58 protein-coding genes and 1 tRNA gene (2 of these 59 cut by a window edge) are annotated in these 55,018 nt (G+C 67.0%); 37 read left to right on the plus strand and 22 right to left on the minus strand.

Annotation, left to right across the window (positions count from 1 at the left end; genetic code table 11):
- From WKW79_RS21265 to WKW79_RS21305, 9 genes are all read right to left on the minus strand, one after another.
- Positions 1–69, minus strand: partial view of a DUF4184 family protein gene (locus WKW79_RS21265; protein ID WP_340337192.1) — the 5' end (the start) only. The gene continues 705 nt to the left of window position 1, outside the view; 69 of the gene's 774 nt are visible here — the first part of the coding sequence; its start codon is at positions 67–69; its stop codon lies beyond the left edge, outside the window.
- Positions 70–117: 48 nt separating this feature from the next.
- The gene (locus tag WKW79_RS21270; protein ID WP_340337193.1) at positions 118–1,059 is read right to left on the minus strand and encodes a ParB/RepB/Spo0J family partition protein; all 942 of its coding nucleotides are present in this window, start codon (positions 1,057–1,059) and stop codon (positions 118–120) included.
- A 63-nt stretch (positions 1,060–1,122) separates the two neighbouring features.
- Entirely contained in the window at positions 1,123–1,668 is a 546-nt protein-coding gene (locus WKW79_RS21275) for an RBBP9/YdeN family alpha/beta hydrolase (RefSeq protein WP_340337194.1), read from the minus strand.
- 130 nt (positions 1,669–1,798) lie between these two features.
- Entirely contained in the window at positions 1,799–2,656 is an 858-nt protein-coding gene (locus tag WKW79_RS21280) for a ParA family protein (protein WP_340337195.1), read from the minus strand.
- A 157-nt stretch (positions 2,657–2,813) separates the two neighbouring features.
- Positions 2,814–3,428 carry a LysE family transporter gene (locus WKW79_RS21285; RefSeq protein ID WP_340337196.1) on the minus strand — a complete coding sequence of 205 codons (615 nt, stop codon included), beginning with the start codon at positions 3,426–3,428 and terminating at the stop codon, positions 2,814–2,816.
- Between the two features lie 97 nt (positions 3,429–3,525).
- Complete coding sequence (gene rsmG, locus WKW79_RS21290; protein ID WP_340337197.1) at positions 3,526–4,173, minus strand: 16S rRNA (guanine(527)-N(7))-methyltransferase RsmG; 648 nt, start codon at positions 4,171–4,173, stop codon at positions 3,526–3,528.
- Complete coding sequence (mnmG, locus tag WKW79_RS21295; RefSeq protein ID WP_340337198.1) at positions 4,170–6,116, minus strand: tRNA uridine-5-carboxymethylaminomethyl(34) synthesis enzyme MnmG; 1,947 nt, start codon at positions 6,114–6,116, stop codon at positions 4,170–4,172. Before mnmG ends, rsmG begins: the two co-directional genes overlap by 4 nt.
- Positions 6,117–6,313: 197 nt before the next feature.
- Positions 6,314–7,234, minus strand: coding sequence for a transglutaminase-like domain-containing protein (locus WKW79_RS21300; protein WP_340337199.1), 921 nt, complete (start codon positions 7,232–7,234; stop codon positions 6,314–6,316).
- Positions 7,235–7,420: a DUF1328 domain-containing protein gene (locus WKW79_RS21305; protein WP_340337200.1), complete on the minus strand. Its 186-nt coding sequence runs from the start codon at positions 7,418–7,420 to the stop codon at positions 7,235–7,237.
- A 168-nt stretch (positions 7,421–7,588) separates the two neighbouring features.
- Here WKW79_RS21305 and gstA point away from each other — a divergent pair, with 168 nt between their 5' ends.
- Positions 7,589–8,197 (plus strand): glutathione transferase GstA, encoded by a 609-nt coding sequence (gene gstA, locus WKW79_RS21310; RefSeq protein ID WP_340337201.1) that lies wholly within the window; start codon positions 7,589–7,591, stop codon positions 8,195–8,197.
- A gap of 82 nt (positions 8,198–8,279) precedes the next feature.
- Here the strand turns inward: gstA and WKW79_RS21315 are convergent, their stop codons facing one another.
- Positions 8,280–9,542: a YbfB/YjiJ family MFS transporter gene (locus WKW79_RS21315; protein WP_340337202.1), complete on the minus strand. Its 1,263-nt coding sequence runs from the start codon at positions 9,540–9,542 to the stop codon at positions 8,280–8,282.
- 224 nt (positions 9,543–9,766) lie between these two features.
- On the opposite strand from WKW79_RS21315, the gene WKW79_RS21320 reads away from it, so the two are divergent.
- Positions 9,767–10,870, plus strand: coding sequence for an alkene reductase (locus tag WKW79_RS21320; protein ID WP_340337203.1), 1,104 nt, complete (start codon positions 9,767–9,769; stop codon positions 10,868–10,870).
- A 416-nt stretch (positions 10,871–11,286) separates the two neighbouring features.
- Here WKW79_RS21320 and WKW79_RS21325 read toward each other — a convergent pair whose 3' ends face one another.
- From WKW79_RS21325 to WKW79_RS21335, 3 genes are all read right to left on the minus strand, one after another.
- Positions 11,287–12,882, minus strand: coding sequence for a mechanosensitive ion channel family protein (locus WKW79_RS21325; RefSeq protein ID WP_340337204.1), 1,596 nt, complete (start codon positions 12,880–12,882; stop codon positions 11,287–11,289).
- Positions 12,883–12,935: 53 nt separating this feature from the next.
- Positions 12,936–13,367 (minus strand): YidH family protein, encoded by a 432-nt coding sequence (locus tag WKW79_RS21330; RefSeq protein ID WP_340337205.1) that lies wholly within the window; start codon positions 13,365–13,367, stop codon positions 12,936–12,938.
- Between the two features lie 98 nt (positions 13,368–13,465).
- Positions 13,466–13,867, minus strand: coding sequence for a response regulator transcription factor (locus WKW79_RS21335; RefSeq protein ID WP_340337206.1), 402 nt, complete (start codon positions 13,865–13,867; stop codon positions 13,466–13,468).
- Positions 13,868–13,976: 109 nt separating this feature from the next.
- Here WKW79_RS21335 and WKW79_RS21340 point away from each other — a divergent pair, with 109 nt between their 5' ends.
- From WKW79_RS21340 to WKW79_RS21350, 3 genes are read left to right on the plus strand one after another with little or no spacing between them, the layout of a single operon-like run.
- Positions 13,977–14,462, plus strand: a complete 486-nt coding sequence (locus tag WKW79_RS21340) for a RidA family protein (protein WP_340337207.1) — start codon at positions 13,977–13,979, stop codon at positions 14,460–14,462.
- Between the two features lie 27 nt (positions 14,463–14,489).
- A complete protein-coding gene (locus WKW79_RS21345) occupies positions 14,490–15,131 on the plus strand; it encodes a hypothetical protein (protein WP_340337208.1) in 642 nt (213 codons plus the stop codon).
- A gap of 21 nt (positions 15,132–15,152) precedes the next feature.
- The gene (locus tag WKW79_RS21350) at positions 15,153–15,446 is read left to right on the plus strand and encodes a hypothetical protein (RefSeq protein WP_340337209.1); all 294 of its coding nucleotides are present in this window, start codon (positions 15,153–15,155) and stop codon (positions 15,444–15,446) included.
- Between the two features lies 1 nt (position 15,447).
- Here the strand turns inward: WKW79_RS21350 and WKW79_RS21355 are convergent, their stop codons facing one another.
- The 3 genes from WKW79_RS21355 to WKW79_RS21365 all read right to left on the minus strand — a co-directional run bounded on the left by WKW79_RS21355 (position 15,448) and on the right by WKW79_RS21365 (position 19,842).
- Positions 15,448–16,827 carry a sensor histidine kinase gene (locus WKW79_RS21355; protein WP_340337210.1) on the minus strand — a complete coding sequence of 460 codons (1,380 nt, stop codon included), beginning with the start codon at positions 16,825–16,827 and terminating at the stop codon, positions 15,448–15,450.
- Positions 16,820–17,521 (minus strand): response regulator transcription factor, encoded by a 702-nt coding sequence (locus tag WKW79_RS21360; RefSeq protein WP_340337211.1) that lies wholly within the window; start codon positions 17,519–17,521, stop codon positions 16,820–16,822. Before WKW79_RS21360 ends, WKW79_RS21355 begins: the two co-directional genes overlap by 8 nt.
- 95 nt (positions 17,522–17,616) lie before the next feature.
- On the minus strand, positions 17,617–19,842 hold the full coding sequence (locus WKW79_RS21365; RefSeq protein WP_340337212.1) for a heavy metal translocating P-type ATPase: 2,226 nt from the start codon (positions 19,840–19,842) through the stop codon (positions 17,617–17,619).
- A 114-nt stretch (positions 19,843–19,956) separates the two neighbouring features.
- Between WKW79_RS21365 and WKW79_RS21370 the strand changes: the two genes are divergently transcribed.
- The 5 genes from WKW79_RS21370 to creC all read left to right on the plus strand — a co-directional run bounded on the left by WKW79_RS21370 (position 19,957) and on the right by creC (position 23,921).
- A complete protein-coding gene (locus WKW79_RS21370; RefSeq protein WP_340337213.1) occupies positions 19,957–20,151 on the plus strand; it encodes a heavy-metal-associated domain-containing protein in 195 nt (64 codons plus the stop codon).
- Positions 20,148–20,546 (plus strand): Cu(I)-responsive transcriptional regulator, encoded by a 399-nt coding sequence (gene cueR, locus WKW79_RS21375; protein ID WP_340337214.1) that lies wholly within the window; start codon positions 20,148–20,150, stop codon positions 20,544–20,546. The genes WKW79_RS21370 and cueR overlap by 4 nt, the downstream gene beginning before the upstream one ends.
- A 75-nt stretch (positions 20,547–20,621) precedes the next feature.
- Positions 20,622–21,683 (plus strand): cupin-like domain-containing protein, encoded by a 1,062-nt coding sequence (locus tag WKW79_RS21380; protein ID WP_340337215.1) that lies wholly within the window; start codon positions 20,622–20,624, stop codon positions 21,681–21,683.
- 52 nt (positions 21,684–21,735) lie between these two features.
- Positions 21,736–22,482, plus strand: a complete 747-nt coding sequence (creB, locus tag WKW79_RS21385; RefSeq protein WP_340337216.1) for a two-component system response regulator CreB — start codon at positions 21,736–21,738, stop codon at positions 22,480–22,482.
- Positions 22,479–23,921: a two-component system sensor histidine kinase CreC gene (gene creC / locus WKW79_RS21390; protein ID WP_340337217.1), complete on the plus strand. Its 1,443-nt coding sequence runs from the start codon at positions 22,479–22,481 to the stop codon at positions 23,919–23,921. The genes creB and creC overlap by 4 nt, the downstream gene beginning before the upstream one ends.
- 295 nt (positions 23,922–24,216) lie before the next feature.
- Here creC and WKW79_RS21395 read toward each other — a convergent pair whose 3' ends face one another.
- Entirely contained in the window at positions 24,217–24,582 is a 366-nt protein-coding gene (locus WKW79_RS21395) for a DUF4148 domain-containing protein (protein WP_340337218.1), read from the minus strand.
- A 158-nt stretch (positions 24,583–24,740) separates the two neighbouring features.
- Complete coding sequence (locus tag WKW79_RS21400) at positions 24,741–25,658, minus strand: LysR family transcriptional regulator (RefSeq protein WP_340337219.1); 918 nt, start codon at positions 25,656–25,658, stop codon at positions 24,741–24,743.
- Positions 25,659–25,770: 112 nt separating this feature from the next.
- On the opposite strand from WKW79_RS21400, the gene WKW79_RS21405 reads away from it, so the two are divergent.
- The 3 genes from WKW79_RS21405 (at position 25,771) to WKW79_RS21415 (ending at position 27,879) form a co-directional block, all read left to right on the plus strand.
- Positions 25,771–27,018 (plus strand): aromatic ring-hydroxylating dioxygenase subunit alpha, encoded by a 1,248-nt coding sequence (locus WKW79_RS21405; protein WP_340337220.1) that lies wholly within the window; start codon positions 25,771–25,773, stop codon positions 27,016–27,018.
- 85 nt (positions 27,019–27,103) lie between these two features.
- Positions 27,104–27,574 (plus strand): aromatic-ring-hydroxylating dioxygenase subunit beta, encoded by a 471-nt coding sequence (locus WKW79_RS21410; protein WP_340337221.1) that lies wholly within the window; start codon positions 27,104–27,106, stop codon positions 27,572–27,574.
- Complete coding sequence (locus WKW79_RS21415) at positions 27,571–27,879, plus strand: non-heme iron oxygenase ferredoxin subunit (protein WP_340337222.1); 309 nt, start codon at positions 27,571–27,573, stop codon at positions 27,877–27,879. The genes WKW79_RS21410 and WKW79_RS21415 overlap by 4 nt, the downstream gene beginning before the upstream one ends.
- A gap of 1 nt (position 27,880) precedes the next feature.
- Here the strand turns inward: WKW79_RS21415 and WKW79_RS21420 are convergent, their stop codons facing one another.
- Both WKW79_RS21420 and creD read right to left on the minus strand, forming a co-directional pair.
- Entirely contained in the window at positions 27,881–30,268 is a 2,388-nt protein-coding gene (locus tag WKW79_RS21420) for a penicillin-binding protein 1A (RefSeq protein ID WP_422823936.1), read from the minus strand.
- A 24-nt stretch (positions 30,269–30,292) separates the two neighbouring features.
- Positions 30,293–31,723 (minus strand): cell envelope integrity protein CreD, encoded by a 1,431-nt coding sequence (gene creD / locus WKW79_RS21425; protein WP_340337224.1) that lies wholly within the window; start codon positions 31,721–31,723, stop codon positions 30,293–30,295.
- Positions 31,724–31,914: 191 nt separating this feature from the next.
- On the opposite strand from creD, the gene WKW79_RS21430 reads away from it, so the two are divergent.
- From WKW79_RS21430 to WKW79_RS21445, 4 genes are all read left to right on the plus strand, one after another.
- The gene (locus WKW79_RS21430) at positions 31,915–33,981 is read left to right on the plus strand and encodes a VIT and vWA domain-containing protein (protein ID WP_340337225.1); all 2,067 of its coding nucleotides are present in this window, start codon (positions 31,915–31,917) and stop codon (positions 33,979–33,981) included.
- A gap of 10 nt (positions 33,982–33,991) precedes the next feature.
- A complete protein-coding gene (xrtQ, locus tag WKW79_RS21435; protein ID WP_340337226.1) occupies positions 33,992–34,879 on the plus strand; it encodes an exosortase Q in 888 nt (295 codons plus the stop codon).
- Entirely contained in the window at positions 34,860–35,441 is a 582-nt protein-coding gene (locus tag WKW79_RS21440) for a hypothetical protein (RefSeq protein WP_340337227.1), read from the plus strand. The genes xrtQ and WKW79_RS21440 overlap by 20 nt, the downstream gene beginning before the upstream one ends.
- 145 nt (positions 35,442–35,586) lie before the next feature.
- Positions 35,587–35,662 (plus strand) — tRNA-Gly (locus tag WKW79_RS21445).
- A gap of 43 nt (positions 35,663–35,705) precedes the next feature.
- Here the strand turns inward: WKW79_RS21445 and WKW79_RS21450 are convergent.
- Entirely contained in the window at positions 35,706–36,662 is a 957-nt protein-coding gene (locus WKW79_RS21450; RefSeq protein ID WP_340337228.1) for an AraC-like ligand-binding domain-containing protein, read from the minus strand.
- 205 nt (positions 36,663–36,867) lie between these two features.
- Here WKW79_RS21450 and WKW79_RS21455 point away from each other — a divergent pair, with 205 nt between their 5' ends.
- From WKW79_RS21455 to WKW79_RS21545, 19 genes are all read left to right on the plus strand, one after another.
- Positions 36,868–38,064 (plus strand): amino acid ABC transporter substrate-binding protein, encoded by a 1,197-nt coding sequence (locus WKW79_RS21455; protein ID WP_340337229.1) that lies wholly within the window; start codon positions 36,868–36,870, stop codon positions 38,062–38,064.
- A gap of 16 nt (positions 38,065–38,080) precedes the next feature.
- On the plus strand, positions 38,081–38,956 hold the full coding sequence (locus WKW79_RS21460) for a branched-chain amino acid ABC transporter permease (protein ID WP_340337230.1): 876 nt from the start codon (positions 38,081–38,083) through the stop codon (positions 38,954–38,956).
- Positions 38,953–39,855 carry a branched-chain amino acid ABC transporter permease gene (locus WKW79_RS21465; RefSeq protein WP_340337231.1) on the plus strand — a complete coding sequence of 301 codons (903 nt, stop codon included), beginning with the start codon at positions 38,953–38,955 and terminating at the stop codon, positions 39,853–39,855. The genes WKW79_RS21460 and WKW79_RS21465 overlap by 4 nt, the downstream gene beginning before the upstream one ends.
- Positions 39,852–40,604, plus strand: a complete 753-nt coding sequence (locus WKW79_RS21470) for an ABC transporter ATP-binding protein (protein WP_340337232.1) — start codon at positions 39,852–39,854, stop codon at positions 40,602–40,604. The genes WKW79_RS21465 and WKW79_RS21470 overlap by 4 nt, the downstream gene beginning before the upstream one ends.
- Positions 40,601–41,311 (plus strand): ABC transporter ATP-binding protein, encoded by a 711-nt coding sequence (locus tag WKW79_RS21475; protein WP_340337233.1) that lies wholly within the window; start codon positions 40,601–40,603, stop codon positions 41,309–41,311. The genes WKW79_RS21470 and WKW79_RS21475 overlap by 4 nt, the downstream gene beginning before the upstream one ends.
- Before the next feature lie 117 nt (positions 41,312–41,428).
- Positions 41,429–42,751 (plus strand): biosynthetic peptidoglycan transglycosylase, encoded by a 1,323-nt coding sequence (locus tag WKW79_RS21480; protein ID WP_340337234.1) that lies wholly within the window; start codon positions 41,429–41,431, stop codon positions 42,749–42,751.
- An 87-nt stretch (positions 42,752–42,838) separates the two neighbouring features.
- A complete protein-coding gene (locus WKW79_RS21485) occupies positions 42,839–43,591 on the plus strand; it encodes a GNAT family N-acetyltransferase (protein WP_340337235.1) in 753 nt (250 codons plus the stop codon).
- A gap of 84 nt (positions 43,592–43,675) precedes the next feature.
- Complete coding sequence (locus WKW79_RS21490) at positions 43,676–44,764, plus strand: ABC transporter ATP-binding protein (RefSeq protein ID WP_340337236.1); 1,089 nt, start codon at positions 43,676–43,678, stop codon at positions 44,762–44,764.
- 78 nt (positions 44,765–44,842) lie between these two features.
- Positions 44,843–46,126: an ABC transporter substrate-binding protein gene (locus WKW79_RS21495; RefSeq protein WP_340337237.1), complete on the plus strand. Its 1,284-nt coding sequence runs from the start codon at positions 44,843–44,845 to the stop codon at positions 46,124–46,126.
- Between the two features lie 141 nt (positions 46,127–46,267).
- Positions 46,268–47,185, plus strand: coding sequence for an ABC transporter permease (locus WKW79_RS21500; protein ID WP_340337238.1), 918 nt, complete (start codon positions 46,268–46,270; stop codon positions 47,183–47,185).
- Between the two features lie 15 nt (positions 47,186–47,200).
- Positions 47,201–48,091 carry an ABC transporter permease gene (locus tag WKW79_RS21505; RefSeq protein ID WP_340337239.1) on the plus strand — a complete coding sequence of 297 codons (891 nt, stop codon included), beginning with the start codon at positions 47,201–47,203 and terminating at the stop codon, positions 48,089–48,091.
- Positions 48,092–48,108: 17 nt separating this feature from the next.
- A complete protein-coding gene (locus tag WKW79_RS21510) occupies positions 48,109–48,840 on the plus strand; it encodes an aspartate/glutamate racemase family protein (protein WP_340337316.1) in 732 nt (243 codons plus the stop codon).
- 80 nt (positions 48,841–48,920) lie between these two features.
- Entirely contained in the window at positions 48,921–49,754 is an 834-nt protein-coding gene (locus WKW79_RS21515) for a pirin family protein (RefSeq protein ID WP_340337240.1), read from the plus strand.
- Positions 49,755–49,811: 57 nt separating this feature from the next.
- Positions 49,812–50,138: a thioredoxin family protein gene (locus WKW79_RS21520; RefSeq protein ID WP_340337241.1), complete on the plus strand. Its 327-nt coding sequence runs from the start codon at positions 49,812–49,814 to the stop codon at positions 50,136–50,138.
- A gap of 121 nt (positions 50,139–50,259) precedes the next feature.
- On the plus strand, positions 50,260–50,688 hold the full coding sequence (locus tag WKW79_RS21525; protein WP_340337242.1) for a YciI family protein: 429 nt from the start codon (positions 50,260–50,262) through the stop codon (positions 50,686–50,688).
- A gap of 10 nt (positions 50,689–50,698) precedes the next feature.
- Complete coding sequence (locus WKW79_RS21530; RefSeq protein ID WP_340337243.1) at positions 50,699–51,139, plus strand: YciI family protein; 441 nt, start codon at positions 50,699–50,701, stop codon at positions 51,137–51,139.
- A gap of 22 nt (positions 51,140–51,161) precedes the next feature.
- A complete protein-coding gene (locus tag WKW79_RS21535) occupies positions 51,162–51,698 on the plus strand; it encodes an SRPBCC family protein (RefSeq protein ID WP_340337244.1) in 537 nt (178 codons plus the stop codon).
- A 1-nt stretch (position 51,699) separates the two neighbouring features.
- On the plus strand, positions 51,700–52,968 hold the full coding sequence (locus WKW79_RS21540) for an RNA polymerase sigma factor (RefSeq protein ID WP_340337245.1): 1,269 nt from the start codon (positions 51,700–51,702) through the stop codon (positions 52,966–52,968).
- Between the two features lie 137 nt (positions 52,969–53,105).
- Positions 53,106–53,630 carry a Spy/CpxP family protein refolding chaperone gene (locus WKW79_RS21545; protein ID WP_340337246.1) on the plus strand — a complete coding sequence of 175 codons (525 nt, stop codon included), beginning with the start codon at positions 53,106–53,108 and terminating at the stop codon, positions 53,628–53,630.
- Between the two features lie 101 nt (positions 53,631–53,731).
- Here the strand turns inward: WKW79_RS21545 and WKW79_RS21550 are convergent, their stop codons facing one another.
- Complete coding sequence (locus tag WKW79_RS21550; protein ID WP_340337247.1) at positions 53,732–54,106, minus strand: serine/threonine protein kinase; 375 nt, start codon at positions 54,104–54,106, stop codon at positions 53,732–53,734.
- Between the two features lie 206 nt (positions 54,107–54,312).
- On the opposite strand from WKW79_RS21550, the gene WKW79_RS21555 reads away from it, so the two are divergent.
- A protein-coding gene (locus tag WKW79_RS21555) for an endonuclease/exonuclease/phosphatase family protein (protein WP_340337248.1) crosses the window boundary here: on the plus strand, positions 54,313–55,018 show its 5' portion. The gene runs 83 nt beyond the window's last position; only the first 706 of its 789 coding nucleotides appear in the window; its start codon is at positions 54,313–54,315; its stop codon lies off the right edge, out of view.

Raw genomic sequence — 55,018 nt, forward strand, 5'->3', positions numbered from 1 at the left:
CAGCCTGCCCTGCCCCGTCAGCCGCCGCAGGGGCAGCACGGCGGCAGCATGCGCAGGGGTCCAGGGCATCTCTATGCTCGAACAGCGTCAGTCGCACGGACGCGGCGTGGACAAGCGCTACGCCATCCCGCGAAAGCGGTCGATCAATCCGTTCAGCGCCTCGATCGAGCCGAAGTGGATGGCCAACTCGCCGCTCTGCTCCACCTTGCCGCCGCGCTTGCTCTTCTTCTTGATGCGGACCTCGATCTCGGCCATCAGCAGGTCGGCGAGTTCCTCTTCCACGCGCAGCAGGTCGCGCGACTTTTCCTCGTTGTTGCGGGCGCGCGGGGAGGACAGGCTGAAGTCGGCGCCAAGCTTCTTGACCAGGGCCTCGGCCTCGCGCACCGACAGCTTGCGCGCGGCGATCTGGCTGGCCGCGGTGATCTGCATGGCCTTGTCGAGCGAGAGCAGCGCGCGGGCATGGCCCATGTCGATGTCGCCGGCCATCAGCATCGCCTGCGCCGGCTCGGCCAGGTTGAGCAGGCGCAGAAGGTTGCTGGCGGCGCTGCGCGACCGTCCGACGGCCTGGGCCGCGAGTTCGTGGGTCAGGCCGAATTCGGAGACCAGGCGTTGCAGGCCCTGCGCTTCTTCCAGCGGGTTCAGGTCCTCGCGCTGGATGTTCTCGATGAGCGACATCGCGGCGGCCGATTCGTTCGGCACGTCGCGCACCAGCACCGGCACGCTGTCCAGGCCGGCGAGGCGGGCCGCACGGTAGCGGCGCTCGCCGGCGATGATTTCGTATTCGGCATTCTTGGCCGCCGCCGACGCCGCGTCGAGGCGGCGCACCAGGATCGGCTGCATGATGCCCTGGGCCTTGATGCTCTCGGCCAGCTCGTAGAGCGCGCCTTCGTCCATGCGCGTGCGCGGCTGGTAGACGCCGGGCACCATCTGGTCGAGCAGGAGGGTGCTGGGGTTCTGCGCGACGCCGCCTTCGGGCTGAGGCTCGCCGGATTCGCTGGCCGTGGGGCCGAGCAGCGCTTCGAGACCGCGGCCGAGGCCCTTGGGTTTCTTGGTGACCATGGTCAGGCCACCTTTCGCCGGGACGGCAGATGCACGAGGCGATGGACGCAAGGGCAGGTCATTTCAGTCCTTCTTTTCTAGCAATTCGTTGAGCAGCTTGCGGCCTTCGGGCCAGTCGCCCAGGCCGGATTCGCCGTTGAGATGTCCGCCCTGCCCCGCGTCGATGAACCGGGCGGCCCAGTCGACTGCCATCTGGCGCGAGCGGTCTTGCGCGCAGTACGGGTCATCGTTGGCCGCGATCAGGATCGACGGGAATGGCAGCGGTTGGCGCACGATGGGCGCCCAGCCGGGGATCATCTGGCGCAGATCGTCGCGCTCCAGGTCACCGGGCGCGACCAGCAATGCGGCGCGCACCCTGGCCGTGTTGCGCGAGTGCGCAGCCCAGGCGGCGACGAGGATGCAGCCCAGGCTGTGCGCGACCAACGTGACGGGCGCCGGGGCGGCCAGCAGTTCTTCTTCGAGCCGCGCTTGCCAATCGCCCCGCAGCGGGCGCATCCAGTCGTGCTGCTCGACCCGGTGGTCACCATGCACCGCCTCCCAGCGGCTTTGCCAGTGGGGCGCATCGCTGTTCTGCCAGCCGGGCAACAGCCAGATCGAGGAGGTGGTCATTTGCTATGAATTTGATAGCAAAGGGCGCAGTGGTATGTGGCGTCGTGCTCGTGCATCGCCAAAACCGTGGATGGCCGCGCGGCCACCACGGGTGGCGCGACGGGGCAGGACGGGCGAACGGGCCGGGCCACTACGCGTCGTTCGGAGCGGGCGTTTCCGCGGCCGGCGACGAGGCCGCCGGGAATTGCGGTGCAGCCGCCGGGGCCGAGGCTCCGGCCGCAGTTCCCGGCATCTTGACCACCAACTCCTGCGCGAACGCGAGGAAGGCCTGGCTGCCCTTGGCCGACGGATCGAACACCACGCCAGGCAAGCCGTAGCTGGGCGCTTCGGCCAGGCGCACGTTGCGCGGGATCACGGTGTCGAAAACCTTGTTGCCGAAGTGCGACTTGAGCTGGTCGGCGACCTGCTGCTGCAGCGTGATGCGCGGGTCGAACATGACGCGCAGCAGGCCGATGATCTGCAGGTTCTTGTTGAGGTTGGCATGCACCTGCTTGATGGTGTTGACCAGGTCGGTCAGCCCTTCGAGCGCGAAGTACTCGCACTGCATCGGCACGATCACGCCGTGCGCGGCGCACAGGCCGTTGAGCGTGAGCAGGCTCAGGCTGGGCGGGCAGTCGATCAGGATGAAATCGTATTCGGCGCCGACGGCGGCGAGCGCGGTGCGCAGGCGCTTCTCGCGGCGGTCGAGGGTGACCATTTCCACCTCGGCGCCGGCCAGCTCGCGGTTGGCGCCGAGCACGTCATAGCCGCACTTGTCGGCGGTGATGCGGGCTTCGGCCACGGTAGCGGACTCGAGCAGCACGTCGTAGACGGTGAGTTCGAGCTGGCGCTTGTCGATGCCCGAACCCATGGTCGCGTTGCCCTGCGGGTCGAGGTCGATCATGAGCACGCGCTGGCCGACCTTGGCCAGGCCCGCGGCGAGATTGACCGTAGTGGTCGTCTTGCCGACGCCGCCTTTCTGGTTGGCGATACAGAAGATGCGGGCCATCAGTGCTCTCTTCCCGGCTCGGTCGAACCATGTTGCGAGGCGGGGTGGCATCCACCCATGGCCAGGATTTCAGCGAACTTGCGGGGCCGGCGGCATGGCGCGCGGCGAGCGGATGGACGGATGCGGCAGGATGGGTACATCAGAAGGGCGTGCGCCATCAGCTGGAAACGGCGAGCTTGACGCCGAAACCGATCAGGAAGAGGCCGGCCAGCTTTTGCAGCTTGGACGAAATGCGGGGATTGGCGCGCAGCCGCTCGGCAAAAAAGTGCGTCAACAAGACAGCGCTCAATCCATAGAGGAAAGTCAGCACGGCAACGGTCAACGCCATGACGCCGAAGGTCACGAGACCCTGGTGCCTGGCCGGGTCGATGAACAGCGGGAAAAACGCCATGTAGAAAACGATGGCCTTCGGGTTCAGCAGCGTGATGGTGAACGCCTGGCTGAAATACTGGCGTGGACGGATGTTCAGGATCGGGGCCGCGCCTGGCTTGGCCATCAACATCTTGGCGCCGAGCCAGGCCAGATAGATGGCACCGAGCCATTGGACACCGTGGAAGACGGCCGGATAGGCGGTCAGCAACGCCGCAATGCCGGCCACTGCGGCCCACATCAGCGCCTGGTCGCCCGTGATCAATCCGAAAGTCGCGGCCAGTCCGCCGCGAATGCCACCCTTGCTGGTGGACGTGATCAGTGCCAGATTCCCTGGACCGGGAATCAGCAAGAATAAAACGATGGCCGCGACGAACGCGCCGTAATCAGCGATGCCGAACATGGGAAATCTGCCTGGGGGATGAAAGCATCGAGTGTACGCAAGGGCGATGCCGAAGCGGCCGCGCGCCCTCCCCGCCAAGGGCGCTTAGCGTCAAAAATCAGTCAACAACTGTTGCTTTCTGGCGTGCCCAGACAATGCAGCGCTCCGCGTCCAGTCCCGGAACCGTCAAATGTTCCACGTGAAACACATCGACACCCGGCGGAATGGCGGCCAGTTCATCGGTCGGCACCTTGCCCTTCATGGCCATCCAGCGTGCGCCGGGGGCCAGGAGTTGGGCAGAACCGCTGAAGAAATCCGGCAGCGAAGCAAAGGCGCGCGAACTCACGATGTCGTACTGCCCTGCCAGGGATTCGACCCGCGCATGAACGCCATGAAGATTGGGGAGTTTCAACTCCGCCGCCACCTGCTGGACGAAGGCCGTCTTCTTGGCCACGGCGTCAAGGCAGCTGACGTCGATGTCGTCCCGCAGGATGGCGATGACCACGCCGGGCAAACCGGCCCCAGCGCCCACGTCGATGAGCTTGCCGCCAGAAGGCAATTCACGCCGCAGCGGCTCGATGACCGCCATGCTGTCCAGCAGGTGGTGGGACAGCACCAATGCTGGATCGCGCAAGGCGGTCAGGTTGTAGACCTTGTTCCATTTCAGGATCAGTGCGGCGTAAGCGAGCAACCGATCCGCTTGCCGTTCGGTCAAAGGCAATCCCAACGCAGCGGCGCCCGCGTGCAATGCGGCAACCTGCGTCATTCCGAGATCTCGGCGGCAGCCGACGTGAAGGCGCGATGGCCGCCCTTGCGCAGATGGATCATCAACAAGGAGATGGCAGCGGGCGTGATGCCTGAAATGCGCGACGCCAGGCCCAAGGTTTCAGGCCGATGCTTGGCAAGGATCTGCCGCGCCTCGAAGCTCAGCGCGGTGACCTGGCTGTAGTCGAAGTCGGCCGGCATCTTGAGGTTCTCGAAATGGGCGGCGCGTTGCACCTCGTCGTGCTGGCGGTCGATGTATCCGGAGTATTTGGCAGCGATCTCGATCTGTTCGATTTCGGTGGCGCCCAGGTTCGCGCCCTCTTGCGTCGCGTACTTTCCACCGTCCAGCGACATCAACGATTGGTAGCTCACATCCGGCCGGCGCAGCAGGTCTGCCAAGTTGTATTCATGCTCAATGGCCTTGCCGAGGACTCGCTCCGATTCGGTGGCCGGCAAGTTGCGCGGATTCACCCAGATTGATTTGAGTCGTTGTGTTTCACGTGAAACAGCGTCTCGCTTTCGCGAAAAAGCATCCCAACGAACATCGTCCACCAGACCCAACTTGCGCCCTTCTTCGGTCAGCCGCATGTCCGCGTTGTCCTCACGCAGTTGCAGCCTGAACTCGGCGCGGCTGGTGAACATGCGGTACGGCTCGGTCACGCCCTTGGTGATGAGGTCGTCAACCAGGACGCCCAAATAAGCCTGATCCCGACGCGGCATCCAGGACTCTTCGCCCCGGCATTGCAGCGCAGCATTGATCCCGGCGAACAAGCCCTGCGCCGCCGCTTCTTCGTACCCGGTCGTTCCGTTGATCTGCCCCGCAAAGAACAACCCTTGGATCGCCCGTGTCTCGAAGCTCGACTTCAGCGCGCGAGGATCGAAGTAGTCGTATTCGATCGCATAGCCGGGCCGCAGGATGTGCGCGTTCTCCAACCCCTTCATCGAACGCACCAGCTTGTACTGCACGTCGAAGGGCAGGCTCGTGGAAATCCCGTTCGGGTAGTACTCGTTGGTCGTCAGGCCTTCGGGTTCCAGGAAGATCTGGTGGCTTTCCTTGTCGGCAAAGCGGTTGATCTTGTCTTCCACGCTCGGGCAGTACCGCGGCCCGACGCCGTCGATCTTGCCGGTGAACATCGGGCTGCGGTCGAAGCCGGAGCGGATGATCTCGTGCGTCAGTTCGTTGGTGTGGGTGATCCAGCACGGCATCTGCTGCGGGTGCATGTCGATGCTGCCCATGAAGCTGAACACCGGCAACGCCGTCGTTGTGCCGCCGGGCATGCCATCGCCGGGCTGCTCGGTGCACTTCGAAAAGTCGATGCTGCGGCCATCCAGCCGTGGCGGCGTGCCGGTCTTGAGGCGGCCCTGGGGCAGCTTGAGTTCCTTGAGCCGTGCCGACAGGCTGATCGCCGGGGGGTCTCCCGCTCGTCCGGCCTGGTAGTTGTCGAGGCCGACATGAATGCGGCCGTCGAGGAAGGTTCCGGCCGTCAGCACCACGGTGCGCGCACGGAACGCGATGCCCACCTGCGTGACGGCGCCGACCACGCGGTCGCCCTCCACCATCAGGTCATCGACCGCCTGCTGGAACAGCGAGAGGTTCGGCTGGTTCTCCAGGCGACGACGGATCGCGGCCTTGTAAAGGACACGGTCAGCCTGCGCGCGGGTCGCTCGCACGGCCGGCCCCTTGCTCGAATTGAGGATGCGGAACTGGATGCCCGATTCGTCCGTGGCAATCGCCATCGCACCGCCGAGCGCATCGACCTCCTTCACCAGGTGGCCCTTGCCGATCCCACCGATCGAAGGGTTGCAGCTCATCTGCCCCAGCGTCTCGATGTTGTGGCTCAACAGCAGCGTCTTCGCGCCCATGCGCGAAGCGGCCAGGGCGGCCTCGGTGCCGGCATGGCCGCCGCCGACGACGATCACATCGAATTCTTCAGGGTAGAGCATGGGAGCAGGCGCACAGGAGGGGCGCGGCAAAACGGGGCACCAATTTTAGTCGGCCACCCCTTCTTGTGCCTGCCGCGTGGTCAAGTGTCCCGGCGCTACGACTGCGTACGAAAGCATGCCGCGATGCCCATCAGACGCTCGTCGTCTGCTATCAATTTCATAGCGTCGCGAGGCCCTGCCCCTCTCGCACCCGGCCCTTAGCCCGCCGTCTCCAGCGAATGCGCCGCAGCATCGGCACCATCGTCGGCGCGCGGCACAACCGCCACGGGCTTCTCGATGCCCACCAGCTCGCCCGTCGGCGCCGGCTCGCGCAGCGGCGGCGCACTCTCGTCCTGGTACTCGCGAATGGTGATCGCCTTGTCGGTCATGCGCACCGGCCCGAAGATGGTGCAGAAGGCCACGTCCTTCGCATCGCGCCCGGTGCCTACGCGCACCAGCCGATCCACCGGCGCCATGCGGGTCGCATCGAACAGCACCCAACGCCCGCCCAGCCACGCCTCGAACACCGCATGGAAATCCTGCGGCGGCTCATCGAACCACACATAGCCGACCACCAGCCGCGCCGGGATGTTCAACGCCCGGCACAACGTGATGCCCAAGTGCGCGAAATCGCGGCACACGCCCGCCCGCTGCACGAACACCTCCTGCGCCGTGGTGGTCGACGTGCTGGTGCCCGGCTCGTAGGTGATGCTCTCGTGGATCCAGTCCACCACCGCCTGCACCCTCCCGATGCCCGGCGGCAGATGACCGAACAGCTGCTGCGCCGCGCGAGACATCAGGTCCGACTCGCAATACCGCGTCGGCATCAGGTAGTGCAGGACCGAATCCGGCACCTGGTTGACCGGCACCTCGCCCAGTTCCTCCGGCAAGACCAACGGCGAGCGTTGCACCACGGCGCGATAGCGGATCTTCAGCGGCCCGGGTTCCGCGTCGAAGCGGATGAAGCGGTTGCCGCTGCCTTCGTCGCAGAAGGCATTCAGTTCCAGCGGCGGCTCCACCACCAGTTCCTCGCTCAGCACCGACTGGCCGCTGGATCGCGCAGCCTCGATGTTGAGCAGCATGTGCGAAGGCCCGGTCACCTCATAGGCGAGGACGGTTTCAATGTTCGAGTAGTGCATTCAGCGCAGTGCCTTCCTGGCCGCGCCGACACCCAGCGCAGCGAGCACCAGGAACACCACAGCAAGAATGAGGAACAGGCCGAACAGCACCTTGGCAATGCCGGCCGCGCCCGCCGCCACGCCGGTAAAGCCGAGCGCCCCGGCGACGAGCGAAATGATCGCGAAAACAATGGCGTACTTCAACATGACCATCTCCTGTTTGCGGCACGACAGTCCGCGATAAAGGCAGCGTAGGTTTGCGTGCGCTCACCCCGGGACGGCAGCGTCCGCGAAGCCCCGTAGGACAAGCCCTTGCGCCAAACCCGCTAGGATGGCCCTCGCCTTTTCCAGTCCAACCACAAAAGGAGCAATTCAATGAAGCTGTACTACTCGCCCGGCGCCTGTTCGCTGTCACCCCACATCGCGCTGCACGAGGCCGGCCTCGCCTTCGAACCCGTGCTCGCCAGCACCAAGAGCCACAAGCTTCAGGACGGCACCGACTACTACGGCATCAACCCGCTCGGCTACGTGCCGATGCTGGAACTCGACGACGGTACGCGCCTGCGCGAAGGTCCCGCCATCGTCCAGTACATCGCCGACCAGGCCCCCGCCAAGAACCTCGCGCCGGCCGCCGGCACGATGGGCCGCTACCGCCTGCAGGAATGGCTGACCTTCATCGGCACCGAGATCCACAAGACCTTCAGCCCGCTGTTCAACCCGGCCACGCCCGAGGAATACAAGGTCATCTCCAAGGACAAGCTCAAGAGCCGCTACACCTGGCTCGACGGCCAGCTCGCCGGCAAGCAGTACCTGATGGGCGACACGTTCAGCGTGGCCGACGGCTACCTGTTCACCGTCACCAACTGGACCAAGCCGACCGGCGTCGACATCAGCGGCTTTCCGAACCTGACGGCATGGCACGCACGCGTCGGGGCGCGCCCGGCAGTGCAGGAAGCCATGAAGGCCGAAGGCCTGCTGAAGTAACTCCTACGGCTTTGCATTCGAGCGCAGAACAAGGCGGAGCGCCGCTGACAGTGCCGTAGCACGGCAAGGCGCTCCAACGCAGTTATGCGCTCGAAGGCAACGTCGTATGGTGCAGTGCGCGCTGGCGGGAGGCCAGCGCCGCACCCAGCCACAGCGTGCCGGCCGAGACGATCAGCCCGCGCGCCAGGCCGCCGGCGCCATCGGAGATCCATCCGGTGACCGTCGGCCCCACGATCTGCCCCAGCGCGAAGGCGATCGTGAACGCGCTGATGCCGCGCGCCCAATCCACTTGCGGCAGGTTGTGCCGTACCAGTGCCGTGGTCGATGCCACCACCGACAGGAACACCGCGCCGAACATCAGGCCCGACACCAGCGCCACGGGCAAGGACGGGCTCAGCACCGGCAGCAAGGTGGCCACGCCCAGCAGCATGTTCAGCAACGCCTGCGGCTGCCCGCCATGGAAGCGGTCCAGCAAGCCAGCCCACAGCCGTGACGATGCCACGCACGCGAGTCCCAGCAGCGAATAGAACAGCGTGACGAAGCCCGCGCTCGCGCCCTGCTCGCGCAGCAAGGCAATGATGAAGGTCATGTAGCCGATGTAGCCCGCGCCAAACAGCGTATAGCCGCCCAGCGCCCAGCCGAAGCGATGCAGGGCCACCGGTTCCGATGCCTGCTGCGCCGTGCCACCCGCCATGGCGCCCGGCGTACCCAGCCCCTGCCCCGCCATCGCATGTGCGGCCCACGCCAGCCAAACGGTGCCCAAGGCACTCGCCAGCGCCAGGGCCCACCATGCCCATGCCCATCCGTGCGCGACGCCCGCTGCGGCCTGCAACACGGCCGGCACGAGCACTGCCGAGAGCACGATGCCGAAGCCCGTGCCGCCGTAGTAGAGCCCGAGCAGGAAGCTGCTGCGCGAAGGCTGCGCCGCGCCGAGTCGCGCCGCCAGCAGGCCGCCGGCCACGAACACCCAGGCGCTCGCCAGTCCCGCCAGCAGGCGCTGCAAGAGCAAGGCCGGCGCCGAGGTCACGAAGCCGCTGCCCGTCATGAACAGCGTCGCCAACAAGGCCCCAACGATGAGCACCCGCATCGCGCCATGACGCCGCATCAACGCCGGCGTCATGAGTGCGCCGACCAGGTAGCCCACCGCATTGGCCGTGTTCATGCCACCCGCCAACGCATAGCTCCAGCCGAGATCGGCGCGCATCGGGGGCAGCAGCAAGCCGTAGGAAAAGCGTGCGAGGCCCAGCGACACCGCCGCGCCCATCGACAGGGCGAGCGCCACCCACAGCGCGCGTCCGGCGGTCATCGTGGAGGGCGTGGAAACGTTGGGCGGGGAAGAAGTCATCGGGCGAGCGGACCATTCTCCGGCAATCGCGACGATAGCGAATTCGCTCCTGCGCCGGATCATTGAAATGGGCGGCAGTGGACGCATGTATCGGGTGGACAGCACCGATCCGAATTCAAATGATTCAGCGGGTGCTACACCAAAGCCCACAACCCCACCGCAGCACGGTTGAACGCGCCGCCTTACGCTCGGCGCCCTCCTCTCGGCAACCGGAACCCAGAACAATGACCACGCTTTTCGACCCCGTCCAGGCCGGCGACCTGCAACTCGCCAACCGCATCGTCATGGCGCCGCTCACGCGCAACCGCTCGCCCAACGCCGTGCCGCGCGACATCACCGCCACTTACTACGCCCAGCGCGCCAGCGCCGGCCTCCTCATCACCGAGGCCACCGCCATCAGCCACCAGGCCCAGGGCTATGCCGACGTGCCGGGCCTCTACGGCAGCGAGCAGATAGAGGCCTGGAAGCACGTCACCGACGCCGTGCATGCCAAGGGCGGCAAGATCGTCGTGCAGCTGTGGCACGTCGGCCGTGTCTCGCACACCGAGCTGCAACCCGAAGGCGGCAAGCCCGTCGCGCCCTCGGCCATCACGGCGAAGACCAAGACAGTGCTCATCAAGGACGACGTGCCCACCTTCGTCGAGACCTCCGAGCCGCGCGCGCTGAAGGCCGAGGAACTGCCCGGCATCGTCCACACCTACGCAGCCGCCGCACGCAACGCCGTGGAATCCGCCGGCTTCGACGGCGTCGAAATCCACGGCGCCAACGGCTACCTGCTCGACCAGTTCCTCAAGACCGGCAGCAACCAGCGCACCGACGACTACGGCGGCAGCATCGAGAACCGCGCCCGCCTGCTGCTCGAAGTGACGCGCGCCATCGTCGACGCGGTCGGCGGCGGCAAGGTCGGCATTCGCCTCTCGCCCGTCACGCCCGCCAACGACGTGCGCGACGACAATCCGCAGCCGCTGTTCGACTATGTGGTCAAGCAACTCGCGCCGCTCGGCCTGGCCTACATCCACATCATCGAAGGCGCGACCGGCGGCCCGCGCGAGATCGAGGACCGTCCCTTCGACTACGAAGCACTGAAGTCCGCCTACCGCGCCGCCGGTGGCAAGGGCGCATGGATGGTCAACAATGGCTACGACAAGCCGCTGGCCGAGACCGCCGTGAAGGAAGGCGACGACCTCGTGGCCTTCGGCAAGCCCTTCATCTCCAACCCCGACCTGGTGCGCCGCCTGCGCGAGAACGCGCCGCTGAATGCGCTGGACAAGGCCACGATGTACGGCGGTGGGGCCAAGGGCTACATCGACTACCCGGCGCTGGCCTGACGGTCTGACCAGTCGTCGAGCACGGGGCTTGGCCCGCGCGATGAGTGATGCACAAGGCGCTGTCGATTGGCAGCGCCTTTTTTCCCCTGGCGGCTCACATCCAACGCTTCAGCGTTGCGGTCGCTCCAGCGAAAGATCCACGCAGCTGCAGGACGCAGGTACCGCACAGGTCGCGACAGCGCCAGCGGATGCGACCGTGCTCGTCCCCCCGATGCACAAGGCCTGCTTCTGCGCCGGGCAAGCCGTACCGCAACTGGCGCAGGCGCCCTCGACAGGCGCGGAACATCGCGGCCCCTGGATCTCCGTCTTCAGCAGCACGATGTCCGAGGATGTCGTTGTCGTGGAACATCCGCACAGGATGACGGCGCCGATCACGGAAAGCAGAAGCAGTTTCACAGGCACGCCCTTCTCTTGATCTACACCGCCGGCGGCGGACGCCAGCCGTCCTTCGGCACCAGCACCGCATCGGCCGGCTGCAGCACGTAGTTCGGCGACATCAGCTGCACGCCGTATTCATTGAACACATCGACGATGTGGCTGTGCAGCTCGTGGAGCACGTCGTACTTCAGCGCTTCGGGGCGCATGAAGACGTTCAGCTCGTACTCGATGTACCAGTCCTGCAGACGCACCTGGCGCACCACCGGCACCGGCGTGGGCAGCAGGCCTGCGGTGCGCCCGGCGGCCATCACCAGCATGGCCTGCACCTGGCGCCACGGCGTGTCGTAGCCGATGGTCACCGTGGTCGAGATCGACATCTCCGCGGGCTTGCCCGTCTGCGTGTAGTTCACCACCTTCGCTGCCACCACCACGGCATTGGGCAGCGTGACCTCCTGCTCGAGTCGGTTGCGCAGCTTGGTCGAGAACACGCCGAGGCTCAGCACCTGCCCCTCCTCGTCGCCGATCCGCACCTGGTCGCCAGGGCGCAGTGCACGCGAATAGACCAGCACGAAGCCGGCCATGATCTGCGACACCACGCCCGACGAACTCAGCGTGACCAGCACGCCGAACAGCACGCTCAGCCCCTTGAACGCATCGGAGTCCGAGCCCGGGATGAAGGGATAGGCCATCACCAGCGCAAAGATCCAGACCATTCCCGAACTGAGGCGCTTGGTGGCGCCGATGGTGTCGGGCTGCAAGGCAGGCAGGGCCGCGCCGCTGGCACGCGCACCTTCGAACAAGGCATGCAGCACCTTCACACCGATGCGCGCCAGCACGACGATGACCGCGATCATGGCCACGTCGGGCAGCGAATTCAGGACCGCCAGCAGCACCCGCGCCACGAGCTCCCTCAGCGACTCGCCCAGCGTGGCGCCCCAGGGCTGCGTGTAGGGGAAGCGCGTGAGCACGAAGGCGAGCCACAGGTACAAGGCCACCAGCACCAGCGCCAGCCGCACCCACTGCACGAGGTGCATCAGCAACTGCACCAGCATGCGGCGCCAGTCGAACATCGAGCGGGCGGCGGCACGCGCGCGCATGCCCCGGGTCCAGGCCTCGACCTCGCGCGCACCGCGACGCAGCGCCATGAGGACGGCCGAGAGGATCACGCTGGCCAGCACGGTCCATGCGATACCGACGGCCAGCCTGCGCCCGCCGCCCGCTTCCCACCGCACCAGCAATGCCGCCTGGAGCCGCGCGCCGGCCTCGGCGGCCACCTTCTGCAGCGGCGGATCGCCCGGCTCCAGGTCGGCCGGGAACACCGCGAACATGGTCGCGCCCTGCTGCGTGATGATGTAGCCGTGGACCCCGTCCTGGCTGATTTCCGTCACCAGCACCGGCTCCTGCAGGCGCGCCGACGGCACCGCATCGATGCGCTCCACCGCACGGGCAGCGCGCTGCTTCGCCGTCAGGCCGAACATCGGCGCGCGAAATACGAACACCGGGCGATTGGCCACGTAGAGCGGCGCCTCGACCGTCGCTTCCTTCGGCTGCGGCTGCTGCGCGCACACGCCAAAGGCCGAGAAGACCAGGACCAGCGCAAGCAACGCGGCGAAGCGGGACGCAAGGGACTTCATGCCTGCGACCCTAGCCGGCGCCAATCGAATGCGCAACAGGCTGCCGGGGCTGCTCAGCTAAGCAGCAGCCAGATCGCACTGACCGCGCCCATCGCCACCACTGCGAGGGTCAGCAAACTCACCGACGTGGAACTGGGCTCGAAGCGCTGCTCCACGATCTGCTTGTAGGTCTTGCGATAGCGCAACAGCGACCACAGCAACAGCACCATGCCGATGATCACCATGCCGAGCCCGACATTGGCTGCGTCGCGCATCGGGAAGTTCTCATGCTCGAGCAGCTTCTCCGCGTCCTTGCCTTGCAGCAGGTAGATGGCGAATCGGTTGATCGTGATGCCGAAGCTCATCATCGACAGCGCGGTGCGCAGGTAGGCCAGGTGGGTGCGCTCGTTGGCCAGGTGCGAACGCGCATCGGCCAAGGCCGTGCGGTGCGCGGCCATTTCATTGGAGGTGGGGCCGGGCGCCGGGCCCTCCGCGGGTTCGATCATGCGTTTGCTCCTGCGCTTGTCATCGCGGACTCCTTCCGGCGTGCGAATCACACGGCGGTTTTAGTCCCTTGCCCTGGCGCGCGGAACTGGACTTTGGTTCAGGTCGCGTCCTCGCCCTCATCGCCCCGCCGGCCGACCGCGCCGGCGATCGCCTCGAACAATTCGTCGCTGGAAAAGGGCTTGCGCAGCAGGCCCTTTCCGCCGAGCGCGAGCGCCGAACGATCCAGGCCGGGGTCGTCGCTCGCGGTGATGAAGACCACCGGCACGTCGAGCTTCGCCGCCCGCATGCGCGACTGCAGCTCGAAGCCCGACAGGCCCGGCATGTGCAGGTCCACGATGGCGCACAGCGGAAGCTGCCGGCCCTCCAGCGAGGCCAGGAAGTCCTCGCCGCTGGCGTACTCGCCCACCCGGTAATCGGCCAGGCGCAACAATCGCCCGAGCATGATGCGCACGGGCGATTCGTCGTCCACGACGGCAATGAGCGGTTCGGGATGGAGCACCGTCGGACGCTACGCCCCCACGGCCTTGCCGGGGACTGGACTTTGGTTCAGTGTGCCGTCAGCATGACACCCACCCCCGGATCGCCCCGCGGCAAGGAGAGAGATTCAAGTGGCACACATCGAACAACGCCTCGCAGCCCTCGGCCTGGTGCTGCCGCCGCCGGTCAGGCCGCCGCCCGGCGTGGTGCTGCCGTTCCGGGCGGTGCGGCTGGTCGGACGCCGGGCGATCATCTCCGGCCACGGGCCGCAAGCCGAGGACGGCGCCATCGCGCGTCCCCTCGGCAAGGTCGGCGCGGCACTCACTCTCGAGCAAGGCCACGCGGCGGCGCGGCTCACGGCCTTGGCCATTCTCGGCAGCCTGCAGCGCGCGCTGGGCGATCTCGACCGCATCAGCGCCTGGGTCCGCGTCTTCGGCATGGTGAATTCGGCGCCGGGCTTCAACCAGCAGCCGAGCGTGATCAATGGCTTTTCCGACCTGATCCTGGAACTCTTCGGCCCGGAGGTCGGCGCGCATGCGCGCAGCGCGGTCGGCATGGCCGAACTGCCCTTCGACCTGCCGGTGGAAATCGAAGGCGAGGTCGAAATCGCTGGATGACGACAATCGCCTGGGGGAGATCCATCGATGACAAGCAAACTCATGTCGCTCGCCGCGGCGATGTCCGTCGGCGCCTGGCTGGCCGGCTGCGCCACCGGCACGCCGACCGCGGCCTCGGCGGCCATCACGGCGCCCGTGCCGACCATCCGGCCGCCGGCCGGCGTCACCTGGCAACTGGCCGGCGCGCACGACTTCGAGGCGAACCGCCCCGGCCTCGGCAGCCGGCAGCGCTATGAAAGCGTGGTCGGCTGGGTGGATGTCTACCACTACGGCCTGGGCCGCAGCAACTGGGCCACGGGCGTTGCCGACCCGGCCTTCGACGCGCACTTCCGCAGCACCATCAACGAGGTCCGGCAACTGGCGCAGTCGGGCCAGTACACCGATCTCAAGATCGGCCCCACGCGCGACACACGCATCGGCGGGCTCGACTTCCGCACCGTGAGCTACCAGTTCCGCAGCCAGGGCCGGCCACTCGAATCGCGCACCTTCATGACCGGCTTGCAGGGCCGCCTGCTCAAGTACCGCATGAACTTCCCGAGCCCGGTGGAAGGCGACGTCGACGACATCGCGCGCGACTTCATCGACAAGGACCTGCGCCACGCGCCCGGGGCCATCGACGCCTCCGCGCCGCGGGCGCCCCTGCGCATTGCGCGGCGCTCGCAAGGCTGAACCACCGCAGGCACGACGACCATGGACGACGGCACCGGCCCCTACCTCGGCGACATGGTCACCGTCGCGCAAGACCTCACGCCCACCGATGCCCACATGCTGTGCGCCTGCCTCAATGCGGCGCGCGTGCCGGCCGTCGTGGCCGACGACAACCTGGTGCAGGCCAACCCGCTCTGGAGCGTGGCCGTCGGTGGCGCCAAGCTGCGCGTGGCTGCATCACACGTCGCGGAAGCCCTGCAGGTGATCGCCGCCTTCGAACGCGGCGACTTCGCGCTGGACGACGACTTCGACCCGGGCAACGCGGCGCCCCGGTGATTCAGCCCGCCGCCGAGAACGCGACGCTGGCGCGCAAGCCGCCGGTGACTGCGTCGTTCTCCAGCGTGAGCACCGCGCCCAGCAGCCCCGCATAGCGCGACACGATCGACAGCCCGAGCCCGGCGCCTTCGCCCAGCTTGTGGCCGGCCGCGCCCTGGGCCCAGCGCTGCATCAGGTCGCGCCGCGCCTCCGGCGGAATGCCGGGGCCGTCGTCGACCACGCTCAGCACCGTGCCGGCCAGCTCCACCGTGATGGTGCGGCCGCCGTAGCGCAGCGCGTTGTCGATGAGGTTGTCGAGCACGCCTTCGATCAGCGCCGCGTTGGACTGCACCACCACGTCCGCGCCCTCCTCGATGCCGCGCGCGCCCAGGTCCACGCCGCGCGCATCGGCCCGCGCCAGGTGCCGCAGCACCGTCTGCTCGACCAGTTCGGCCAGGTGCACCGGCGCGCGCACCTGCGTCGCGTGTGCCTCGTCGGCCAGGGCGATCGCGAGCAACTGGTCGACCATGTGGCTGGCGCGCGCCTCGCTCTTGGCCACGCGCTGGAGCTGTTCGCGCCAGACCGCAGGGTCCGCGTGCGCGAGGCCATAGTCCGCCAGCGCACGGATGCCCGCCAGCGGCGTGCGCAGCTCATGCGCCACGTTGCCGGCGAACTGGCGTTGCGCCTGCACGCTGTGGCTGAGCCGGTCGAACAGCGAGTTCACCGCATCGCCCAGCCCCTCGACCTCGCGCGAGGTGCGCACCACTGTCACCGGCGCAAGTTCGTCGGCATCGCGGCGGTCGAGCGCCTGCTGCAGGTCGACCAGCGGCCGCAGGTCGGTGCGGATGCGGCGCCACAGCCACACCGCGAGCAGCCCGAGCAGCAGCAGTTGCGGCACCAACGTGTACAGCAGCAGGCGCTGGATCAGAGCGGTGCGCCCGCGCGTCGTCTGCGCGATCACCACGCTGTGGCCGGTCGGGTCCTGCTGGCTCAGCACCACGGCGCGAAAGGGCTTGCCTCGGAACTGGATGTCGGAGAACTGGAAGCGGGAGCCTGGCTCGGGCATCGGTGCCGTCAAACCGGTCTCGCCGGCAATGCGGGAACCATCGGGCCGCAACACCGCGAAGTGGACTTCCTCCGACTGATCGAACAGCAAGGTGGTCACTTCCCGCGGCGACAGCAGCAACTCCACCCCGCGCTCGCCCAACTGGATGTTGGCCGACACCGCCAGCGCATCGTCCAGCATCGCGTGATCGAAGGCCTGCCCGGTCAGGTAGTGCGCGGCGCCGCCCGCCACCACCGTGCCGATCGACCAGCTCAGCGCCAGCGGCCACAGCACATTGCGCAACACCCTGCGCGTGAGCGACGGCGCACTCGGCCCCGCCGATTGGGGCTCAGGCACGGGATTCAGGTTCTGCTTCCAGCAGGTAGCCGATGCCGCGCAAGGTGCGGATGCTGGCGCCGCTGCCCGCGAGCTTCTTGCGCAGCCGCGAGATGAAGGCTTCCAGCGCGTTGTCGCCGAGCGCCTCGTCGAAGCCCGACAGCTTGTCGGACAAGGCGCGCTTGCTCACCGCACGGCCGGGCGGGCTCATCAGTTCCCACAGCACCTCGAACTCGCGCGCTGGCAGGTCGAGCGGGCCCTCGGCATTGGAGAAGCGGCGCGCCTTGCGGTCGAGCTTGAGGTCGCCCTGCATCACGATGTCCTCGGTGCCCTGGGCGCGCCGCACCAGTGCACGCAGGCGGGCCTCCACCTCGGCCAGGTCGAAGGGCTTGCCGAGGTAGTCGTCGGCGCCCGCATCGAGGCCGGCAATGCGTTCATCGGTGCGATCGCGTGCGGTCAGCACCAGCACCGGCGTGCGGTCGCCGCGGCTGCGCGCCTGCCGCAACGCGTGAAGGCCGCTGGACAGCCCGCTGGTCGTGCTGGCGGTGGCAGGCAGGTTCAGGTCGAGCAGCACCGCATCGAAGGGCTGCACGCGCCAGAGGTGGTCGGCGTCCTCGACGTTGGTCGCCACATCGATGCGGTGTCCCGCATCGGCCAGGCTGCGCAACATCACGTCGCGCAGAACCGTGTCGTCTTCAACCAGGAGGATTCGCATGGGCTTCAGTACTTGGGCCAACGCATGCGTGGGGAGTCTGCATTGGCGCGATTGAACAGGGCCAACAGCATACGGCAGCGCCCTGACCAAATCGTTCAGGTTTCCGCACGCGACGGCCGCCAGCGCCGCAGCAGCAAGGCATTCGCCATCACGCTGACGCTGGAGAGCGCCATCGCCGCGCCGGCCACCACCGGACTCAACAGGCCCAGCGCCGCGAGCGGCACGCCGGCCGCGTTGTAGGCAAAGGCCCAGAACAGGTTCTGCCGGATCTTGCCGACGGTGCGCCCCGAGAGTTCCAGCGCCTCGGCCACCAGCGCCAGGTCGCCGCGCATCAGCGTGATGCCCGCGGCTTCCATCGCGACGTCGGTGCCGCCCTGCGCATGCGCCATCGCGATGCCGACATCGGCCGCCGCGAGGGCCGGTGCATCGTTGACGCCGTCGCCGACCATCGCAACCACATGCCCGCCGCGCTTCAGTGCGCCGACCACGGCCGCCTTGTCGGCGGGCAGCACATTGGCATGAACATCAGCCCCATCGATGCCCAGGCGCGCGGCCATCGCGAGCGCCGCCCGCTGGTTGTCACCGGAGATCATCACCACGCGCAGGCCTCGAGCGCGCAGCGCCGCAATGGCTTCGGCCGCGTGCGGCTTGGGCTGGTCGGTGAAGGCCAGCAGCGCGCGCAATACGGGATGCTCGCCTTCGAACCGAAGCAGCGCCGACAAGGTCGCGCCTTCATCCTGCAACGCGCGCGGCGGCTCGACAGGCACGCCCAGTTCCTCGCACCAGCGCAGGCTGGCCATGGCCCACTCGCAGTCGCCCACCCAGCCGCGCACGCCGCGCCCCGGCAGCGCTTGCAGGTCCCGGGGCGCTTTCACCGACACGCCGCGCCGCTGTGCCGCCACGAGCACAGCGCGCGCCAGCGGATGGCCGCTGCCACCCTGCAATGCCGCCGCCACGCCGAGCAACCCCGCCTCATCGCCCTCGCCCACAGGCAACAGCGCCACGAGTTCCGGCGTCCCCAGCGTGAGCGTGCCGGTCTTGTCGAAGGCCACCGTGTCGACACGGTGCGCCAGTTCCAGCGCCTGCGCGTCTTTGACCAGGATGCCGCGCCTTGCCGCGACCCCGGTGCCCGCGATCACCGCCACCGGCGTGGCCAGGCCCAGCGCGCATGGGCAGGCGATGACCAGCACCGTCACGGCATGCACCAGCGCCGGCTCCATGCCCACGCCGGCCAGCCACCAGCCGAGCAAGGTCGCGAGCCCGAACAGCAACACCGCCGGCACGAACACCGCGGCGACCTTGTCGACCAGCTTCTGGATCGGCGCCTTGGCTGCCTGCGCATCCTCGACCAATCGGATGATGCGCGACAGCACGCTCTCGGCGCCCACCGCCCGCACCTCGACCACCAGCCGCCCCACACCGTTGACCGAGCCGCCAGTCACCGCATCCCCCACGCGCTTCGGCACCGGCAAGGGCTCGCCCGTGAGCATCGACTCGTCCACCTCCGACTCGCCCTCCAGCACTCGTGCATCCGCCGGCACGCGCTCGCCCGGCCGCACCGCCAGCCGGTCGCCCGGCATGACCTCGGCGAGCGGCAGGTCCGACTCCGCTCGCGGCCCGACCAGGTGCGCCACCTCGGGCCGAAGCTGCTGCAACGCGCGAATCGCCGACGTGGCCTGCCGCTTGGCGCGCGCCTCCAGCCACTTGCCGAGCAGCACCAGCGCGATCACCACCGCCGAAGCCTCGAAGTACAGATGCGGCACCGCATGGCCTGCATGCGCGTCCGTACCGGCCCGCCACCACAGCCAGAGCGACAGCCCGAAGGCCGCGCTCGTGCCCAGCGCCACCAGCAGGTCCATGTTGCCGGTGCGCGCCTTCAACGCATGCCAGCCGGCGCGGTAGAAGCGCGCGCCCAGCCAGAACTGCACCGGCGCTGCCAGCAGCAGTTGCAGCCACGGCGGCAGCATGAAGCTGATGCCCAGCGGCGCCAGCAGCATCGGGGCGAGCAGCGGCGCCGACAACAGCAGGCCGGTGGCCACCGGCCCGAAGCCGTGCCAGGCCGACACTTCCGGCCCGGCACCCACCACTGTCAGGCGCGGCTCATACCCGGCCGCGCGCACGGCGCGACGCAGGCGCGCATCCATCGCCTCGCCCGGCCCTTCCCCGGCCCAGGCCACGCGCGCCGATTCGGTCGCCAGGTTCACCGTGGCCACGGTCACGCCCGGCACCTGCCGCAGCGCACGCTCGACTCGGCCCACGCACGAGGCGCAGGTCATGCCGCCCACCGATATATCCAGCATCGCTTCCTTCAAGGTATCCATGCCCGCAAGCCTAAAGTCTCACACGGTGGCAAGGTCAAGTCCGACACGATCGCCTTCGCCGCGGCGCCAGCATCCACACTTCGAACGGTCCAAGAACAACCGAGGAGCCTACCCATGAGCCAGAAATTCCAGGTCGACGGCATGAGCTGTTCGCATTGCGCGGAGAGCGTGACGCAAGCCGTCAGGCAGGTCGACCCCGAAGCCCAGGTCACCGTCGACCTGCCCACCGGCCATGTCGATGTGCTGACGCACCAACCGCGCGAAGACATCCGCCTGGCCATCGAGAACGCCGGCTACCGGGCCGCATGATGCGCGTCGCGATCGGCGAGGCGGCACGGCAGTCCGGGGTGTCCGCCCGCATGGTGCGGCACTACGAGGGGCTCGGCCTGCTGCCTGCCGTCGATCGCACCGACAGCGGCTATCGCCAATACAGCGAAGCCGACATCCACACCCTGCGCTTCGTCAAGCGCGCCCGCGACCTCGGTTTCTCGATGAGCGAGATCGCCGAACTGGCCGGCCTCTGGCACAATCGCCGCCGCACCAGCGCCAGCGTGAAGACCATCGCGCAACGGCACCTGGCTGAGCTCGACCAGCGCATCGCCGCCATGCAGGCCATGCGCAAGACCCTGACCCACCTGGTCCATTGCTGCCACGGCGACCAGCGGCCGGAGTGCCCCATCCTCGATGATCTGGCGGGAACGTGACTTTGTCGGAAGGAATCCCGACGCTGCGACTTCCGGTGCATTGCCGGCGTACAACCTCGTTTGTAGGATTTGAGTATGTATTCGCAATTCCCGGCTGATCAGGGGCAGCCGACGCCCGAGACTTCGTCCGCCGCCCAGGCCGGGCGGACACGCGCACCCTGGCTCCCGATCGAAAGAGTCGACGGCACGCGCCTCGAATACGACGAGTTTCTCGCCCGCTACATGCATGCCGGCCGCCCGGTCGTCATCTCCAACGTCGCCAGCGAATGGGCTGCCATGCACCAGTGGACGCCCGAACACTTCAAGCAGCGCTTCGGCAGCAAGCCCGTGGCCATCGCCTATGGCCGCGACATGCCCTTCGACCAGTTCATCGACGAAGTGGTGGCGTCGAGCCCGGAGAAGCCGGGCCCCTACATGTACCGGTCGTTCCTGCATGAGGTGCTGCCCGAGTTGCTGCCGGACGTGATCCCGCAGAACAAGTTCGCCTTCCCGCGCCGCTATGCCAGTCCGCTGATGCCCGAGAAATGGCGCCGCCCCGATGGCTACCTGAAGCTGCTCATCGGCGGCATCGGCAGCAAGTTCCCGGTGATGCACTTCGACGGCGAGAACGCGCATGCCGTCATCACGCAGATCTACGGCGACAAGGAATTCATCGTCTACGCGCCGGAAGACACGCCGTACCTCTACGCCAAGAAGGCCTTTCCCAACCACTCGGTGGTCGACGACCCGGTCATGCAGGACCTGGAGCGCTTCCCCCTGCTGGCCCAGGCCACGCAATACCGCACCGTCCTCAAGCCCGGCGACATGGTCTTCGTACCGGCCAAGTGGTGGCACGTGGCGCGCGCGCTGTCGACTTCCATCTCGGTCTGCAGCAACATCCTCGACGGCTCCAACTGGGACGACTACGTCGAGGAAGTCGCGGTGGCGGAAGCCGGCACGTCGCCCAAGCGCGGCAAGGCCATCCGCCGCTACCTGACGGCTGCAGGCCGTGTGCTCGCAAAGCTGGAGAGCATGCAGTACAACTCGCCTGCGCTGGCCCGCGCGCTGGTGCTGCCGCGGGTGCTGGCGCCAGTGTCGGCGGAAGTGGCGCCTGAGCCTTCGCGTACACAGTTGCAGATTCGCATCCCCGGTAGTTGAGCCTGGGACGCCATGGCAGGCGCGGCCGGCGCGAGTCGGTACCATTCGCGCCATGCCGCCCAAGCCCCGCATCCTGATAGCCGAAGACGAGTCGGGCATCGCCGACACCCTGCAGTACGTGCTGCGCAGCGACGGTTTCGAGCCCGTGTGGTGCGCCACCGCGGAAGACACGATCAAGTCGTTCTCGCGGGAGCCGCCGGCGCTGGCCATCCTCGACGTGGGCCTGCCGGACCTGAATGGGTTCGAACTCTTCAAGCGCCTGCAGGGCATCACGCGCGCTTCCGGCGGCGTCGAGGTGCCGATGATCTTCCTGACTGCGCGCAGCGACGAGATCGACCGCGTGGTGGGCCTTGAACTGGGGGCCGACGACTACATCGCCAAGCCCTTCTCGCCGCGCGAACTGGTGGCGCGTGTGCGCACCGTCTTGCGTCGCAGCGGACGGGCGCAGGCGCCGGTGGCGGCGCCTGTCGCGGTCGCAGCACCGCCGCCCATGCCGCAGCCCTTCATGCTCGATGCCGAGCGCATGCAGATCCGCTACTACGGCCGCGTGCTCGATCTCTCCCGCTACGAATACGGCCTGCTCAAGCTCATGGTGCAGCGCCCCGGCCGCGTGTTCACGCGCGACGAACTGCTGCAACTGGTGTGGGACGACGCCAGCGAAAGTTTCGACCGCACGGTGGACGCCCACATCAAGACCCTGCGCGCCAAGCTCAAGGCCATCGCACCCGAGGTCGAGCCGATCCGCACATTGCGCGGCACCGGCTACGCCTTGAACGAAGAGCTTCCTGCAGCGCTGTGACCCAACGCACCCGCATCTTCATCGGCATCCTGCTGATCTACACCATCGGCATTGCATTCCTGTTGTACCGCGTGATGGCCGACATCGATCCGCGCTATCGCGAATCGGCGGAGGAATCCCTCGTCGAGACTTCGCAATTGATGGCCAGCCTCGTCGAGCAGGATGTGATCGCCGGTGCGCTCAACACGGCGAAGCTGGAGCCGCTGTTCCGCTCGGTCTACGCGCGGCAGTTCTCGGCGCAGATCTACAACCTGCACAAGACGCGGGTCGAACTGCGCGTCTACGTCACCGACCGCACCGGGCGCGTCGTGTTCGACTCGACCGGACGCGCGATGGGCCACGACTACTCGCGCTGGCCCGACGTGGCCCGATCGCTTGCCGGGGAATACGGCGCACGCACCTCGCGCGACGTGGCCAGCGATCCGCGCTCTTCGGTGATGTACGTCGGCGCGCCGATCCGCTGGGGCGAGGAGATCGTCGGCGTGGTCAGCGTGGGCAAGCCGGTGCAGAGCTTCGGGCAGTTCGTCGAGGACGCGCGCGCGCGCACGCTGTGGGTGGGCGTGGGTTCGGCCTTCGCTCTGCTGGTGCTGGCGATCATCATGTCGGTGTGGCTGGTGCGGCCTTTCGGGCTCATCTCCGACTACTGGAAGTGGGTGCGCAGCCAGCCGCGCCTGAGCGTCTCGCGCATGGTGCGCCGCGCCGTCGACGTGCTGCGCGGCGGCATCGGCGAGATGCGCGATGCGCTCACCGGCCGCAACTACGTGGCCGACTACGTGCAGAACTTCACCCATGAAGTGAAGAGCCCGCTCTCGGCGATCCGCGGTGCGGCCGAGCTGCTGCAGGAACCGTCGATGCCGCAGGACCAGCGCGAACACTTCCTCGTCAACATCACGCGCGAGACGCAACGCATCCAGGAGATCGTGGATCGCATGATGGAGCTGACGGCCCTCGAGGCGCGGCGCTCGCTGGACCGCGTGGAGCCGATCGTTCTGGCGGGCTTTCTCCAGGACGTCGCGGGCAGTGCGCACACTGCCGCATCGGCACGCGACGTGTCCGTGCGCGTGGCCATCGACTCGCCCTTTGCAACCGTGGAGGGCGACCCCTTCCTGCTGCGCCGCGCGGTGAGCAACCTGCTCGACAACGCGATCGACTTCTCGCCGCCGGGGCGCGAGGTGGTCATCACCTTGCAGGCGACCTCAAGGCTCGCACGCATCACCGTGCGCGATCGCGGGCCGGGCATTCCGGACTACGCGGAAGACAAGGTGTTCGAGAAGTTCTATTCGCTGGCGCGACCGCACAGCCACAAGAAGAGCACGGGGCTCGGCCTGGCCTTCGTGAAGGAGATCGCGGCGCTGCACCGGGGACATGTGGAGCTGGTGAACGGGCCGGGCGGTGGGGCGCTGGCGACGTTGACCTTGCCGTTGGCGGCGCGTGGGTGAGCGAGGCCTGACGCGCAGAAGAGCGCATCCCCGTCGGACGCCGCGAAGACATTCCCGAACAATCAGACGGCCGAACGCTGCGACGGCGGGAGCGGCAATGGGAGGCGAAGGCTCTGCCGCTCGATGCGATCGAACGATGGGACACGCGGCATATCGTCCCCCGGAACATCCAGTTCCAGCAACGATGCGCGCGGATCACCTTGCAGGTAGCGGACCTGCATGAGGCACTGACGAAGAAGAGCCATGAAAGACACGAGCCGTGCCGGCGCAAGCGCACCGGCACGTGAAGCGCTACTTATTGCGCGACGGTCGAAGCCTTCTTGCTGGCTTGCACCTGCGCTGCGAGCGGGTGCGGCATCGTCGACACGACGGTGCTGTTGACGCGCGAACCACGCGACACGTTCTGGTCGGGTGCGTAGTTGGCATACACGGCTTCGGCGCGGACCGCGGATGCGTCGGCCTGCACGACGAAGCGCTCGGCGCCACGCGAACCGCGCGGAATGTTCTGGTCCGCCGCGGCTGCGGTGCGGACGGCATCGGCATATACGGCGTCGCGGCTTGCCACCGACACGGGCGCTTGAACGCCTTCATAGGTCTCGGCATGCAGGCCGGCAGCCAGCAGAGCCAATGCGCTTGCGGAGAGGATGTGAAGAGTCTTCATTTCGATGCCTTGGGTTGAGAGGTTCTTCTTGCGCGGCGTCTTTCGGGTCGCCTCGTGAAAAAGATTCTCTGGCGCGCCTTTGCTGCGTGCGCACGGCGAATCGCGAACGGCCCGTTCACGAAATCGAAACGATGACAGCACCACTTTCGGTGCAGGCCTCAGCGCGCAAACATACCGAAGATCAACTCCCGCAACCACTGGTTCGCCGGATCCTGGTGATAGCGCGCATGCCAGAACAGTGTGATCGCCGTATCGGGCAGTGGCGCCGGATGCTTCACCCACACCAGCCCGAAGGGCTCGACGATCTTCTCGGCCAGGCGCTGCGGCAGCGTGGCGATCATGTCGGTGCCCGCGAGGATGTGGCCGACCGCGACGAAGTGCGGCACGCGCAATCGCACCATTCGCTTTATGCCGCGTCGCTGCAAGGCTTCATCGACGCGGCCATGGCCGGTGCCCACGGCCTCCACGACCACATGATCCGCCGCCACGAACTCGGCCAGCGTGATGCGCCGCTTGCTGTTGCTGCCGAAGTCCAGCGCATGGCCCTTGCGGAACACGCACACATAGCCTTGCGGAAACAAGCGGCGCTGCAGGAAGCCGGCCTTCAGTTGCGGCAACAGTCCGAGCGCCAGGTCGACCTGCCCGGCGCTCATCGCGTCGGAGAGGTTCACGGCCGAGTTGCGCACCGTGCTGAGGCGCACCTGCGGCGCCTGCGTCTTCAGCGCATCCATCAGCGTCGGAAGGAAGTAGATCTCGCCGATGTCCGACATGCCGATGTTGAAGCTGCGCTGGCTCGTCAGCGGGTCGAAGCTGATGCGCTGGTTCATCGCGCCGTGCAGCAGTGCCAGCGCATCGGCCACGGGTTGCGCGAGCAGCTGCGCACGCGGCGTGGGCACCATGCCGCCGGGCGTGCGCAGGAACAGTTCGTCGCCGAGCAGCTTGCGCAAGCGGGCCAGCGCATTGCTCACGGCCGGCTGCGTGAGGCCCAGCGTCTCCGCCGCGCCGGACACGCGGCGCTCCATCAGCAACTGGTTGAACACCACCAGCAGGTTGAGGTCGATTTCGTGAAGGTCCATGCCCGCCAGTATTCACCAAGTTGATGCACAGTATTCGCCGAATTCCATTGGCTGATAGCGTCAACAGGGCCATCATCGCAAGCGAGAGCCGCCCCACGAGGAGACAACCGACATGGCCCACGAAGCCGTCCTGCGATGGCACGACGCAGGCACCAGCCGCATCCCTTTCGCCGCCTACACCGACGACGCGCTGCACCGCGAGGAACTGGCGCGCCTGTTCTACAAGGGACACTGGTGCTACGTCGGCCTCGAGGCCGAGATCCCCGACGCCGGCGACTTCAAGCGCACGTCCATCGGCGAGCGCTCCGTCATCATGGTGCGCGACGCCAACGGCACGGACGTCCACGTCGTCGAGAACGCCTGCGCGCACCGCGGCGTGGCCTTCTGCCGCGAGCGCCATGGCAACCGCAAGGAGTTCACCTGCCCGTACCACCAGTGGAGCTACACGCTCAATGGTGATCTGCAGGGCGTGCCGTTCCGACGCGGGGTCAAGCAGGACGGCAAGGTCAATGGCGGCATGCCAGCCGACTTCAGGCCAGCCGAGCATGGCCTCACCAAGCTGAAGGTGGCCGTCCGCGGCGGCGTGGTGTTCGCGTCCTTCGACCACGACGTAGAACCGCTGGAAGACTTCATCGGCCCGGCCGTGCTGCACTACTTCGACCGCATCTTCGACGGTCGCAAGCTGCGCATCCTCGGCTACAACCGCCAGCGCATTCCGGGCAACTGGAAGCTCATGCAGGAGAACATCAAGGACCCCTACCATCCTGGCCTTCTGCACACTTGGTTCGTCACCTTCGGGCTCTGGCGCGCGGACAACAAGTCGCAACTCGTGATGGACGATCACCATCGTCATGCGGCCATGATCTCGACCCGCGGCGCGCAAGGCCAGGCCGAGCAGGTCACGCAGGTGTCCAGCTTCAAGGCCAGCATGCAACTGCAGGACCCGCGCTTCCTCGACATCGTGCCCGAGCCCTGGTGGGGCGGCCCGACGGCGGTGATGACCACGCTGTTCCCGAGCGTGATCCTGCAGCAGCAGGTCAACAGCGTGTCGACGCGGCAGATCATCCCGGACGGCCACGGCTCCTTCGACTTTGTCTGGACGCATTTCGGCTTCGAGGACGATACGCCGGAGATGACGCAGCGCCGACTGCGCCAGGCCAACCTGTTCGGGCCGGCGGGGTTCGTGTCGGCCGACGATGGCGAGGTCATCGAGTTGTCGCAGATGAGTTTCGAAGCCAGGCCTTCACATCGCACGCTGGTGGAGCTTGGCGGACGCGAGGTCGGCAACACCGACCACATGGTCACCGAGACGCTGATCCGCGGCATGTACCAGTACTGGCGCGAGGTGATGGAGGCATGAGCGCAGCGCCGAGCCGCCTCAAGCAAGCTCGCGCCCCCGCGGGGGGCAGCGAGGACACGAAGTGCCGAGCGTGGGGGCAACAGACATGAGCTTCGACGACTACATGGCGCTCACGCGCCTCCATGCCGACTACGCGCGCGCCGTCGACTCCGGCAACTGGGACCTGTGGCCCGGCTTCTTCACCGACGACTGCGTCTACCGCATCCAGCCGCGTGAGAACCATGAGCGCGGCTTTCCGCTGGCCACGCTGTCCTTCGAGAGCAAGGGCATGCTGATGGACCGCGTCTACGGCATCAAGGAGACGCTGTTCCACGATCCGTACTACCAGCGCCATGTCGTCGGCGCCCCGCTCGTTCACAAGGACGACGGCGAGCGCATCGAATGCGAAGCCAACTACGCGGTGTTCCGCACCAAGTTCAACGAGCTGACCTCGGTCTACAACGTCGGCCGCTACATCGACACCGTCGTGCGCACGCCCGAGGGCCTCAAGTTCGCATCGCGCCTGGTCGTGTACGACAGCGAGATGATTCCCAACTCATTGATCTACCCGCTATGAACTGGATCGACATCGCTGCCGACGACGCCGTGCCCCCGGGGGACGTCATCGGCGTGGAAACCGCCGGGCTCGACATCGCCCTCTTCGACGTCGACGGCACCATCCACGCGACAGACAACAGTTGCACTCACGGCGATGGCCGCCTGTGCGACGGCTTCCTCGAAGGCCACGAGATCGAATGCCCATTGCACCAGGGCAAGTTCGACGTGCGCACCGGCAAGGCGACCTATGCGCCGGCCGACAAGCCGGTCCGCAGTTACCCGGTGAAGATCGAGAACGGGCGCATCTGGCTCGCGGTCGGTTGAATCAACGGAACCAGTCGAGGATGCGATTGCGCTCCTCGGGCGCTGCAGGGGTGACCGCCGGCGCAGGCGCGACAGTCACAGGCGCCGGCATCGTCGGCCCACCCACCTGCTGCTCCGCCGGTGCTGTCGGCATCGCCGCTTCGAGGCCCAGGCTGGCCACGCCACGTCCCGGCGTGAAGTCGTCGTAGTACCAGTTGCCATCGACATTGATCACGCCCTCGGGCGCCTTCAGTGAAGCCACGGGCACGCTCTTCAACGCGGTCTCCATGTAACCGGTCCACATCGGCAGGCTCAGGCTGCCGCCGGTCTCGCCGCGCACGCCGAGCTGGCGCGGCGCGTCGTAGCCGACCCAGGCGATGCCGACCATCGTTGGCTGGAAGCCCGCGAACCAGGTGTCGACGGAATCGTTGGTGGTGCCGGTCTTGCCGAACAGGTCGTCGCGCTTCAGCGTCTGCCAGGCCTTGAAGGCCGTGCCACGCTTCACCACGCTGTTGAGCAGCGTGCGCATCACGAAGGCATTGCGCTCCGGGATCGCGCGCATGCTTTCATCGAGCACCGGGGGTTTGTTCTCGAACTCGACCTTGCCCTTGAAGTCGGTCACGCGGGTCACGAGGTACGGGGCCACGCGGTAGCCGCCATTGGCAAACACCGAGTACGCCGCCGCCATCTGCATCGGCGTGACCGAACCGGCGCCCAGACCCATCGGCAGCACCGCCGGATGCTTGTCCTTGTCGAAGCCGAAGCGCGTGATCCAGTCCTGCGCGTACTCGGTGCCGATGGCCTGCAGCACGCGCAAGGTGACCATGTTCACCGACTTCTCCAGTGCGCGCTGGATCGTCATCGGGCCGGCGTAGGTGCCTTCGAAGTTCTTCGGCTCCCACGGCGCGCCGCCCGTGGCTGCGCTGTCGAACACCAGCGGCGCATCGTTGACCACCGTGGCCGGCGAGAAGCCCTTCTCCAGCGCCGCCGAATAGATGAAGGGCTTGAAGGTCGAGCCCGGCTGGCGCCAGGCCTGCGTGACATGGTTGAACTTGCTCTTGTCGTAGTCGAAGCCGCCGACCAGCGCCTTGATCGCACCGTCACGCGGATCGAGCGCGACGAAGGCTGCCTCGACCTCGGGCAACTGCGTGATCTCCCAGGCGCCCTTCGCTCCCTTCGTCACGCGGATGATCGCGCCACGACGGATCGCGAGGTTCGCGGGCGCCTTGGCGGAGAGGCTCGCCAGCATAGGGCGCAAGCCCTCGCCGTTGATCTGCAAGGTGTCGCCATTGGCGCGCACCGCAACCACTTCCTTCGGGCTGGCCGAGAGCACCACGGCCGCCAGCACGTCGCCGTTGTCGGGATGGTCGGCCAATGCGTTGTCCACTGCATCGTCGAGCGCGGATTGATCCGTCGGCAGCTCGACCGTCTGCTCCGGCCCGCGATAGGGCTGGCGCCGCTCATAGTCCATCACGCTGCGGCGCAATGACTTGTACGCCGCGGCCTGGTCCGCCGCCACCAGTGTCGTGTAGACCTTGAGGCCGCGCGTATAGACGCTGTCGCCGTACTGCGCCAGCATCTCGCGCCGCACCGACTCGGCCACGTACTCCGCATGCACGCGCGCCGGGTCGGCCGCATCGCGCAGGTGCAGCTTCTCTTCGCGCGCGGCAGTGGCCTGCTCCGCGGTGATCGCACCCGTGTCTTCCATGCGCCCGATCACATGCAACTGGCGCTCGCGAGCGCGGCGTGGATTCACCAGCGGGTTGTTGGTGCCAGGCGCCTTCGGCAGGCCGGCCAGCATCGCGGCCTCGGCCGTCGTGATGTCCTTGAGCGGCTTGCCGAAGTAGCTCTCCGACGCGGCAGCAAAACCATAGGACCGGTTGCCCAGGTAGATCTGGTTCAGGTAGATCTCGAGGATCTGGTCCTTGCTCAGCGTGCTCTCCAGCTTCCAGGCGAGCAACGCCTCGTAGGCCTTGCGCGTCATGGTCTTCTCGGAACTCAGGTACACGTTGCGCGCGACCTGCTGCGTGATGGTCGACGCGCCCTGCCGGTTCGCGCCATGCAGGATGTTGGTGAGCACCGCACGCAGCAGCCCGAAGTAGTCGATGCCGCCGTGCTCGTAGAAGCGCGAGTCCTCCACCGCCACCACCGCATCCTTCAACACCTTCGGCACCTCGGCGATGGGCACCAGGTCGCGGCGCTCCTCACCGAATTCGCCGATCAACACCTCATCGCTGGAGTACACGCGCAAGGGCAGCTTGGGCCGGTAGTCGGCCAGCGCCGACACATCGGGCAGCTTGGGCGTGATCACCACCATCGCGACGCCCACCGCGCCCAGCACCAGCAACACACCGGCCACGACAGCGCCGCCGCCCCACACGACCAAACGCTTCAATACAGGATTCAACATCGGGGAATTGCGCTTTCTCATCAATCAATTGGAAGGCGAGGGCTCAGGCACCACCGCCACAGGGCCGGCCGCATTCGCGGAACCGACCGACAAGGCATACCAGTCGACCTTGCGCGTCGCCAGCATCAACACCGCCAGCATGCCGAAGACCAGCAATGCACCGAGCAACAACGCGTTGCTCTCCGAGGCCAGCAGGCCATACAGCGCGCCATACAGCACCGTCACATACGCGCCAAAGGAAAGGCCACGCTGCCACCCGCCCAGCACCGCGCTGAAGTAGGCGGCCAGCAACAGCACGCTGGCACTCGCGGCCCCAGCATAGGCCAATCCGAAAGCGACCTTCTCCGACAGCGCGAGCAACAACAGGAAGAACAGTGCGATCGACAAGCCCACCAGCCCGTACTGCACCGGATGCAGGCGCAACTTGCGGAACAGCTCGAACATGAAGGCCGCCATGATCACCAGGCCGATGAACAGCACGCCGTATTTTCCCGCACGCGTGGACATCGAATAAACGTTGACCGGTTGCGCCAGCGATACGTCAAAGGATTGCAGGAATGCCGGATCGGTTCCCTTGCGCGCGGTCACACCGTTCAACAATTGCTCACGCGCCGTCGTCACCAGCGATGACACGCGCCAGCGCGCGTCGAAACCCTGCGCCGTGATGCTGCGCTCCGACGCCAGGAAGCGTCCGCCAAAACTCGGATGCGCCCAAGGCGACGTGATGTGCGCCGTGGTCTCGCTGCCGAGCGGCACCATCGACAAGGTCTCCTGTCCGACCAGCCCCAGCTTCAATTCGAAAGGCAGTGGCTTGCCCGCCTGCCATGCCGCCAGCGCCTCGCCCGACAGCGGCGCATGAATGCCGCCGCCCATCACGCCATCGTCCGCCAGGCCGGGCACGCGCTGCGCGAAACGCAGCGACTCGCCTTGCATCGACAACGCGGGCGAGCCATCGAGCCCGCGCAGGTCGCTCACCTTGAAGGCGATGTACGGCGTCTTCATTTCGATCTGCGCATCGGTCTCGCTGCGCGGAATGCTCGCCACATTGAAGCCCGCGAACGCGCCATCGAGCGTCGCCTTGAGCGTGTAGAACGGCACCTTGAAGATGCCGCGATAGCGCTCCTGCGGCAGCAGGTTGCCTTCGATGTGCTGCCGCTCGGGGAACACGATGTGCACCGCTTCCTTGCTGCGTTGCAGGTTGCGGATGACGTTACCTTCCGCGTTGCGCTGCACCTCCGTCCAACGCTCCACATAGGGCACCACCAGCAGCGGACCGATCACCTGCTGGCTGTCCGCGTAGGTGCGTGCCAGTTCTGCCGCAGCCTCCCGCTGGCTCTGCCCGCGCTCCTGGTTCAGCGCGTCGATGCGGGCCAGCGGAATGCACAGCAGCAGCGTGAGCAACAGCAGGCCTGCGACCTTGAACAGGATCGAATTCCTCAGCGCCTGGTAAATCATGGAATGTCCTCCTCGTTTGCGACGCCGCGATGCTCGCCGCGCCACACGAAGCGGGTGTGAAACCCCGCACCGCAAGACTTCACACAGGCTTCACATTCACGCTGCTTCGTTCCCGCCGCCTTCCAATTGCCTTCGCCATCGCTCGCGACATTGAGGTCCGTGCAAGTTCGCACGACCGAGGAAACATAACAATGACGCAAGCCACTTCTCCCCGCTCCGACCCCTGGCTCTGGCTCGCCACCGTGAGCGTTGCCAGCACCTGCTTCGTGCTGCTGAGCACGCGTCCCGCGGCAGCGCAGGAGGCGCCGGGACCGCGCCTGAAGACGGAGAGCCCGTACTTCTTCGTGAAGAGCGATTCGCCCGACACCGATCGCCTGCCGCTCAAGGCCACCGAGGTCAACGTGCATGTGTCCGGCGTGATCGCCGACGTCACGGTCACGCAGACCTATCGCAACGAAGGCCAGCGCCCCATCGAGGCGCGCTACGTCTTCCCCGGCTCGACCAAGGCAGCAGTGAGCGGCCTCAACGTGCGCCTGGGTGACCGCCTCATCACCGCGCAGATCCGCGAGAAGCAGCAGGCCCAGATCGAATACAACACCGCCAAGGCCGAAGGCAAGACCGCCGCGCTGCTGGAGCAGCACCTGCCCAACGTGTTCCAGATGAACGTCGCCAACATCCTGCCGGGCGACGACGTGAAGGTGGAGCTGCACTACACCGAGCTGCTGGTGCCGAATGCCGGCAACTACCAGTTCGTCTTCCCGACCGTGGTGGGCCCGCGCTATCACAGCCCATTGGCCGACCCCACCGCGACGAAGTGGGTGGCACAGCCGACCTTGCGCGCGGGCGTGGCGCCGAACACCACCTTCAAGCTCAAGGTCGCGATCGACACGCCGATCGGCATCCAGGAGATCCGCTCGGCCACGCATGCGATCGACGTCAAGAAGGGTGATGAAGACAAGCATGCAGACATCGCATTGACCGCATCGAACGAGCCCGCCAACAACCGCGACTTCGTCCTCGACTACCGCCTCGCCGGCGAGAAGATCCAATCCGGCCTGATGCTCTTCAAGGGCCAGGACGAGAACTTCTTCCTCGCGATGATCGAGCCGCCCAAGTCGGTCGCCGCCAGCGCGATCTCGCCGCGCGACTACATCTTCGTCGTCGACATCTCGGGCTCGATGCACGGCTTTCCGCTGGACACGGCCAAGACCATGCTGGAGCGCCTGATCGGCGGCCTGCGACCGAGCGACACCTTCAACGTGCTGCTGTTCTCCGGAAGCAACAGGATGCTCTCGCCCAAGTCGGTGCCGGCCACGCGCGCCAACATCGAGCAGGCGCTGGCCACCATCAACAAGTACCAGGGGGGAGGAAGCACCGAGCTGGTTCCCGCGCTCAAGCGCGCCTATGCCGAACCCAAGCCCGACAACGTGTCGCGTTCGATCGTCGTGGTCACTGACGGCTACGTCGACGTGGAAAGCCAGGCCTTCGACCTGGTGCGCAAGAACCTCGGCAAGGCCAACCTGTTCTCCTTCGGCATCGGCAGTTCAGTCAATCGTCATCTCATGGAAGGCCTGGCCCGCGCCGGCATGGGCGAGCCCTTCATCATCACCGACCCGATCCAGGCGCCCGAGCAGGCCGCGCGCTTCAAGCGCATGGTCGAGTCGCCGGTGCTCACGCATGTGAAGGCCACCTTCGGCAACCTCGATGTCTACGACGTGGAACCGAGCGCCCTGCCCGATGTGCTCGGTGAACGCCCGGTGATCATGTTCGGCAAATGGCGTGGCGAGGCCAAGGGCCGCGTCATCATCGAAGGCCGGGCTGCCAACGGCCCGTATCGCCAGGAGGTGGCCATCGATGCCAACACGCGCCAGGACACCGCCGCGCTGCGCACCCTGTGGGCGCGCCATCGCATCGCCGCGCTGAGTGACCAGGAATCGCTGGAGCCGACCGACGTGATTGCCAAGCGCATCACCGACCTCGGCCTGCGCTACAGCCTGCTGACGCAGTACACGAGCTTCATTGCGGTGGACAAGGTGGTGCGCAACCCGGCGCCGCAGAACACGGCGAGCGTCGACCAGCCGCAACCGCTGCCCAAAGGGGTGAGCGAACTGGCCGTCGGAGGTGCGCCGACGCTGGGTGCCGAAGTGCCGAGCACGCCGGAGCCAGAGATGCTGGGCGCGGTGGCGGTGGTGTTGTCGATGCTGGCCATGCTGCGTCGCCGCGCACGCCGCAACGATGCACGCCGGTTGACGCATTGAGGGCTTGAAGATGTCACTCGCTTCCCTGGCTCAATCACACCCTCGCGTCGTGGACTGGAGCATCTGGCTCGACCGCGCACCCGCGACCGTCTTGCTCGCGTTTCAAACGGCTGCGCTCGCACCGACCTGGCTCTGGATGGCCGCACGCCTGCGCGATGGCTCAGACGATCCGCTGGGACTGTTGGCACTCGGCGCACTCGCGGTGCTGGCCTGGCACACGCGGCGCGAGTTGCGCGCTTCACCGCGCCTCGGTTGGCTGGCGCTGGCAATGCTCGGTACGGTCGCGGCCACGCTGCTGCGCCCCGTGCTGCCGCCGCTGGTCTCGGGCCTGCTGGCCGTGCTGGCGCTGGCTTGCGGCCTGTCGGCCTTCCTGCCGCGTCGCGTGGCCTTGCTGCCGGTCGCTGGGCTTGCCGTGCTGGCGCTGCCGCTGCTGTCTTCCTTGCAGTTCTACGCGGGCTATCCCTTGCGCGTGGTCACGGCGGAGGCCAGTCGCTGGCTGCTCGCGCTGGTGTTCAGCGTGGTGCGCGAAGGCAGCACCTTGCTGGTCGACGGCCGCATGGTCATCGTCGATGCGCCGTGCTCCGGCGTGCAGATGGTGTGGCTGGGCTACTTCACCGCCTGCGCGGTCGCGTTGTGGGCTGGCCGCAGCGATCGCGACTTTCTCGCACGGCTGCCCGCGGTCAGCCTGTTCGTGATGGTCGGCAACATCGTTCGCAACGCGGTGCTGGTGGCCAGCGAAGGCGCTGGCCGGCCGCTCGCGCCGTGGGCGCATGAGGCGCTGGGGTTGATCGTGCTCGCCACCGTGTGTGCAGGCATCGCGTGGGCGGTCGCGCCGCGCCGCGTGCGCGCCATGGAAGCAACTGTCCAAGGAGGCCGACATGTCGCTGCAATCGCTTGATCGCCTGTTGTTCGCCAACCAGTTCATGCAGCGCATTGCGCACAAGGCCGCCTTCGTGCTCGCCATGGTGTTGTGCGTCGCCTGGTCCGCGGCCACCGCGTTGCAGGCCCCGCCTGCCTCTGCTCGCGCGCCACAGGCTGCATCCAGGCCATGGCCCGAGACCTGGGACGGCGCACGCCTGCATCTCATCGCGCTCAGCGAGGTCGAGCAGCGCTTCGCCGAACGCTTTCCCGGCAGCATCGCGCGCATGACCGATGGCGAGCAGACGCTCGTGCTGCGCGAAGTGCGCACGCCGACGCGCATGCTGCATCCGGCGGCGGACTGCTATCGCGCGCTGGGCTATCGCATCGAACAGGCACGGCTGGAGCGGGACCCGCGTGAGCGGCTGTGGCGGTGCTTTGTCGCAGACCGGGCCGGCGGACCGAGATTGCGTGTGTGCGAGCGGATCGTCGATGCGGGAGGCAATGCCTTCACCGATACGTCGGCCTGGTACTGGGCGGCGGCGAGTGGGAAATCGGCGGGGCCCTGGCAGGCTGTCACGACGGCACGGGCGGTTGAATGAGCGCGGCTGGGATACGGGGATCGAGCCTGTCTGTCGCCCCATCTGTTCAAAGGCCCGGAGCCCTCACCCCTGCCCTCTCCCTGAGGGAGAGGGAGTGAAAAAGAAGGCGGTCGAAATTTCGGTATATAATCGTCGGCTCGGAAACGCGGGAATAGCTCAGTTGGTAGAGCGCAACCTTGCCAAGGTTGAGGTCGAGAGTTCGAGACTCTTTTCCCGCTCCAGTATTTCCTCGAAAAGGCCACCCCAGGGTGGCCTTTTTGTTTTTCACCGCATCGCAACCTGCCGCCGAAACTCGCTCGGACTCCCACCCGTCCGCTGCCGGAACACCCGGCTGAAGTGCGAGAGGTTCCCGAACCCGGACGACAACGCAATATCGGTGATCGCGCGATGCGCACTCACCGGGTCCTGCATCGCACGCATGCAGGCGTCCAGGCGCTGCCGCAGGATGTAGCCGGTGAGCGTGTCGTCCTCGTCGGCAAAGGCGTTGTGCAGGTGGCGCTTGCTGCAGTTGAGCGCGTGCGCGATGCTGTCAATCGACAGCGAAGGGTCGCGCAGGTGGCTGGCCACGTAGCTTCGGATGCGGTCCTTCAGCGCGGCGCGGTGGGTCACCGCGGTCTCCTGGCCCGCCAGTTCCAGCAGGGACAGGCGCACAAATTGCGTGATCAGTTCGCCCGCGCCGCGCGCCGCCATGTCGCTCATGTGCGGCAGCTCCTGGTAGGTGTTGCGCATCGTCTCCAGTGCCACGCGCGAGATGCCGCTGGCCCCGCCCACGCAACGCGCCATCAGGTCGTCCAGCGGCAGGCCGGGCATCGCGACCTGGGCCTTGGGGACCATCACGATCAGGTGGTCGGTGCGCTCGGGGTTGGCCACGGCATACGCGCCGGTGGTGTCGTAGATGGTCCAGGCGCCGTTGCGCACAGCAGCCTCGCGCCCGCGCTGCGTCACCGCCGCGCTGCCCTGCCAGGGCGCGACAATCTTCAGGTAGGCCTCGTCGCTGATGCGCGCCATCTGCGAGGTGCGCAGCACGCGGTGCCGGTCGGCCTCCAGCCTTGTCAGGATGACGTCGCCGGCACGCGAGGCGGCGATGTGGCCGTCGAATTCGGTGTCGCCATACAGGTCGGACTCCAGCCCGCCGAAGTGGCGCCAGACCCACTCGCGCCATGCTGGCGCCCGCTCGCGCAAGGGAAGCTCGTCGGTGGACAGAACCGTGGATGCCGACATGGGCCCCATCTCCTCGATCAGTGCTGGTCGTGGAAAAACAATTGTTGAATTGTGTTACTGCCCAGTGGGCCCGAGTGTCCCGGGTTAACCCCGACCGCTGTGCGCGCACCGTCAAGCAGTTTGTGCGCAGTCGGCAAAGCAGGCCGCCAAAACCCTTCCTACCATCCGGCTGCGGACCGCTTCGGACCCGCGAAGGAGACACGAGATGCAGAGGAACACGACCCGCCGCCGCTGGATCCAGGGGGCAGCCACCACGCTGGGCGCCGCGGCCGTTGCACCGCAATTGTTCGCGCAGAGCGGTCCGGTGCGCATTGGCTATGCCATCGCCCGTACCGGCCCCTGGGCCGGCGGCGCACAGGTGAGCCAGGAGCCCAACTACCTGCTGTGGCAGGAGCAGGTGAATGCCGCGGGCGGGCTCGACGTGAAGGGCATGAAGCGGCCCATCGAGTTCCTCAGCTACGACGACCGCAGCGAGACCGAGACCTGCGTGCGCACCTTCGAGAAGCTCATGGGCAGCGACAAGGTCGACCTGATCCTGCCGCCCTGGGGGTCGGGCGCCAACTTCGCGATCGCGCCGCTGGCCAACCGCTTCGGCTATCCGCTGCTTGCGCCCACGGCCCTGTCGCGCAAGCTGATCGACATGAATCTGCCCTACTTCTTCTCGTTGCTGCAGCAGCCCGACAAGATGATGGGCGCGCTGGTCGACTTGCTGGTGGCCAACAACGTGAAGTCGATCGCCATCGTCTACATGGACGACCTGTTCGGGCTGGAGAACTTCGCCGCGCTCAACAACGCGCTGAAAAAGACGCAGATCCAGGTGCTGGACCGCAAGAGCTACCCGCTCGGCGTGAAGGACCTGGCGCCGGTGCTGCGCACCATCAAGGACCTGAACCCCGACGCCTTCATCGGCATCACCTACCCGCCGGACACGCTGCTGGTGAGCCGCCAGTCGCGCGAGATCGGCTTCAACCCGAAGTTCTTCTATGCCTCGGTCGGCACCGCCTTCCAGCTCTACAAGAACGTGATGCAGGCCAACACCGAGGGCGTGGTCGGCATGGGTTCGTGGAGCGTGAAGACATCGCCCGCCGCCAAGACCTACTTCGACGCGCACGTGAAGAAGTTCGGCAAGGAGCCCGACCGCTGGGCCAGCGGGCATTGCTGGGCCGGGCTGCAGATCATGCAGCAGGCGGTGCAGAAGGTGGGCCTGGACCGCAAGGCGATGCGCGAGCTGATCGCGAAGAACGAGTTCCCGACCATCCTCGGGCCGATCCGCTTCGAGCATGGGGAGAACGCGTCCATTCCCGGCACGGTGAGCCAGTGGCAGGGCGACGACTTCGAGGTGGTTTGGCCGCTCAACCGCGCGACGGCCAAGCTGGTCGTGCCCAAGCCCGCATGGAAGTGACGCACAAGGCGGCTGCGTGCACCTGAGCTCCTGGGCCGAACTGCTGGCGGGCGGGCTCATCACCGGCGGCATCTATGCGCTGGTGGCCATCGGCCTGAACCTGCAGTACGGGCTCATGCGCATCATGAACATCTCGCATGGCGAGTTCCTGATGCTGGGGGCCTTCATCACCTGGTGGGCGAACACGGCGATGGGGTTGTCGCCGCTGGTGGTGATGCCGCTGGCCTTCGTCGCGCTGTGTGCACTCGGCATGCTGATCCATGCGCTGTGCTTCCGCCGGCTTGCGGCCCGGGCGCCTTCGGTCGAGGTGTTCGAGGCGCGCAGCCTGATGGTCGGCTTCGGCCTCATGTTTGCCGTGCAGAACGCGGCGCTGCTGATCTGGGGCGGCGACCTGCGCGGCTATGAATACCTGGCCGAGCCGGTGAGCTTCCTCGGCATGCGCTTCACCGCGAACAAGCTGGTGCTGTTCGGCGTGGCGCTGGCCCTGAGCCTGGTGTTCATCGGGCTGCTGAAGTTCACGCTGCTGGGCAAGGCGGTGCGGGCGCTGATGCAGTCGCCGACCGGCGCGCAACTGGTCGGCATCGACACGAAGCGGCTGCATCCGCTGATGTTCGGCGTGGGGCTGGGGCTGTCGGGCGTGGCCGGGTCGCTGCTGTCGATGACCTACGAGATCACGCCGTCGATGGGCGAGCCGTATACCGTCACCGCGCTCATCGTCATCACGCTGGGCGGCTTCGGCAGCATCGCGGGGAGCCTGGCCGGCGGGTTGCTGCTGGGCGTGGTCGAGGCGCTGGGCATGCACTTCAGCAGTCCGTCGCTGAAGATGCTGCTGTCGTATGGCGTGTTCATCGGCGTGCTGCTGTGGCGGCCGAACGGGCTGTTCGCGCGATGAGCAAGGCGCGCATTGCGTTTGCAGCGGGTTTACTCGCGACAGCCTGCTTGCCGTGGCTGGGCTCGGAGTTCGCGGCTTCGCTGGGACTGAGCTGCCTCATGTACATCGCGCTGGCGACGAGCTGGTCGACCTTCTGCGGGGCCACGCGCTACCTGTCGCTGGCCACCTCGGCCTTCTTCGGCATCGGCGCGTACACCACGGCGGTGCTCGCCGATGTCCTGCCGTGGCCGCTGGTCGTCGCGTCGGGTGCGCTGGTGGCCAGCGTGGTGGCCGTCGTCATGGGCGCCGCCGTGCTGCACCTGCGTGGCACCTACTTCGCGGTGCTGACCTTCGGCATGACGGAGCTGATCCGGCATGCGGTGACCTATGTGGAGAAGCAGGTGTCCGGCACGGTCGGCCGCGTGCTGATGACGGTACCCGAGGCCACGACCGTGTACTTCACGGTGCTGGTGATCGCGGCGCTGTCGATCGGTGCGGCGGCCTGGGTGCGCGGCAGCCGCTTCGGCCTGGCGTTGCAAGGCATTGGCGCCGACGAGCAACGGGCGCAGACGCTGGGCGTCGACACGCGGCTCGCCAAGATCGCCGGCTTCGCGCTGACCGCCTTCTTTGCCGGTGCGATCGGCGCGACCATGGCGGTGCGCTGGACCTACATCGAGCCGGCCGCCGTATTCAGCCCCTTTATCGGCTTCCAGACGGTGCTGATCGCATTGATCGGCGGCGCGGCCAGCATCGGCGGGCCGATCCTCGCGGCCATCGTGTTCAGCCTGCTGGCCGAGACGCTGCGCCTGCAACTGCCCTACGGCTACATGCTGGTGCTGGGCCTGCTGCTGGTGCTGTGCGTGCTCTACCTGCCGAACGGGCTGGCCTCGCTGTGGCAACGCAAGGCGGTGAAGCCATGACGACGCAGCACCTGCTGGAGGTGACCGACCTGAGCGTGCGCTTCGGCGGACTGGTGGCGGTGGACGCGGTGAGCGCGACGCTGGCCGCGGGCGAACTGGTCGGCATCATCGGGCCGAACGGCGCGGGCAAGACGACCTTCTTCAACGCGGTGTCGGGCGTGATCGCGCCGAGCGCGGGACGCATCGTCGTGAATGGCGACGAGCTCACGGGCCGAGCCCCGCACCACTTCGCCGCGCACGGCATCGCACGCACCTTCCAGACGCCGCGCGTGTTCGCCGACATGCGGGTGATCGACAACGTGCGCTTCGGCACGCAGTTCGCGGGTCGGCATCGCAGCGCGCCGGCAGGACTTGCCACCGAGCAGGAAATCCTCGCGATGCTGGGCCTGGAAGCGCTGGCCACGCAGCGTGCCGGCGATATCACGCCCTCGCAGCAACGGCTGCTGGAGATCGGCCTGGCGCTGGGCACCCGGCCGCGCGTGCTGCTGCTCGACGAAGTCGCGGCGGGCTTGACCGAAGCGGAGGTCGATGCGATGGCGCGCCGCATCCGCCGGCTGCGCGATGAATGGCAGCTCAGCGTGATCTGGATCGAGCATGCGGTGAGCACGCTGCTGCGTTACGTCGAGCGCGTGATGGTGCTGCACCAGGGCCGCAAGATCGCCGATGGGACGCCGTCGGAGGTGGTGCGCAATGCCGAGGTGATCGAGGCGTATCTGGGGGATGAGATGGTGACGGAGGCAGGGCCATGACCAGCGCCCGACTCGCGGTGCGCGGCCTCGGCGCGGGTTACGGCGGCTTCGCGGTGCTGCGCGCAATCGACATCGATGCACTGCCCGGCATCACCGTCATCCTCGGCCCGAACGGCGCCGGCAAGACGACCTTGCTGCGCGCCCTCGCCGGCCTGACGCCGCGCGAAGGCGAGGCGCGCCTCGACGGTGATTTGCTACCTTCCCATGACGCAACCGGCTGCGTGCGCCGCGGCCTCGCGCTGGTGGCCGAAGGGCGGCAACTCTTTCCGCAGATGACGGTGCACGAGAACCTGGAACTGGGAGGCTGGCTGGTGCCGGCGGCCGAACGCGCGCGCCGGCTCGCCCAGGCCTTCGCGGACTTTCCGCGTCTGAAGGAGCGTGCCTCGCAACTCGCCGGCACCATGAGCGGCGGCGAGCAGCAGATGGTGGCCGTCGCCCGGGCCATGATGAGTGCGCCGCGCCTGCTGATGCTGGATGAGCCTTCGCTGGGCCTCGCGCCGCGCATGGTCGACGAGCTGCTGGCCATCGTGCAGCGCATCGCGTCGCAAGGCGTGACGGTGCTGATGGTCGAGCAGAACGTGCGCAAGGCACTCGCCATCGCCGACCGCGGCTACGTGCTGGAGCGTGGTCGCATCGTCGCGGCCGACACGGCGCCGGCGCTGCTGGCCTCCGACGCCATCCGCCGGGCCTACCTGGGCACCGCCTGAACGCTCCTGAAGCCGGGCGCCGGCGGCCTGCTCGACATTGCCCAAAAGCCCGCCGAACCTTGCGGGCGCGCTACGCCGCCCGCCCGCAATCATCGACACTCCGATCAGCCAGGCGGCATGGCGCCGTCGCGCCGCTGTGGCAAGCTCGCATCACTGCTCAACGACTTCGACGAAACCGCTTCCGTGAAGAAGATCCTGCGCTACCTGCTCTATGTGGCCCTGGCCCTGGGGGTGACGGCGTGCGTGGCCATCGTGCTGATCGTCAAGATCGCGCTGGCACCGGCCAGCGGGGAGTGGGCCACGCGGGTGCAGGCCGGGCCGATCGGCTTCGACGTGGGCGTGCCGACGGTGATCCGCGTCGCCACCGCGCCCTGGTTCGCGCCCTGGCTCGACGGCCGTTCGCTCAGCACCCGCTACGGCCCGGTGCGCTTCGCCTGGAACGAGCCGAAGCAGACCCTCGAACTGGTCTGCGCCCCCTGCAGCGCCACCGTGCCCGAACTCGGCGCCAAGCCGATCAGCGTCGACCGCCTGCGCATCACCGTGCACCGCGACGTCGTCGTGCTGACCGGCACGCTGGAGGCGATGGCGCCCGGCAGCGCCGCCTCGGTGCTTAGGGGCCGTTGGGACGGCCGGCTCTCGCAGACCAAGCTCCAACTCAACGTCGACATGGACGAAGGGCCGATCGACAAGTGGTACGCCGTGTTCGCGCCGGCCCTGCCCGAGCTGACGCGCGCGCGCATCGGCGGCGCGATGTCCCTGCGTGCACAGCTCGCGCTGCCGGCCGACAGCTTCACCATCCAGCCGAAGATCTCGAGGTTCACCGTCGAAGGCCTCGGCACCGACGTGCTGCTGAGCAACCGCAGCAGCTGCGGCCCGTCCGCCAAACTGTCGCCGGAAAGCTGGCTGGCGCGCGCCGTCATCGCGGCGGAAGACCAGCGCTTCTTCGAGCATCCGGGTTACGACCTCACCGAACTGGGCGCCGCGGCCGCCGCCAACCAGAAGGCCGGCCAGGTCGCGCGCGGCGGCAGCACCATCGACCAGCAACTCGCCAAGATGCTGGTCACCGGCAGCGAACGCACCGGCGAGCGCAAGCTGCGCGAGATGCTCTATGCGGTGGAAATGGAACAGACGCTCGGCAAGGCCCGCATCCTGCAGATCTACCTCGACAACGCGCCCTGGGGCGACGGCATCTGCGGCGCCGAGGCGGCGGCGCGGCGCTACTTCAAGCGCAGTGCGGCGCGGCTGGAACCTTCGCAGGCCGTGTGGCTGGCCGCGATGCTGCACAAGCCCGATGGCGAGCTGGCCGAATGGAAGCGCACCGGCAACATCAACACCGCACGCGCCAAGTGGGTGGCCGAGAACCTGCACACCGTCAGCAGGGGGCAGCGCGATGCCACGGTGCGCGCGGTGAGCAACGCGCGCTTCGCGCCGCCGCCCTGACGAGGGTGCAAGTCCCCCTGGTGCGGGCGCCCACCTCGGCGCCCTCGCGACCAAATCTTCGCGCCTTCTGCGCTCCAGAATCCAGACATGACATTGCAAGACACCGAGGCGATCGAGCGCGCCACCTTGGCCGCCGTCGCACCCCGAACCGTGGAGGAACTCGACGGCTGGCTGCTGCCGTTCGACAACGGCACGGTCGGCCGCGCGAAGTCCGCCGTGCCGCTGCGCCATGAAGCACCGCCCGACGCCGACGAGCTTGTGGCACGCATCGAGGCACGCTATGCCGCGCAGGGCTTGCCCGCCGCATTTCGCATCGCGGACCTGCCCTGCTTCGATGCACTGCACGTCGGCTTGCAGGAACGCGGCTACCAGCGCGGCAAGCCCACCGTCACGCAGACAGGCGACCTGAAATCAGTGCTCGCGCTGTCACCCGACGCACCCGGTGATGTCGATACGGCGCCCGACGAAGGCTGGGCCTCCGTGTTCCTCGGCGAAGGCTTCGACCCGGTCGATGGTGCAAGCCGCGTCCAGGCCCTGAGCCGCGCCACCGGCACCCTGTTCGGCAGCGTGCGCGAAGACGGCCGCACTGTCGCCGCCGGAGCGATGGCGCTGGCCCACGGCTGGGCCAGCCTGCATGGCATGCGCACGGAACAATCGGCCTGGGGCCGCGGCCTTGCCGGTCGGGTGATGGCCGGCCTGGCGCAAGCGGCCCTGGCGCTGGGCTACGAGCGGGCGTTCCTGCAAGTCGAGGCTGGCAATGCGGCCGCGCTGGCCCTGTACCGCCGCGCGGGATTCGTGCCGCAATGGACCTACGAATACTGGACTCCGATCCAAAGCTGAGCCTCCGACGCGCTCGTTCGTGGTGCACCGAAGCCGGCGCGTGGTAGCGCGCACATTGGCACATGTCTTGCGAATGTCATCGCAATGCAAACTGTCGCCACCCCTCCTCCTGCGGCTGTTGAGATCGTCGCGCTGACCAAGCGTTATGCGGCCGGCACGCCCGCCGCCGTCGACCAGATCGACCTGCGCATCGAAAGCGGCAGCTACTGCTGCCTGCTCGGCCCCTCCGGCTGCGGCAAGAGCACCACGCTGCGCATGATCGCGGGCCACGAATCGGTCTCCACCGGTGACGTGCTGCTGGACAACCGCAACATCACCAACCTGCCCGCCGCAGCGCGCGGCACCGCGATGATGTTCCAGAGCTTCGCGCTGTTCCCACACCTCTCCGCGCTCGACAACGTGGCTTTCAGCCTGAAGATGAAGGGCGTGGCCAAGGCCGAGCGCCACCGGCGCGCCGGCAACCTGCTGGAACGCGTCGCGATGGGGCACCTCGCGCAACGCAAGCCGGCCGAACTTTCCGGCGGCCAGCAGCAACGCGTCGCCCTGGCCCGTGCGCTCATCACCGAACCGCGCGTGCTGCTGCTCGACGAGCCGCTGTCGGCGCTCGACCCCTTCCTGCGCATCCAGATGCGCGCCGAACTGCGCCGCTGGCAGAAGGAGCTGGGACTCACATTCATCCACGTCACCCATTCGCAGGAAGAGGCGATGGCGCTGGCCGACACCATGGTCGTGATGAACCAGGGCCTGATCGAGCAGGTCGGCTCGCCGCATGCGGTCTACAACCATCCGTCCAGCGAGTTCGTTGCACGATTCATGGGCGGCCATAACGTGATTGATACACCGACCGGCCCCATTGCGGTGCGCAACGATCACATGCGCATTCGTGGTGCGGACGAGTCCGGTCTGGGTGCAGTGGTCACCGATGTCGAATACCAGGGCACCTATGTGCTGCTCGGGCTCGAAGTGACGCAGGCTGCGCCGGGACGCAAGGGCGTGTCGGTACTGCTCAACGAATCGACCTTCCTGACGCATCCGTACAGCGCAGGCGACCACGTCACGCTGTCGTGGGACGCTGCCGATGCTCGCGTGCTCGGCCCGGGCGTGTCGCGGCCTTCCGCGCGCAACGCTTCGGCGCGCGCCCCGCGCGACGAACTGGCCGCCGAAGCGGCCTGAAGCCCTCGACTCGATCTTCCCGCATCCCGTTTCCGCAACGCCGTTTTCCCGTTCACCACCAACTCTGGAGGCCTTCCCATGTCCGACCCGATCGACTCATCCAACAACAACGGCATCCAGCGCCGCGCGCTCGTCAAGGGCGGCGCCGGCCTCGCAGGCATCCTGGCCACGGGCATGGCCCCCTTCGTCCATGCGCAGGAGAAGGTCGTGCTGCGCTACCTCGGCACGGCGGTGAACCAGGACAAGGCCATCGGCGAGAAGTTCAAGGCCGACACCGGCATCGAGATCCAGTATGTGGCCGTGACCACCGACGACGTGACCAAGCGCGCCGTCACCGCACCCAACAGCTTCGACCTGATCGACACCGAGTTCTTCTCGCTGAAGAAGATCGTGCCCACCGGCAACCTGAAGGGCATCGACACGAAGAAGATCAAGAACGCCGACAAGATCACCACGCTCTTCACCAAGGGCGAGGTGGCCGGCAAGGCGGTAGGCGACCAGGGCACGGCGCCCAAGAAGGTGATCTACCTCGAAGGCGAGAAGTCGAAGACCTTCTCGGCCAAGCCGACGCAGTTCATGTCGCTGATCCCGACGGTCTACAACGCCGACACGCTGGGCATCCGCCCCGACCTGATCAAGCGCCCGATCGAATCCTGGGCCGAGTTGCTGAACCCCGAGTTCAAGGGCAAGGCCGCGATCCTGAACATCCCGTCCATCGGCATCATGGACGCCGCGATGGTGGTGGAGGCCAAGGGCATCCACAAGTACAAGGACAAGGGCAACATGACGAAGGCCGAGATCGACCTGACGATCAAGACCCTCATCGAGGCCAAGAAAGCCGGCCAGTTCCGCGCGCTGTGGAAGGACTTCAACGAGTCGGTCAACCTGATGTCCTCGGGCGAGGTGGTGATCCAGTCGATGTGGTCGCCGGCCGTGACCGCCGTGCGCACCAAGGGCATCGCGTGCAACTTCCAGCCGCTGAAGGAAGGCTATCGCGCCTGGGCTGCCGGCTTCGGTTTGCCGGCGACGCTGAGCGGCAAGAAGCTCGATGGTGCCTATGAGTTCATCAACTGGTTCCTGGACGGCTGGGCCGGCGCGTATCTCAATCGCCAGGGCTACTACAGCGCCGTGCTCGAAACCGCCAAGGCCAAGATGGAGGCCTACGAATGGGCCTACTGGATGGAAGGCAAGGCGGCCGCGCAAGACATCAAGAGCCCGAACGGCGACCTGCTGGCCAAGGCCGGCGCGGTGCGCGACGGCGGCAGCTACGAGCAGCGCATGGGCGGCATCGCCTGCTGGAACGCGGTGATGGACGAGAACGAGTACATGGTCCGCAAGTGGAATGAGTTCGTCGCGGCCTGATCTCTCTCTTCACTCCCTCTCCCCTCCGGGGAGAGGGCAGGGGTGAGGGGCAGCGGCGGTGGTTGAAGCAGTGCCTTATCGACCGCCCATGCCCTCACCCTGCCCTCTCCCGGAGGGAGAGGGGAAAGACCTCACAACATCATGAGCTCACCTGTCGCAACCGGCCACTCCGCTTCCATGCCTACCCACACGGTGAAAGCATGGTGGCAGGCGGCGCCGTTCGCGCTGGTGTTCCTCCTCTTCTTCCTCATCCCGCTGGCCCTGATCGCGATGGTCAGCCTGTGGAATTTCAACGAGTACGAGCTGATCCCGGCCGTCACGTTGCGCAACTACCTCAGCATCTTCGAGGGCTGCTCGCACCTCACCGACAACGGCGACTTCTGCGTCACGCTCAGCACCTACCTCAGCACGCTCAAGTTCTGCCTGCTGGTCTGGGCCATCACCTTGCTGATCGGCTTTTCGGTCGCCTACTTCCTCGCCTTCCACATCCGCTCGCCAGGCATGCAGACGATCCTGTTCGTGCTGTGCACCGTGCCCTTCTGGACCTCGAACGTGATCCGCATGATCTCGTGGGTGCCGCTGCTTGGGCGCAACGGCCTGGTCAACGATTTCCTGGTGACCCTGGGCCTGGTGGACAAGCCGGTGGAGTGGCTGCTCTTCTCCGACTTCTCGGTGGTGCTGGCCTTCGTGCACCTCTACACGATGTTCATGATCGTGCCGATCTTCAACTCGATGATGCGCATCGACCGCTCCCTGCTCGAAGCGGCCAGCGACTCGGGCGCCTCGGGTTGGCAAACGCTGTGGAACGTGATCGTCCCTCTGTCGCGCACCGGCATCCTGATCGGCTCGATCTTCGTCATCACCATCGTCATGGGCGACTTCGTGACCATCGGCGTGATGGGCGGCCAGCAGATCGCCTCGGTCGGCAAGATCATCCAGGTGCAGACCTCCTATCTTCAGTTCCCGCTGGCCGCGGCCAATGCGGTGATCCTGCTGGCGGTGGTGCTGATGATCATCTGGGGCCTGACGCGGCTGGTCGACATTCGCAAGGAGCTTTGAGATGGAGCACGCCGCATGAGACTCCCCATCGGTGAACATCGCGCGCCCGGCTTCTGGCCGCTGGCCATCGTCTTCGGGTTGTTCGTGCTGTTCCTCTACGGCCCGATGATCACCATCTTCGTGCTGAGCTTCCAGGGGCCCGAAGGCGGCCTGACCTTCCCGCTACGCGGCGTCTCGCTGCACTGGTTCCAGAAGCTGGCCGAAGGGCTGGGCACGGTCGACATCGGCGCGGCCTTCCGTCGTTCTCTGATGCTGGGCACGGTGGTCATGCTGTTCACCGTCGTGCTGTCGGTGCTCGCAGGGCTTGCGTTCCGCAAGAAGCTCAAGGGCGGCAACATGGTGTTCTTCATCACCGTGGCCAGCCTCATCATGCCGTCGATCATCGTGTCGCTCGGCATCGGCTTGCAGTTCCGGTTGCTCGACGCCGGCATCAAGGACGTGCTCACCGCCATGGACGCGACCGGCACGCTGGAGAACTACGGCACCGCGCTGGGCCTGCTCACTTCCGCGCTCGGCGCGCACCTCACCTGGACCTTGCCTTTCGGCCTGCTGATCATGTTCGCCGTGTTCAACCGCTTCAACCCCGCGTATGAAGAGGCGGCGCGCGACCTCGGCGCGACGCCGTGGCAATCGTTCCAGCATGTGGTGCTGCCGCTGATCGGCCCGTCCGTCGTCGGCATCGGCATGTTCGGCTTCACCTTGAGCTGGGACGAGATCGCGCGCACCTCGCAAGCCATCGGCGACGTCAACACGCTGCCGCTCGAATTGCAGGGGCTGACCTCGACCGTCACGACACCATCGATCTACGCGCTCGGCACCGTGACCACCATCGTGTCCTTTGCCGTGATGGGCATCGCATTGGGCGCGGCTGCGTTGCTGCGCCGGCGCTCGGCCAGGAAGAAGTGATCGCTACACTGATTCCCATGCCTTCGCTGCTCGTCATCAACCCCAACACGTCCGAATCCGTCACCCTCCTACTGCAACAACATGTGCACCAGGAGGTCGGCGACGCGCTCGACGTTCATACCCAGACCGCACGGTTCGGCGCACCGTACATCTCGTCCGAAGCCAGCTATGCCGTGGCCAACCACACGGTGCTCGACGCATGGGCGGCGGCACTCGCACAGCGGCCCAGGCCCGATGCGGTGCTGATCGGCTGCTTCGGCGACCCGGGCCTGTTCGCGCTGCGCGAAGGTGCCGGCGTGCCGGTGAGCGGGCTGGCGGAAGCAGCCTTTGCTGCAGCCGCATGGCATGGCCGTTTCGCCATCGTCACGGGCGGCGAGCGCTGGCGGCCGATGCTGGAGCGACTGGCCGGCGCCCTCGGCCACACGCAGGCGCTGGCCGGCATCCACACCGTCGCACCCACCGGCGCCGAACTCGCGGCCGACCCGGCCGGCGCGCGCAAGCTGCTCGCCCAAGCCTGCCGCGAAGCCGCCGAACGCTTCGACGCGGAGGCCATCATCCTTGGCGGTGCGGGACTGGCCGGTATCGCGAACTGCATTGCCGAGCAGGTGCCGGTACCGCTCATCGACAGCGTGCAGGCCGGTGCGCAATGGGCGCTCGATGCGGTGCGCGACGGGCAGAAGACAGCAGGCATTGGCGGCTTTGGCGTGGCCTGGCAGAACGTGTCGCCAGAAATGGCCGCGCTCGCTTGATGGCAAGCCGCGCGCCGCGCAGCTGAACCCAACACCCGCGTCGCCGGCGCGGTTGCCCGCTTGGTGCCACCATGTCCCGGATGACCACCAACGCCCCCACCACTCCCCACGTCACCCGCCTCACCGAACTGCAACCCGTGGCCACGCCACGCGGCATCGACCACATCGTGGCCGGCGTCTCAACCAGCGACGGCGATGGCGTCAAGCTCACGCGCGTGCTGCAACAGCCCCTGCAACAGCGGCTCGATCCCTACCTGATGCTCGACGCCTTCGGCAGCGACAACCCGGGCGACTACATCGGCGGCTTTCCGAACCACCCGCATCGCGGCTTCGAGACCGTCACCTACATGATCGCCGGTCGCATGCGGCATCGCGACAGTGCCGGCCATGAAGGCCTGCTCTCCAATGGCGGCGTGCAATGGATGACGGCCGGCCGCGGCCTGGTCCACAGCGAGTTGCCCGAGCAGGAAGACGGCGTCATGGAAGGCTTCCAGCTCTGGCTCAACCTGCCTTCGAAGAACAAGATGTGCGACCCCTGGTACCGCGACATCCAGAGCGCGATGCAGCGTGAACACACCGAACCGCTCTACCTCGACATCACGCTGCCCCCGGGCGCCGAGTTCTGGCAGCCACTGCCGGACGACCGCAATGCGCTGGTCTATGCCTTCCGCGAATCGGTGTGGATCGGCAACAGCGAGGTGCCGACCCGGCGCATGGCGATCATGGCCAACGACCCGGGCAGCGACGGCATCCGCCTGCGCGCCGCCGCCACCAACCACAGCCCGGCACGCGCCCTGCTGATTGCCGGCAAGCCGCTGCACGAACCCATCGCGCAGTACGGGCCTTTCGTGATGAACACGCGCGAGCAGTTGATGGAAGCGGTGCACGATTTCCAGAATGGCCGGCTGGGTTGAACGACGCCACGTCATCCCTATGCACGCGGCGCAAAGGCTGAAGGCAGAATCTTCCGCATGAGCACGCCCTACACCCCCGAGACCACCGACCGCGCCGCGGTCGACCGCCTTCCCGGCCCCACCGTCGTCGAGTTCGGCACCAACTGGTGCGGCTTCTGCCAACGCGCCGAGCCTCTGATCGACGAAGCCTTCGAAGGCCATGCCGACGTGAAGCGCATCCGCGTGGAAGACGGCAGCGGCCGGCCGCTCGGCCGCACCTTTCGTGTCCGCCTGTGGCCCACGCTGGTCTTCATGCGCGACGGCAAGGAGCTTGCGCGCGTGGTGCGTCCGACCAGCGCCGACGAGATCAGCCGCGCCCTGGGGCAGATCGCCGCACCGGCCTGAGAAACTCAGCGCGCGCGATGTCGATTTCGCGTGCCCCCGTTCGGTGTGTAGACAGGGCCGCCACGGATCGATGATCCCATCGACCGGGAGGCGGCTCTTTCAATCCTTCAGGAGCATCCCAATGAAATTCATGGTCATCGTCAAGGCCGACGCCAACAGTGAAGCCGGCGTCATGCCCACCGAGCAACTGCTCACCGAAATGGGCAAGTTCAACGAGTCGCTGGTCAAGGCGGGCGTGCTGCTCGCGGGCGAAGGCCTGCACCCCAGCTCGAAGGGCGCACGCATCCGCTACAACGGCACCCAGCGAACTGTCATCGACGGCCCCTTCGCCGAAACCAAGGAACTGGTCGCCGGCTTCTGGCTGATCCAGGTCAAGTCGAAGGACGAGGCGATCGAATGGCTCAAGCGCGCGCCCTTCGACGGCGGCGCCGAGATCGAGATCCGCCAGGTGTTCGCGCCCGAGGATTTCGGCCCGGCCCTCACGCCCGAACTCAAGGCCAACGAGGAAAACCTGCGCGCCCAGTCCGCGGCGCAACAACAACAGCAATAGGCGAAGAACCATGCGATTCATGATCATCCGCAAGGCAGACGCCGAGACCGAATCCGAAACCAGTCCCGCTGGCCCAGAGCACGCGCAGTTGCTCAAGGACATGATGGCCTACAACCAGGCCATGCTCGACGCCGGCATCATGCGCGGCGGACAGGGTCTCAAGCCCAGTTCGGCCGGCGCACGCGTCCAGTTCAAGAACGGCAAGCCCACCGTCACCGACGGCCCCTTCGCGGAAGCGAAAGAGCTGATCGCCGGCTTCACGCTGATCGAAGTGAAGTCGAAGGAGGAAGCGCTCGAATGGATGCGCCGCTGGCCGGCGAGCGACGGCCATGGCAACGTCTCGCTGGAACTGCGGCAACTCTACGAACTCGAAGACTTCGAAGGCGTGGCCGGGCCCGAACTGAAGGAACTCGAGCAACAGATGCACGCATCGGCCGACGTGCCGCGCTGAAGCTTCAATACAGGGAGAACGAATGCTGAAGAAGATCCTGCTCACCCTCGTCCTGCTGCTCGCGGCCGGCATCGCGATCGTGCTCGGCATGGCCGCCGGCAAGCCCGACACCTTCCGGGTCGAGCGCAGCGTGACGATCCAGGCGCCGCCCGAGAAGATCACGCCGCTGATCGAGAACTTCCAGAACTGGAGCACCTGGTCGCCCTACGAGAAGCTGGACCCGGCGATGAAGCGCACCTTCAGCGGCGCGCCCAGCGGCAAGGGCGCGGTCTATGCCTGGGACGGCACCGGCAACGCCGGCGCGGGCCGCATGGAGATCGTCGAGGCGACGCCGCAGCGCGTGGGCATCCAGCTCGACTTCAGCAAACCCTTCACGGCCCACAACATGGCTGCGTTCACGCTACAACCGCAAGGCGCCACCACACAAGTCACCTGGTCGATGGATGGCCCGGCGCCGTTCGTGTCGAAGGTCATGCAGGTCTTCTTCAGCATGGACACGATGATCGGCAGGGACTTCGAAGCCGGCCTGGCGAATCTCAAGGCCGCCGCAGAAAAGTGAGATGAGCGGCACCGGCGCCACCCACAGCGCCATCGACGCCGTCTGGCGCATCGAGTCTGCCAGGATCATCGCGGCCCTGGCGCGCATCGTGCGCGACGTCGGCCTGGCCGAGGAACTGGCGCAGGACGCGCTGGTCGCGGCGCTGGAGAAATGGCCGCGCGAGGGCGTGCCGGACACCCCCGGCGCCTGGCTGATGACCGCGGCCAAGTACCGCGCGCTCGATGAACTGCGGCGCCGCAAGCTCATCGAGCGCAAGCAGGACGAATACGGCCATGAGCTGGAGGTGCACGAGGCACATCTGCACCGCGATTCGCACGAGGCGCTCGACGACGATGTCGGCGACGACCTGTTGCGCCTGATCTTCATCGCCTGCCATCCGGTGCTCTCGCCGGCTGCGCGGGCCGCACTCACCCTGCGCCTGCTCGGCGGCCTCACCACCGACGAGATCGCCCGCGCCTTCCTCGTGCCCGAGGCCACGATGGCGCAACGCATCGTCCGCGCCAAGCGCACGCTGTCCGAGGCCCGGGTGCCCTTCGAAGTGCCGCGCGCCGCCGAGTTGCCGACGCGGCTGGCCTCCGTCCTCGAGGTGATCTACCTCGTCTTCAACGAAGGCTATGCCGCCACCGCCGGCGACGCCTGGATGCGGCCCGCGCTGTGCGAGGAAGCGCTGCGCCTCGGCCGCATCCTGGCGGAACTGGTGCCCGCCGAACCGGAGGTGCACGGCCTAGTCGCGCTGATGGAAATCCAGGCCTCGCGCACGCCCGCGCGCGTGGATGCGCAAGGCACGCCGATCCTCCTGCTCGACCAGGACCGCTCACGCTGGGACTGGCTGCTGGTGCAGCGCGGCCTTACCGCGCTGGCACGGGCTGAAGCGCTCGGTGGCGCGCTTGGTCCCTATGCGCTGCAAGCCGCCATCGCCGCCTGCCATGCGCGCGCCCGCACCGCCGACGCCACCGACTGGACACGCATCGCCGCGCTCTACGACGCACTTGCGCAACTCACGCCCTCGCCGGTCATCGAACTCAATCGGGCGGTCGCGTTGTCCTTCGCCTTCGGTCCGGAAGCCGGCCTCGAAGTCGTCGACCAACTGGTCACCGAAGGCGAGCTGCGGGGCTATCACCTGCTCAACAGCGTGCGCGGCGACCTGCTTGCGAAGCTCGGCCGAACGACCGAGGCGCGGGCCGAATTCGAAGCCGCCGCAGCCCTTACGCGCAACGCCCGCGAACACGCCTTGCTGCTCGACCGCGCGGCCTCTTGTTCGTCGCAATGATTCGCCAACCACAGCGCCGCGTTCACCGAACTTTACGCAAGCACACCGCCGGCTCACGCTTGGGAAACAGTGGGATCCGACACTCTCCTTCACCTGCTGCCGAGTGGCATCAGTCTTCTTCGAAAGGAAGCTCTCTCATGATCTCGCTCACCCAACGTCTCCTCTCCGCCGGCTTGCTGGCCACCGCGGCCTTCGCCGCCTCGGCCCAGGCCCCCGCAACCCCCACCGTCCCCGGTGCGCCCGCCGCCGAGCAACGCACGGACCGCCAGCAACGCGACGCGAAGTTCTTCGAACGCATGCAGGCACGCCGCGCCCAGCACCTGGCGGCCCTGAAGGCCAAGCTCAACCTGAGTGCCGCGCAGGAAGGCGCGTGGTCGACATACACGGCGGCCACTGCGCCACCGGCTCGGCCGCCGCAGCGCCCTGACCGCGCCGAGTTCCAGAAGCTCACGACGCCGGAACGCATCGACCGCATGCAGGCGCGTCAAGCCGAACGCCAGGCCATGTTCGCCAAGCGTGCCGACGCGACAAAGACCTTCTATGCGGCGCTCTCTCCGGAGCAGCAGAAGACCTTCGACACCGAGTCGCTGGCCATGATGCGCCACGGCCCGCGTGGCGGCCCGGACCACCACGGTCATCGCCCGCCACCGACGAAGGGTTGAATCCACGGCCGGCAGCGGCCTGATCCCGACCTTTGATCCTTGACGACACGAAGCCCGCGGTACTCATGCACCGCGGGCTTCGTCACGATGGGGTTCAGCGTTTACTTCGGTGTGCCCGTCTCGTGCTGCGGATTGGTCGGCACGTCCGGCCGCTCACCCTTTTCGCCGCCCCGGAAGGTCGGCTTCACCTTGTAGGTCTGCTGCCGCACCTCGGCCCGCGTGGTGTCGCTGACCGGCGAGGGCATCATGTTCGGTTGGTGGTTGATCGTCGTGCTCGCTTCACCGCCCGGCGTCAGCGAATTGGCCGGGGTGCGGTTGTGGATCCGGGCCTCCGTCCGCACGGCGTCCCGCGAGACCGGCGCCTCGACGCTCGCGCCCGGCTTCACCGGATCCGGCTTCTGCGCCATCGCACTGCCCGTCACGGCCAACAGGCCAGCCAGCAAGGCCGATGAAATGAGTTGTCGTTGCTGCTTCATGGTGTCTTCCTTTTTTGCATGGTTTGAAAACTTTTCGGCCCCTTTCAAGGAACCGTGAAATCACCGTAGGCCTCCAACAAGGCACAGGGATGTGGTCATCGGACAGACACCCCTGTAGGAACAGGCCGCCGTGGCGCGAAGGCGCGCCCTGAACGTCGCGTGCTCCTACAGGCACGGGCTTTTCAGCGCCGTAAAAAGTGATCTCCATGACCCAACAACCACCCGCCACGCCTGTCATGCAATACACGCCGACATCGCTCAAGGTGATGACGGTGAACACGCACAAGGGCTTCACCGCGCTCAACCGCAAGTTCATCCTGCCCGAGTTGCGCGACGCGGTGCGCACCGTCGGCGCGGACGTGGTGTTCCTGCAGGAGGTGCAGGGGACGCACGAACGCCATGCGCGCCTGCATGACAACTGGCCCGACACACCGCACTACGAATTCCTGGCCGAGACCATGTGGCCGCAGTTCGCCTACGGCCGCAATGCGGTGTATCCGAAGGGACATCACGGCAACGCAGTGCTGTCGAAATTTCCGATCGTCGATTTCCAGAACCACGACGTGTCCATCGCCGGCCCCGAGAAGCGCGGACTCCTGCATTGCGTGTTGCGCCTGCCCGGTCGCGCCAGCGACGTGCATGTGATCTGCGCGCACCTGGGCCTGGCCGAAGGCCATCGCCAGCAGCAGCTGGAACTGCTCTGCCACATCGTGCGCGACGAGGTGCCTGCCGATGCCGCGCTGATCGTGGCCGGCGACTTCAACGACTGGCGCGGTCGCGCCCACGACGTGCTGGCCGAAGGCGCCTCCTTGCGCGAGGTTTTCGTGCAAGCGCATGGCAGCGCCGCGCGCACCTTCCCCTCGCGCTTTCCGCTGCTGCCGCTGGACCGCATCTACGTGCGCAATGCCGGCT

It is taken from the genome of Variovorax robiniae (genome assembly GCF_037889955.1).
In the GTDB taxonomy this organism is placed as follows: Bacteria; Pseudomonadota; Gammaproteobacteria; order Burkholderiales; family Burkholderiaceae_C; genus Variovorax; species Variovorax robiniae.

What these genes read in the sequence shown, in the direction of transcription:
- WKW79_RS21270 (WP_340337193.1), bottom strand. Translation starts at nt 1,059, where the DNA reads ATGGTCACCAAGAAACCCAAGGGCCTCGGCCGCGGTCTCGAAGCGCTG.
- WKW79_RS21275 (WP_340337194.1), bottom strand. Translation starts at nt 1,668, where the DNA reads ATGACCACCTCCTCGATCTGGCTGTTGCCCGGCTGGCAGAACAGCGAT.
- WKW79_RS21280 (WP_340337195.1), bottom strand. Translation starts at nt 2,656, where the DNA reads ATGGCCCGCATCTTCTGTATCGCCAACCAGAAAGGCGGCGTCGGCAAG.
- WKW79_RS21285 (WP_340337196.1), bottom strand. Translation starts at nt 3,428, where the DNA reads ATGTTCGGCATCGCTGATTACGGCGCGTTCGTCGCGGCCATCGTTTTA.
- rsmG (WP_340337197.1), bottom strand. Translation starts at nt 4,173, where the DNA reads ATGACGCAGGTTGCCGCATTGCACGCGGGCGCCGCTGCGTTGGGATTG.
- mnmG (WP_340337198.1), bottom strand. Translation starts at nt 6,116, where the DNA reads ATGCTCTACCCTGAAGAATTCGATGTGATCGTCGTCGGCGGCGGCCAT.
- WKW79_RS21300 (WP_340337199.1), bottom strand. Translation starts at nt 7,234, where the DNA reads ATGCACTACTCGAACATTGAAACCGTCCTCGCCTATGAGGTGACCGGG.
- WKW79_RS21305 (WP_340337200.1), bottom strand. Translation starts at nt 7,420, where the DNA reads ATGTTGAAGTACGCCATTGTTTTCGCGATCATTTCGCTCGTCGCCGGG.
- gstA (WP_340337201.1), top strand. Translation starts at nt 7,589, where the DNA reads ATGAAGCTGTACTACTCGCCCGGCGCCTGTTCGCTGTCACCCCACATC.
- WKW79_RS21315 (WP_340337202.1), bottom strand. Translation starts at nt 9,542, where the DNA reads ATGACTTCTTCCCCGCCCAACGTTTCCACGCCCTCCACGATGACCGCC.
- WKW79_RS21320 (WP_340337203.1), top strand. Translation starts at nt 9,767, where the DNA reads ATGACCACGCTTTTCGACCCCGTCCAGGCCGGCGACCTGCAACTCGCC.
- WKW79_RS21325 (WP_340337204.1), bottom strand. Translation starts at nt 12,882, where the DNA reads ATGAAGTCCCTTGCGTCCCGCTTCGCCGCGTTGCTTGCGCTGGTCCTG.
- WKW79_RS21330 (WP_340337205.1), bottom strand. Translation starts at nt 13,367, where the DNA reads ATGATCGAACCCGCGGAGGGCCCGGCGCCCGGCCCCACCTCCAATGAA.
- WKW79_RS21345 (WP_340337208.1), top strand. Translation starts at nt 14,490, where the DNA reads ATGACAAGCAAACTCATGTCGCTCGCCGCGGCGATGTCCGTCGGCGCC.
- WKW79_RS21350 (WP_340337209.1), top strand. Translation starts at nt 15,153, where the DNA reads ATGGACGACGGCACCGGCCCCTACCTCGGCGACATGGTCACCGTCGCG.
- WKW79_RS21360 (WP_340337211.1), bottom strand. Translation starts at nt 17,521, where the DNA reads ATGCGAATCCTCCTGGTTGAAGACGACACGGTTCTGCGCGACGTGATG.
- WKW79_RS21365 (WP_340337212.1), bottom strand. Translation starts at nt 19,842, where the DNA reads ATGGATACCTTGAAGGAAGCGATGCTGGATATATCGGTGGGCGGCATG.
- WKW79_RS21370 (WP_340337213.1), top strand. Translation starts at nt 19,957, where the DNA reads ATGAGCCAGAAATTCCAGGTCGACGGCATGAGCTGTTCGCATTGCGCG.
- cueR (WP_340337214.1), top strand. Translation starts at nt 20,148, where the DNA reads ATGATGCGCGTCGCGATCGGCGAGGCGGCACGGCAGTCCGGGGTGTCC.
- WKW79_RS21380 (WP_340337215.1), top strand. Translation starts at nt 20,622, where the DNA reads ATGTATTCGCAATTCCCGGCTGATCAGGGGCAGCCGACGCCCGAGACT.
- creB (WP_340337216.1), top strand. Translation starts at nt 21,736, where the DNA reads ATGCCGCCCAAGCCCCGCATCCTGATAGCCGAAGACGAGTCGGGCATC.
- WKW79_RS21395 (WP_340337218.1), bottom strand. Translation starts at nt 24,582, where the DNA reads ATGAAGACTCTTCACATCCTCTCCGCAAGCGCATTGGCTCTGCTGGCT.
- WKW79_RS21400 (WP_340337219.1), bottom strand. Translation starts at nt 25,658, where the DNA reads ATGGACCTTCACGAAATCGACCTCAACCTGCTGGTGGTGTTCAACCAG.
- WKW79_RS21405 (WP_340337220.1), top strand. Translation starts at nt 25,771, where the DNA reads ATGGCCCACGAAGCCGTCCTGCGATGGCACGACGCAGGCACCAGCCGC.
- WKW79_RS21410 (WP_340337221.1), top strand. Translation starts at nt 27,104, where the DNA reads ATGAGCTTCGACGACTACATGGCGCTCACGCGCCTCCATGCCGACTAC.
- WKW79_RS21415 (WP_340337222.1), top strand. Translation starts at nt 27,571, where the DNA reads ATGAACTGGATCGACATCGCTGCCGACGACGCCGTGCCCCCGGGGGAC.
- WKW79_RS21420 (WP_422823936.1), bottom strand. Translation starts at nt 30,268, where the DNA reads ATGTTGAATCCTGTATTGAAGCGTTTGGTCGTGTGGGGCGGCGGCGCT.
- creD (WP_340337224.1), bottom strand. Translation starts at nt 31,723, where the DNA reads ATGATTTACCAGGCGCTGAGGAATTCGATCCTGTTCAAGGTCGCAGGC.
- WKW79_RS21430 (WP_340337225.1), top strand. Translation starts at nt 31,915, where the DNA reads ATGACGCAAGCCACTTCTCCCCGCTCCGACCCCTGGCTCTGGCTCGCC.
- xrtQ (WP_340337226.1), top strand. Translation starts at nt 33,992, where the DNA reads ATGTCACTCGCTTCCCTGGCTCAATCACACCCTCGCGTCGTGGACTGG.
- WKW79_RS21440 (WP_340337227.1), top strand. Translation starts at nt 34,860, where the DNA reads ATGTCGCTGCAATCGCTTGATCGCCTGTTGTTCGCCAACCAGTTCATG.
- WKW79_RS21450 (WP_340337228.1), bottom strand. Translation starts at nt 36,662, where the DNA reads ATGTCGGCATCCACGGTTCTGTCCACCGACGAGCTTCCCTTGCGCGAG.
- WKW79_RS21455 (WP_340337229.1), top strand. Translation starts at nt 36,868, where the DNA reads ATGCAGAGGAACACGACCCGCCGCCGCTGGATCCAGGGGGCAGCCACC.
- WKW79_RS21465 (WP_340337231.1), top strand. Translation starts at nt 38,953, where the DNA reads ATGAGCAAGGCGCGCATTGCGTTTGCAGCGGGTTTACTCGCGACAGCC.
- WKW79_RS21470 (WP_340337232.1), top strand. Translation starts at nt 39,852, where the DNA reads ATGACGACGCAGCACCTGCTGGAGGTGACCGACCTGAGCGTGCGCTTC.
- WKW79_RS21475 (WP_340337233.1), top strand. Translation starts at nt 40,601, where the DNA reads ATGACCAGCGCCCGACTCGCGGTGCGCGGCCTCGGCGCGGGTTACGGC.
- WKW79_RS21480 (WP_340337234.1), top strand. Translation starts at nt 41,429, where the DNA reads ATGGCGCCGTCGCGCCGCTGTGGCAAGCTCGCATCACTGCTCAACGAC.
- WKW79_RS21485 (WP_340337235.1), top strand. Translation starts at nt 42,839, where the DNA reads ATGACATTGCAAGACACCGAGGCGATCGAGCGCGCCACCTTGGCCGCC.
- WKW79_RS21490 (WP_340337236.1), top strand. Translation starts at nt 43,676, where the DNA reads ATGCAAACTGTCGCCACCCCTCCTCCTGCGGCTGTTGAGATCGTCGCG.
- WKW79_RS21495 (WP_340337237.1), top strand. Translation starts at nt 44,843, where the DNA reads ATGTCCGACCCGATCGACTCATCCAACAACAACGGCATCCAGCGCCGC.
- WKW79_RS21500 (WP_340337238.1), top strand. Translation starts at nt 46,268, where the DNA reads ATGAGCTCACCTGTCGCAACCGGCCACTCCGCTTCCATGCCTACCCAC.
- WKW79_RS21505 (WP_340337239.1), top strand. Translation starts at nt 47,201, where the DNA reads ATGAGACTCCCCATCGGTGAACATCGCGCGCCCGGCTTCTGGCCGCTG.
- WKW79_RS21510 (WP_340337316.1), top strand. Translation starts at nt 48,109, where the DNA reads ATGCCTTCGCTGCTCGTCATCAACCCCAACACGTCCGAATCCGTCACC.
- WKW79_RS21515 (WP_340337240.1), top strand. Translation starts at nt 48,921, where the DNA reads ATGACCACCAACGCCCCCACCACTCCCCACGTCACCCGCCTCACCGAA.
- WKW79_RS21520 (WP_340337241.1), top strand. Translation starts at nt 49,812, where the DNA reads ATGAGCACGCCCTACACCCCCGAGACCACCGACCGCGCCGCGGTCGAC.
- WKW79_RS21525 (WP_340337242.1), top strand. Translation starts at nt 50,260, where the DNA reads ATGAAATTCATGGTCATCGTCAAGGCCGACGCCAACAGTGAAGCCGGC.
- WKW79_RS21530 (WP_340337243.1), top strand. Translation starts at nt 50,699, where the DNA reads ATGCGATTCATGATCATCCGCAAGGCAGACGCCGAGACCGAATCCGAA.
- WKW79_RS21535 (WP_340337244.1), top strand. Translation starts at nt 51,162, where the DNA reads ATGCTGAAGAAGATCCTGCTCACCCTCGTCCTGCTGCTCGCGGCCGGC.
- WKW79_RS21540 (WP_340337245.1), top strand. Translation starts at nt 51,700, where the DNA reads ATGAGCGGCACCGGCGCCACCCACAGCGCCATCGACGCCGTCTGGCGC.
- WKW79_RS21545 (WP_340337246.1), top strand. Translation starts at nt 53,106, where the DNA reads ATGATCTCGCTCACCCAACGTCTCCTCTCCGCCGGCTTGCTGGCCACC.
- WKW79_RS21550 (WP_340337247.1), bottom strand. Translation starts at nt 54,106, where the DNA reads ATGAAGCAGCAACGACAACTCATTTCATCGGCCTTGCTGGCTGGCCTG.